Origin of the sequence: Prosthecobacter sp. SYSU 5D2, from assembly GCF_039655865.1 — a bacterium.
GTDB lineage: Bacteria > Verrucomicrobiota > Verrucomicrobiia > Verrucomicrobiales > Verrucomicrobiaceae > Prosthecobacter.
This window is the reverse complement of sequence record NZ_JBBYXL010000007.1, coordinates 346,029-402,830: the sequence shown is the minus strand read 5'-3', so window position 1 is coordinate 402,830 and position 56,802 is coordinate 346,029. Positions and strand designations below refer to the sequence as shown.

Below are 56,802 nucleotides of genomic sequence, written 5' to 3'. Positions count from 1 at the left end.
GCATCGAAACCCGTGTTATAAGTCTCCAGGTCCCGGGGCAAAATCGAAGGCAAGTTAAAGCCCGTGGCCCGTCTGTTCACGTAGCTCGACTCACTTGTCACCACCGGGCCGAAGTCAAACGTGGCAAAATTCCGCTCCGCCCGCGCCGCCTTGATATTGGCGACCGCCGCTTTCACATCCTGGTTGTTCGTGATCGTCTGCCCGATGAGGTCATTCAGCTTGGGATCCCCAAACCGCTGCCACCAGGCCTGTAGCGCCCCCTCATCCGGCGGAGCCGCCAGCGTGCCCGAGGCACTGGAGCGGAACCGCCCCTGCGTGGTCCCCTCCGGGGAGATAAAATTGGGCCCCACGGCACAGGAAGCGAGGAAGAGAACCGGAAGTAAGCAGAGACGGGGCATGGGCTAAGAATGCTGGGGGGAATTTCGGGACTTTGGCAGGAGTCATACGACTGCGAAGCTGCCGAATCACCACTAAAAAGGAGTCGCCCGCAGCAAGCTCAATAGGATTGTGCCCACCATGCCCCGAAATGGGGTGCTGCCAAGTGCCTGTCTTTCCCTTGTCTTTTTTGTCTCCTCCTCACTGCGGGCGGCCCGTACGGTCTCCATCCCTGGATGGGACCATCTCCCTTTAGGAGGACAGAACCTCAAAACCAGGTGCAGCAGCCCGGCGGCGAATGGCCATAACCTGCATGGTCGTTCCAATGACAAACAGCACAAACGCCACACCTACCGCCGCCTGAATTTCGGGTCCTTCGCGCTCCGCGACAAGGGGTGCACCCAAGGGCAGCCGGGTCGCGCCTTCGGTGATGGTCGGGATCCAGTGGAAGAAGAAGGTGGCAGAGTAGCTGACCGTTGCCACAATCCGGGTCTTCTGCGCTGGGCTGGCTGAATGTTCAGCGGCCCAGCCCAGCCACAGCACTGCGAGGGTGATGATGCCCAAAACGTGGGGTGCACCGAAACCGCCGTTTTCATAAATTCCGAACCCCGTCAGACAGGTCAGCACGGTCGTGATGACATAGAGCCTGCCTGTTTTGTTATTCGCGGTGATGGTGTGGTCACGGACCAGGGCCACGGCGCCGGCGAACAAGGCCACCAGGCCGATGAGGGTGTGGATGGCACCAAGTGAAGTGAGTCCAAACATAAATGATGTTTTTGGATAAGGTTATAGAATGTGGAACTTCGACGCCCGTTCAGTGCAGACCGCCGGTCACATAAAGGGTTTCACCGGTGATCCAGCCGGAGTCGGGCGAGGCGAGAAAGACCACCGCCGGAGCAATGTCATCTGGCTGGCCGATGCGCCCCAGCGGCGTGATGGCGGCAAAGGCCTGGAAGGGCTCCACCATGCCGGCAGAATGTGTGCCTTCGGTTTCGATCGGACCTGGATTGACAGAATTGATGCGGATTTTCCGGACACCGAGTTCTTTGGCAAAGGTGCGGGTCAGGCTGTCCACGGCGGCTTTGGTGGCATTGTAAGCTGCCGTACCTGCCGGGCAAAGCGTGCTGACCACGGAGCTAACATTGACAATGCTGCCCCCTGCCGGACCGAAATGTTTGACTGCTTCCTGCGTGGTGAGGATGAGGCCGAGCACATTCAGATTGAACTGCCGGTGGAAGTTCTCTTCCGTGATCTCCCCCAGCGGCTCACCCTCATAGATGCCGGCGTTGTTCACGAGGATGTCAATCGTTCCAAAAGCGGCCACCCCTTCAGCCAGCAAGCGCTCAATGTCGGCCTTTTTCGCCACATCTCCCTGGACCGCGACCGCCTTTCCGCCTGCGCTTTCGATGTCGGCCACGACCTTGCCGGCACCGCTTTTGCTGGAGGCATAGTTGACCACCACGGCAGCGCCTTCAGCCGCGAGGCGTCTGGCAATGGCGGCTCCAATGCCTTTGGAAGCTCCGGTGACGACAGCGACTTTTCCAGCGAGTTTTTTATCCATGTTTTTTGTTAGGTGACAGGCGTTTAAGATTGCAGGAAGGCGAGCAGGTCTTCGTTGAGCTGATCTTTGCTCGTGTCTCCCAGGCTGTGGGAGCCGCCGGGGTAGATCTTCAAAATGGCATTGGGCACGAGCTTCGATGAGATCATCGCGGACGCACCGATGGGGACGATCTGGTCGTCATCGCCATGCACGATGAGCGTGGGCACATCGAACTTCTTCAGGTCCTCGGTGAAGTCGGTCTCTGAAAAGGCCTTAATGCAATCATAGGTGTTCTTGGCCCCGGCCATCACGCCCTGCATCCAGAAGGAGTCAATCATGCCCTGGGAAACCTTGGCCCCAGGCCGGTTAAAGCCAAAGAAGGGGCCGCTGGCCAGGTCCTTGTAAAGCTGTGATCTGTCAGCCAGATGGGCTGCGCGCAGGCCGTCAAAAAACTCCAGTGGCAGGCCGCCCGGATTGGCCTCTGTCTTCACCATGACGGGCGGCACCGCGCCCACCAGCACCGCCTTGGCCACGCGGGCCGTGCCATGCCGGCCAATGTAACGGGTGACCTCGCCACCGCCGGTGGAGTGGCCGACGAGAGTGGCTTCCTTCACATCCAGCGTGTCCAGAAGCGCGGCCAGGTCATCCGCATAAGTGTCCATCTCGTTGCCATGCCAGGGCTGGCTGGAGCGGCCATGGCCACGGCGGTCATGGCCGATGCAGCGGTAGCCATGTGAGGCCAGAAAGAGCATCTGGGATTCCCAGGCATCCGAGCTCAAAGGCCAGCCATGACTGAAAACCACGACGGGGCCGGAACCCCAGTCTTTATAATAAATCTGCGTGCCGTCTGGAGTGGTGATGCTGCTCATGAGGATGAATTTTGGCTGTTTGAGATTCAGGCCGCAGGCTGCTGCGAAGACGGATCCGAATTGGGGCATGCCCCCGTTTTCCTTATTGCAGCGTCCTACCGTTATGAATGCAGCATGCGTGAAAGGCCCTTGGCCTGCAATTGACCAGGAGGCTGAAAATGGATTGATCCGGAGGGAGGATTCCGGCCTCCTCCTTTTGGAGGAGATTGTCCTGCCCAGGCGGCCCGGATCACAGCTTCACCAAACCGCGCTGGCTGGCAGCGGCAATGGCTTCGGTGCGGCTCAGCACGTTGAGCTTGGTGAAAATGCTGCGCAGGTGAGATTTCACCGTGGTCTCACTGATGAAGAGGCTGCCCCCGATTTCCTTGTTGCTGCGGCCGCGTGCCAGCAGGGTCAGGACATCCCGCTCGCGGGCCGTCAGCGGCACGGAGGAAAGGCCTGCCGCCAGCTTGGTCACGAGCTCCGGGGAGAGGGAGGTCTGCCCGGCATGCACCTTGCGGATGCAGGCCAGCAGTTCCTCACGCGGCGCGTCTTTCAGCAGATACCCGCGCGCGCCGGCCTTGATGGCCTTGGAGATGTCCGCATCGGCATCAAAGGTGGTCAGGATGATGATGCGTGCGCCGCTATCATGGGGGCGGATTTCCTCAATGGCACCCACGCCATCCAGCAGCGGCATGCGCAGGTCCAGCAGGGCCACATCCGGACGGTGTTTTCTCCACAGGTCCACGGCTTCACGCCCGTTCACCGCAGCGGCGACCACGTTCATGTCCGGCTGCCGTCCGATGATGGCCACCAGGCCTTCCAGGACCGTCACGTGATCATCCGCGACGAGGATGCGGATGCGATCCGGGGTGTCATCCGCCAGGCTTGGAGAAAGGGTGGCTTTCATGGCGAAGTGGATGGGAGTTTGCTCACAGGCAGAGAAATGCAGAGTACCGTTCCATGGCCGGGGCCGCTGTTCAAGGCCAGCTCTCCACCCATGGCCTCCACTCGCTCACGGATACCCAGCAGGCCGAAACCGTCACTCTTGGCCGCGAGGTCAAAACCGCAGCCGTCATCCCGCAGCTCCAAGGTGATGCGCTGCAGAGTGAATGCCAGCCGGATGCCGAACTCGCCCGCGTTGGCATGGCGGACCGCATTCGTCAGCGCCTCCTGGCTGATGCGCAGCAGGTTGTCCTCACACCCGGCCGGCAGCGGTGTGGGATTCCCCTCCAGGACAAAACTCACCCGCATGGGCGTGCCAAACGTCATCTTTGTGCCCTGGGCTTCGAGGGCCTCCGGCAGGCTGCGTTCCTCCAAGGCTTGCGGACGCAGCGCCTGGACGGATCTTCGCGCTTCTTTCAGGCTCTCGCGGGCCAGTTCGCGGGCGCGCTGGATGTGGTGATCCACGTTGTCATAAAGGCCCTTGGACTTGGCATCCTCTGCCGCCTCCAGTTGTACGATCACACCCGTAAAACCCTGTGCCAGGGTGTCATGGATGTCTCGTGCCATCCGGTTCCGCTCCGCCACCACGGCTGTTTCCCGGCTCTGTCTGGAGAGGCGCATCCAGTAAACTGCCAGCATGACGTGGTGGGTCAGCGCCCGCGTGAGCTCCACTTCCTCCCGCCGGAAGGTGCGCCGCTGCTGGAAGCGGATGCTTACCAGCCCGGTCACCTTCCCCGCCAAAAGCAGCGGCACGCACAGCGTGGTGATGATGCCCAGCTCCGCCAGGCGCTTGATGGTCGCTTCCACCTGCGGATCAGAAATTTGGTCCCCATACCAGTGATGGCCATCCGTGTTCTGCCCGTCCTCCAGCCGCACCCTGGGCGGGTCTGCGTCCAGCATGCCCACGACGCAATGTTTTCCATCGCGAAAAAAGGCTGTCCAGACGGGATGCTCACGGGGTTCCTGGGCTGGCCTGGATCGCGGCTGCTCAAGTTTAGTCGGCAACTGGATCTGCGAGTCCTCAAAGTTAGCCACCAACTCTACTTGCCCAAGGGCAGGATTCATCTCCCAGACGCTGACACTGTGCGCCTCCATTTCCTCTGTGAGGGTGCCCAGCACATGTGCCAGAAACTGATCTGGCTCGGATTCCTGTGACAGCGCATCCAGCGTTTTTTTCAACGCATTGAGCTGTCCGCGGGCCAGATGCTCGGAAGCTCGCAGGGCTTCGTCCGCCAATTTCCTGGCGGTGATGTCCATAAAGTTGCCGATCCATTCCACCAGTTGTCCTTCCTCGTTACGCATCGCCGCACCGTCCACCTGGATGTGCTTGATTCCCGAGGGCAGCCGCAGCCGGCATTCAAAGCGGTAGTCCGTCTCGCTCCTCGAAAGCATCTGGAAAAAAAGCTCAACATCCTCAGGATGAATCAGGTCGCGCGTCATCTCTCCGGTGGGCGTCAAAGACCGGTCCACCTCGCAGATGCGGTAAGTCTCATCTGACCAGACCATCTCCTGGGTGCGGACATTCCAGCAGAAGCTGCCCGTGGAGCTCAGGCTCTGCGCCCTGGCCAGGTAGGCCTCGCTCCGCTTTAATTTTTCCTGCTCCTGACTGCGCTCAATGGCCACCGCCGCCAGGTGGCTCATCTGGCCGATCATCCGCTCCTGCTGAGCACTGGGCAAGGAGGGAACGAGGGAATATAGAGCAAAAGTTCCCAGTACCTTCCCGCCGGATGAAAACACCGGCGTGGTCCAGCAGGCGCGCAATCCATGCTTCACCGCCAGCTCCCGGAAAAAGACACTGGGCTCATTCACCAGCACATCCGCGATGATGACCGGTTTCATCAGCGAAGCCGCCCGTGCGCAGGGTCCTGCTTCATAAGAATCCAGCAGTCCCTTTAACTGGCCTGTATAGCTCGCAGGCAGGCTGGGCGCGGCACCATGCTTCAGCCTGTCCCCCCGTTCATCCATCAGAAGGATGGAGCAATACACCCCTTTGGATATTTCCTCCACGACGCGGCAAAGCGCCTCCATGAGTACCGGCACCGGCTCCCAGCGTGAGATCATTTCCAGGATGCGCTTCTCCCCGGCCAGCAGGGCTTCCGCTTCTTTCCGGTCCTGGATGTCTGTGTTCGTTCCATACCACTTGATGAGCTTTCCCTGGTCATCATACAGCGGCACCGCCCGGAAAAGAAACCAGCGGTCCACCCCGTCCGCACCGCGCAACCGGGCCTCTGTTTCACCCGGTGCGCCGGAAGCCAGCACCGCTTTCCAATATTCCAGCAGGCCAGCCAGATCCTCTGGCGGGATGGCCGCCTGCCAGCCCCATCCACAAGCCTCCGCCAACGTCATTCCGGTATAGTCCCGCCAGCGCTGGTTCAGGAAATCAATTCGCCCGTCCGGCAGGGCGCTCCACACCAGTCCTGGGATCGTATCAATGGCCAGCCGAAACGGCCCTTCCAGCGCACCTGCCATTTCCGGCGACGGCTCGGCCTTCGATTCGTCATCTCCCAGGTGCGCATCGGATTTCACTCGTTCTACCCAATCCCAACTCCAGGCCAGGATCAATGGCGATTATGCGGCTCCTTTCACTGGGCTCCAACCATGGCCTGTCTCGTGCTTCATGACGGCATTGCCGCTTGAATCTCCCGGCACCCCCTTCAACCATGCCAGACATGCGCAAAACCAAGATCCTTTGCACCCTCGGGCCGGCCACTGAGTCTGCCGAAGTCATCACCACCCTCATGGAAAAGGGTGCGGACATTTTCCGCCTGAACATGAGCCATGCTTCCCACGACTGGGTGCGCATGGTCTATGCCCGCATCCGCGAGGCCGCCGCCAAGGGCTCCAAGGAGATCGCGGTGCTGATGGACCTCACTGGCCCCAGCATCCGCACGGGCGATGTGGAGCAGCCCTGGCAGCTCCAGGTGGGTGACTGGGTGGAGTTTCGTTGCAAACCGGAAGTGGCCGCCACCGTGCCGCTTTCCGTCACGGTCAATTATCCCGAACTGGGCAAGGACCTGAAGGTGGGCGACATCATCATGGTGGATGGCGGCATGATCCAGATCAAGGCCACCGAGATTACTGAAAAGCGCGTCATCGGCACCGTCCTGACCAAGGGCGAGATGAAGTCCCGCCGTCACATCAACCTCCCCGGCGTCCCTGTGCGCCTGCCGCCGCTCACCCAAAAAGACTATGCCGACCTGGACCTCGGCTGCGAGCTGGGTGCGGATTACTTTGCCCTCAGCTTTGCCCGCGAGCCCGCCCACATCCAGCATCTTCAGCTGCTCCTGGAGCAAAAGGGCAGCAAGGCGCGCGTCATTGCGAAGATCGAAAACCAGCAGGCGCTTCAAAATCTCGATACCCTCGTGGAGGCCAGCGGCGGCATCATGGTGGCGCGTGGAGATCTCGGCAGCGAGTGCCCCATCGAGGACCTGCCGCTCATCCAACGCCAGATCGTCGAGCGCTGCTCCTACCACGGCCGCAAGGTGATCGTCGCCACCCAGATGCTGGAAAGCATGATCGAAAACCCCGTGCCGACCCGCGCCGAGGTGACGGATATTTTTAATGCCGTCATTGAGCAGGTGGACTGTGTGATGCTCAGCGGAGAAACCAGCGTGGGCCGTTATCCGGACAAATGCGTGGAGGTGCTGGACACTGTCATCCGCCGCATTGAGCAAAAGTATCCCTCCGGCCGCTTCGCCAGTGATGCGCCCCTGAAGACAAACAAGCACAAGACCGTGAAAGCGGCCATCCTGCTGGCCAACAGCATCCCCGGCTCCAAGCTGCTGGTCTTTACCCTGCGCGGCATCATGGCCCACCTGCTGGCACATCAGCGCCCGGAATTCGCCTCCATTTACGCCTTCACGCCGCATCTCCACGTCAGCCGCACTCTGGTCAGTGCGCGCGGTGTGCAGCCCTTTGTGCTGCCTTTTGAAGAAGGCACTCCGGACAAGGCCATCCGCGATGCCATGGACATGCTCCGCAAGCATGGTCACATCAAGACCGGCGATCCCCTGGTCATCCTCAGCGATGCGCTTTACGATGGCATCAATGTGGATGCCATCCTGCTGCGCGATGCCTGACCCTGCGCGTCTGACAGCACACCAAAAGACGCCTTGTCATCACCGCAGCACCAGTTTGCGGGAGATGGCCTGCGTTTGAATGGAGACCGCCCACCGGCGCGTTTGTTTCCATTCACCCACTATGAGCACCAGCCGCCGCCAGTTTCTCCGCACCACTTCCCTCCTCACTGCCGCGACTGCCCTGCCTGCCTGGCAAAACGTGGCCGCCGCACCGGACGTCCCGCACGCCCTGGCAGGCCGCCTTTATAAGACGCTGAAGATTGGCATGGTGAAAGTGGACGGCAGCCTGACGGACAAGTTCAAGGCCGCCAAACAGGCCGGTTTCATGGGCATCGAGCTCAATGCTCCGCCCATGGATGTGGAGGAAACGAAAAAGGCCATTGCGGAATCCGGCCTGCCTGTGGACGGCACCGTCTGCGGCAGCCATTGGAAAATCCGCCATACCAGCGCTGATGCCGCCACCCGTGCCCAGGCCCTGGCCGATCTCAAAACAGCTCTTCGCGATACTCATGCCGTCGGTGGTCACAGCGTGCTGCTTGTCGTCGGCAAAGGTGAGGACGGCCCCGAAAATGAAATCTGGCCGCGCTCGGTGGAAAACATTGCCAAGGCGGTGCCGCTGGCGGCGGAGCTGGGCGTGTCCATTGTCATCGAGAACGTCTGGAACCAGTTCCTCTACAATCACGACGGCGGCGCGGATCAGACAGCGGACAAGTTTGTGAAATACGTGGACGAGTTCAACTCCCCCTGGGTGGGCATGCAGTTCGACATCGGCAACCACTGGAAATACGGCAGCATGGGCGACTGGATCCGCCAGCTGGGCAAGCGTGTGATCAAGCTGGACGTCAAAGGTTTCTCCCGCGCCGAAAGCAAGTTCACCCCGATCGGCGAAGGTGACATTGATTATGCCGATGTGCGCAAGGCCCTCCTGGAGATCAACTATCATGGCTGGCTTGCTGCGGAAGTGGCCGGCGGTGACCTTGCTTATTTGACGGGCGTCTCCCAGCAGATGGATGCGGCCTTTGGCCTCTGAAAGCTTCTTCACGTCCGGGTGTATTATTCCTGTGCGCCTCCTCTCTGTCATTCTCCTGACTGGCTTGCCGCTCTGCATCAGTGTGGCGGCAAGAGCGGCAACGGATGAGGTCATGCCCACCCCGTGGTCCTTTCAGCCCCTGCAGAAGACGGAGCCTCCGCCGGTAAAAAACACCGCCTGGCCGCGCAACCGCATTGACCATTACATCCTGGGGCGGATGGAAAGCGCGGGGCTGAAACCCGCAGCTCCAGCGGATGCACGCACGCTGCTGCGACGCCTGGCTTATGACCTTACCGGTCTGCCTCCAGCCCAAGCGGGTCTTGAGGCTGGAAACGGAATACCCACCGAGGACATACCGGCCGCCATCACCCGCCTGCTCGCCTCTGCTCATTACGGGGAACGCTGGGCCCGGCACTGGCTGGACCTGGCCCGCTACACGGACCGTGTGCCCACCTGGCTGACGACCACCAAGTCGTCCTATCTTTATCGCGACTGGGTGGTGAAAGCCTTCAATGAGGACATGCCGTATGACCGCTTCATCCTGCGTCAGCTTGCCACTGACTACCTGCCGGAATACGGGCCCCAGGAGCTGCCTGCCCTCGGTTTCCTGGGCCTGAGCCCTTCTTACTTCAAAGAGCTGCAACTGCCGCCGGACATCATCAAGACCACTGTCGCCGATGAATGGGAGGAGCATGTGGATGCCGTCAGCCGCACGTTTTTAGGCCTCACCGTGGCCTGCGCACGCTGCCATGACCACAAGTCTGACCCCATCTCCGCTGAGGATTATTACGCCCTCGCGGGTGTGTTTGCGAGCGTGAAGAAGACGGAGCGGCCGACTATGGACGAGGAGCTATGGGCACCCGTGGCCGTGGCCAGGGAAAAGGTGGCCGCGCTGGAAAAGGAGATCACGGACCTCAAGAAAAAGAAACAGAAGGACCTGGCGGCACAGATTGCCGAACGGCAAAAGGAGATCACGGCCATTCAGGGGCGCACTCCACACTATAACGTCCCCATGGCCAATGCCGTCGAAGAAGCCGCCTTATATGTGGTGGAAGCGGACAACAAAAAAGGCACGAAGCTGGATTACAAAACCGGCATGGCCCGGGATCTTGAACTGCACAAACGGGGCAATCCGAACGATGTCGGCCAGGTGGTGCCACGGCGCTTTCTTTCCGCCTTCCCTTCCAAAACGGGCAGCCCGCGCCTTTTCACCCAAGGCAGCGGCAGGCTGGAGCTGGCGCAGGCATTGATCGAAGACGCCGCTCCCCTGACAGCGCGGGTCATCGTCAACCGGGTTTGGAAACACCATTTTGGCCGTGGCCTGGTGGACACCCCGAGCGAGTTTGGCAATCTCGGTGAAGCTCCTTCGCACCCTGAGCTTCTGGATGATCTCTCCGCGCGTTTCATCGAGCGCGGATGGTCGTTTAAATGGCTGCATCGCGAGATCCTCAGCTCGGCCACCTGGCAGCAGTCATCCCTTGCCCCAGAAAGCGAGCAGCGCGATCCGGAGAACAAATTCTTTAGCCGCATGCCCCGCCGCCGGCTCGACTGGGAATCCTGGCGGGATGCGATACTGAGCGCCTCGGGCCGGCTGGATCTCAGCCTCGGCGGCCCGGCGCTGGACATCAGCGCCCCAGACAATGGCCGCCGCTCCCTATACGGCGCTTCCGACCGTCAGGACATGCACCCGATGCTGCGCATCCACGACGTACCTGATCCCGGCTCCCACAGCCCGTGGCGCGTGGAGACCATCACGCCGCTGCAAGGCCTATTTGCTTTAAACTCACCCTTCATGCTGGAGCAGGCGGATGTGCTTGGCGGTGTGCTGCTCAACAGCAATGCCGCTAACCTGGAAGCCCGCATTGGCCAGGTTTATACACGACTTTATCAGCGCAGCCCGAACCGCCTCGAAAAGGCTGCTGCCCTGCGTTTTTTCCAAGGTCGCGAAACCGACCCTGCCGTCTGGTCCCAGTATGCCCAGGCACTTCTGGCGGGAAATGAGATGCAGTTTGTGGACTGAAGACCTGCCCTCATGAGTGTTCTCGACCAGTTCCGACTCCACCAACGGCGGGCGCTCATCACGGGTGGCACGCGCGGGCTTGGACTGGCCATGGCGCGGGCGCTGGCCGAAGCCGGTGCGGAGGTCATCATCTGCGGCAGTGACGCTGCACGGCTGGAAGCAGCCGTGGCCGAGTTGCGCGCGGAGGGACTGAGCGCCGAGGGGCTGCAAGCGGACCTTTCCACCCCCGAGGAGGCGGAGAGCTTTTGCGCAGAAGCCTTGCGGCGCTTCCCGGTGATCGACATCCTGGTGAACAATGTCGGTGGCCGCCGCATCAATACGCCAACGGAGGATCTGCCTCTGGCTGACTGGCAGCGGCTGCTGGACCTCAATTTAAACCAGGCCTTTGTCTGCACTAAGCAGCTCGGCGGGGCCATGCTGCCACGCGGCTGGGGGCGCGTCATCAACATCACCTCCATCCATGCCTTCTGGCCGGGCAAAGCCATGCGCGGCCGGTCTTACGAAACCGCCAAGGCAGCTCTCACCATGTTCAGCAAGGCGCTGGCCGCCGACTGGGCGGCGCAGGGGGTGACAGTCAACTGCATTGCCCCGGGCCCGTTCATGACGGAGGCCAACGAGCGCTGGGTGAGCAAGCGCCCTGAGTTTGAACAGGAGATTGCCTCGGCCATCCCCATGGGCCGATGGGGCCGGCCTGATGAGATCGGCGGTCTGGCCGTCTATCTGGCCAGTGATGCCAGCCGTTTCATGACCGGCAGCGTCCTGGTCCTCGATGGCGGCAAGCTGCTTTGGTGACCGCTTCCGCTCTAGATCTTATTCATCATATCGCATCGCTTATAAAAACATTATGACAGACTCCTCCCTGTTTTCACGACGTGATGCACTGGCCCGCATGGGCGGCGGACTGGGGATGCTTGGCCTGGCCTCAACCATCAACGCGGCGCAGGATCCCGGGGCAGTTCATTTTCCACCAAAGGCCAAACGCGTTATCCACCTGTTCATGAACGGCGGGCCATTCGGGCCTGATTTCCTGGATCCGAAACCCGCTCTGACGAAATTCAACGGCCAGCGTCCTGCCGGTGCGGACCTGCGCACCGAGCGCCAGACCGGTGGCCTGATGGCCTCCCCCTATGCCTACAAGCAACATGGACAGAGCGGCCTGCCGGTGAGTGAGCTGCTGCCCAAACTGGCTGCCTACGCCGACGACCTCTGTGTGCTGCGCTCCTGCCACACGGACAACCCCAATCACGGCCCGGCCCTGCTGCTGATGAACAACGGCACCATGACGGAGCGCGTGCCGAGCATGGGCTCCTGGATGAGCTACGGCCTGGGCAATGAGAACCAGAACCTGCCCTCTTATGTGGTGCTCTGTCCGGGCCGCCCGGTGCGTTTTTCCATCCTTTGGAGCAGTGCCTTCCTGCCAGCGCAGCATCAGGGGGTTTACATCAACCACAGTCAACTGGAACCCGGGCAGATGATTCCCTGGCTGACCAACAAGCGCCTGCCGCGCTCACAGCAGCGCCGGCAACTGGATCTTATTCAAGAGCTGAATCAAAGCCACCTGGCCGCGCGCGGCGGTGCGGACGCCTCACTCAACGGCCGCATCCAGTCCATGGAGACCGCCTTTAGAATGCAGTCGGCCGCGACGGATGCCTTTGACCTGAACCTGGAGCCTCAACCTGTGCGCGAGCTTTATGGTACCAGCCATTTCTCCAATGGCTGCCTGATGGCGCGGCGGCTGGTGGAGCGCGGCGTCCGTTTCGTCCAGGTATATTATGGCAACGGCCAGCCCTGGGACACCCATTCGAATCACGACACCTCGACCCGCAGGCTGGCCGCTGACATTGACCGGCCCATCGCCGCTCTGCTCGGCGATCTCAAACAGCGCGGCATGCTGGAGGACACTCTGGTTGTGTGGGGCGGAGAATTCGGCCGCACACCGGTGAGTGAAAACGGCAATGGCCGTGACCACAACCCGCATGGATTTCTCATGTGGATGGCTGGTGGCGGTGTCAAAGGCGGCATGAGCTATGGCGAGAGCGATGACTTCGGGTTCCGGGCAGCGCACAAGCGAATGCACATCCACGACATCCACGCGACGATCCTGCACCTGCTGGGCGTGGACCACGAGCGCCTGACCTACCGTTATGCAGGCCGCGACTACCGGCTCACCGATGTCCATGGACGCGTGCCCCGCGCCATCCTGGCCTGATCTGTTTTCCTTTTCCAACTATGCAAGCCATCACCCGCCGCCGCCTGCTCCAGGGCAGCCTCGCCGCCAGTCTTATTCCGCATACACTACCGGCTGCGGAAGCTTCCGGGCTGCGAATCGCGCCATTTCGATTTGATGTCACGCCACCGGTTGGCCACCCGCTTTGCGGCGGCTGGATAACACCTGTGGTGGACTGTGAAGACGGGCTAGAGGCGATTGGATACATTTTGTTAGGCGCAGGCAAACCGGTCGTCGTCTGTGCGGTGGACTGGACAGGCATTCTCAACGAGGCGCACCTGGCCTGGCGCAGCGCCCTGGCCGAGGCCGCCGGCACCACGCCGGACCGTGTGGCCGTGCAGTGCGTGCATCAGCATGATGCGCCCTTTGTCTGCCTGCGCGGGGAGGAACTGGCCGCGGAGCAAAACGCCGGGCTCACGCTGGTGCAGCTGCCTTTCTTCAACGACTGCCTGAAACGCGGCGAGGAAGCGATTAAAGCCGCCTTGCTCAAAGCCCGCCCGCTCACCCACATCGCCCATGGTGAAGGCCGGGTGGAAAAGGTGGCGTCCAACCGCCGTGTGTCCAAGGGTGCCGATGGCAAGGTGCTGAAAATGCGTGGCAGCTCTAGCAAGGATGCGGAGCTGGTGGCCCTGCCAGAAGGGCTCATTGATCCGATGCTCAAGACCGTGGCCTTTTATGACGGCGACGAAAAGGTGCTGGCCTGCCACTACTACGCCACGCATCCCATGAGCCACTATGGCCAAGGCCACGTCAGCAGTGACTTCGTGGGCCTGGCACGCAAACAGCGCCAAAAGGAAGAACCTGGCTGCACTCACATTTACTTTACAGGGGCGGCAGGAAACATCGCCGCAGGCAAGTACAACGATGGCAGCCCGGAGGCCCGCGTGCAGCTCACGCAGCGGATTTACGAAGGCATTATTGCCGCTGAAAAACAGCTCACTCCACGGCCTATCTCCAAAGTCTCCTGGCAGACCCAAGACGTGCTGCCGGAGGTCAACCCGGCCTTTACCCAAGAGTCTGAACAGGCAGCCCTGGCCAACCCCAATAACCGTCCCGCCAACCGCCTGCGTCCGGCCATGCGCCTGGCCTGGATGGAGCGCATCGCCAAAGGCACGCCCATCATCCTCAGTGCCCTGCATGTAAACGATGTCTCCATGCTGCATCTGCCTGCGGAATCCTTTTTGGAATACCAGCTCCGCGCCCAGCAGATGCAGCCAGAGCGCTTCGTCGCGACGGCTGCCTATGGTGACGGCGGGGCCTGGTATATTCCAGTCAAAGAAGCCTTCCCTGAAGGCGGATACGAAGTCTCCGTCGCCAACTGCGCCCCCGCCATGGATGACCTCATGAGCGCCGGCATCCGCCAGCTTCTCGCGGCAACGTGATTCTGCAGGTCCGTTACCAGCCAGTCTGGCCTAACGGATCACCCTGCTCCTTCAACCAGGCTTGCAGCTTTTGTTTCATGCCCGCTTTCTTTTCGTCATGCGCCGGATCGGCACTGAGGTCCTTCATTTCATGGGGATCGGATTCCAGGTCGAAGAGCTGCTCACGGCCTAACTGAGGATACCGAATGAACTTCCAGCGCTCATCACAAATCATGCGCTGGGTGTCCGTGAAAGTGCCGGTGACGAAGTCATGAACGCGCTCCGTTTTCCCCTGAAGCAGAGGCAGCAGGCTCCGGCCCTGAACGCTGCCGGGAATAGCGATGCCTGCCAGCTCGCAGAAGGTGGGATAAAGGTCCCGCAGATGCACCAGCGCCTGGGTGCGTTTTGCCTTTGGCAACTCAGAACCGGCGATGATCAGAGGTGAACGGATGCTGTGCTCATACTGGTTCTGTTTCCCCAACAGTCCGTGGCTGCCCATGGCCAGACCCTGGTCACTGATGAAGACGATGATCGTGTCCTTACGGCCCGCTTTTTCCAGAGCCTCCAGGATGCGACCGATCTGGTTATCCACATCGCTGATCATCGCATAATAAATGGCCAGCTCGGTGAGCACGGCCGCCTCCTCACGGGGGATCGGCAGCAGCGTTTCATCACGGCCATGGAGATTGCCATGATCAAAGGGATGCACCGGTGCGAAGTTTTCCGGCAGCTTCATGTGGGCGGGATCATAACGCTGGGTTTCATCTGCCGGCCACTGGCGCGGATCATGAGGAAAGGCGAAGTTCACATGCAGCAGGAACCGCTTGTCAGCCGGGGTGTCCGCAATGGCCCGGATGGCTCCGTTGGCCACATGCACGCTGTTGTCCGCCTGCAGGCCGATGCCCTTCTCCGGCTCCGCCTTGCCGTCATCATCCGATTTAAAGGTCCAGCCTGTATAACCGGTGATGGCCTGGCCACGCTCATTCATCGCCGGTCCCTTTTCACCCTTCACTCCGCCGCTGCTATAAAGTCCCCGAGTACCGGTATAGCCCCGCTGCTTCGGATGGCCGTCATTGTGCCACTTGCCGCTGTACCAGGTCAGATAACCTGCCTCCTGAAACGTCTGCGCCATCGTTTTTAAAGCTGGGTCTATAGGCCCTGCTGGATAGTTCATATATGCCCGGAATGGCGTACAGCCCGTCAGGATCTCCGCCCGGCTGACGTGGCAGATCGGATAGCCCGCATACGCCCGGGTAAAAGCCGTGCCACCCGCCGCCAGGCGGTCCAGGTTAGGCGTGCGGATGCGCTCATTGCCCAGCGCGTGAATCGTCTCCGGGTTCTGATCGTCCGTAACAATGAAAAGGATGTCCGGTGCCGCTGACAAAACCGCAGTCATCGCAAGGCAGAGTCCCAAAGAAAGAAAGCATCTCATGGAGAAGGCTAACATGTGACCGCCTTTGATACTTTCCATCCGACGGCTGCTTTCTGCATAAAAGTACCCGCATCAGCACCGTAGTCTGCTGTCATGTCACACCGCTCTCCCCTGCCCTGCCTGCTGTTTCTGCTTTGTCTTGTCAGCTCCTCCCTGCTGGTGGCCCAGGACATTGTGGTCAAAACCAATGTCATGGTCGCAATGCGGGATGGCGTGAAGCTGGCCACGGATCTCTATCTGCCCGCTGAAAACGGTGTGGAAAAACCTGGCCGCTATCCAGTGGTGCTCACACGCCTGCCTTATAACAAGGACGGCTCCAAAAAGCTCGGCATGTATTACGCTGCCCATGGTTATGTCTTCGTAGCCCAGGACTGCCGGGGCCGCTATGCCAGTGAAGGCGTGTGGCACTGGATGACGGATGATGGCAAGGACGGTGTGGACTGCGCCAAATGGATCGGCCAGCAGCCCTGGAGTGATGGCAAGATCGGCATGATTGGCACCTCCTACGTCGGCGGCACGCAGCACGCCATGGCCCTCGAAGGCGCACCTGAACTCACTACCGTTATCCCCGTGGATGCGGTCTCCAATGGCGGTGTCCAGTCCATGCGCAACGCCGGCGCTTTTGAAATGCGCTTCTGGAACTGGATCATGCTAAATTCAGCCAAGGGCAGCGTCGCTTCCCAAGATCCCGCCACTGCGGCCATGCTCAAGGAGATGGTGGACAACCGCCATGAATACCTGAAGCACCTCCCCCTCCGCCCCGACATGACTCCGCTGAAGCATGCACCGGAGTATGAAAGCTGGCTCATTGATGCGATGCGCCACGGGGCCAATGATGAGTTCTGGGCGCAGAACAACATCCTGGAGCAGGCCAGCAGCTACAAGGACATTCCCGTTTACCTTGTCGGCGGCTGGTATGATTCCTGGGCAGGCAATACCACCGCCAATTTCACCGCACTCACCAAGGTCCTCAAAAGCCCGGTTTACATGATCATGGGCCCCTGGATCCACGGAGCCCAGGCCAATAGCAGCCATGGCCAGGTGGACTTCGGCAGCGAGGCCGCCATTCCTGATGAACTGGCGTGGCGCAAAGAATGGTATGACCACTGGCTGAAGGGCCTGGACAACAGCGTCGGCAAAGCTGCCCCTTTTGCCACCAAGGTACGCCTTTTCGTGATGGGCACAGGCGACGGCAGCAAAACCGAAAAAGGCCTGCTCAACCACGGCGGCGAATGGCGTGATGAAAAAGAATGGCCCCTGGCACGCACGAAGCTGACCCCGTATTACTTTGCTCCTCAAGGCGTGGCCACGACGACTAAGCCCGTGCTCAAAGAGGCCAGCACCAGCTACACCTTTGATCCCAAAGATCCCGTTCCCACCATCGGCGGCAGCATCTCCAGTGGCAATGACATCCTCCTCCAGGGCGCTTGGGACCAGCGCGGCGGCGAGCATGTGTGGAACTGGCAGAAACCTCTGCCCCTCTCCAGCCGGAATGACATCGTCGTCTTCCAGACGGAGCCCCTGGCCGAAGACCTCGAAGTCACCGGCGAAGTGGAAGTCAAAATGTGGATCTCCTCTTCCGCTGTGGATACCGACTTTACCGCCAAGCTGGTGGACGTCTATCCCGCGAGTGCCGACTGGCCCGGCGGCTTCGATCTTAATGTGACCGACGGCATCCTGCGCGCCCGCTTCCGCGATTCGCTGAAAAAGGAAAAGCTCATGACTCCCGGCGAGGTCTATCCCGTCACCATCCGCCTTTACCCCACCAGCAACGTCTTCAAAAAAGGCCATCGCATCCGCATTGACATCAGCAGCAGCAACTTTCCCCGCTTTGACGTCAATCCCAACACAGGAGAGCCGCTCAACGACAACCGGCGTGTGGAAACAGCCATCAATACCATTCATCATGATGCCGAACATCCTTCCGCCATCGTTCTGCCCTTGATCCCGCGCAGAGGATAAAGGACAATGCAGGTGATATGAATGTCACTTCAATTGCACGGGAGGCTGTGCCATTGAAGAACAGTTCCCCCTGCCGTGACTCCTCCGCCCCCATCCAATCCTGACAGCCCCGAGCACGGCAATGACGTGCCAACGGTGATCACGGAAATGGAAAACAACTTGCGCAGCAGCATGACCCGCTCTGCCATGGCCCGCACCCGGGGCAGCGGTGTACGCTCAGCCGATCTGCTGAAAGACAACGACGGCTGGCTGGACGGCAAATTCCGCCTTTTGGAAAAGCTAGGCGAAGGCGGCTTCGGACTCGTGTTCAAAGCGGAGCAGGTCTATCCCATCCAACGGCTGGTCGCTGTCAAGATCCTCAAGGCCGGCATGGACAGCCAGCAGGTCATCGCCCGTTTTGAGACGGAGCGCCAGTCCCTTGCCCTCATGGAGCACCCCAACATCTCCCGCGTGCTGGATGCTGGGGAGACGGAGCGCGGCCAGTCCTATTTCGTCATGGAGCTGGTACGCGGGCGGTCCATCACCACCTATTGCAGCAAAAAAGAACTGACGCTCAACCAGCGCCTGGAGCTTTTCATTCCCGTCTGCCAGGCCGTCAACCACGCCCACCAAAAGGGCATCATCCATCGTGACCTGAAGCCTTCCAACGTCATGGTGATGGAAGAAAACGGTCAGCCCATTCCGAAGGTCATTGACTTCGGCATCGCCAAAGTGCTGGAACAAAAGGATGCCAGCCAGACCCTGGCTACCGGCATGGACCAGCTCGTCGGCACGCCCGGCTACATCAGCCCGGAACAGATCGAGCACGGCAGCTCCCATGTGGACACCCGCTCGGATGTCTATGCCCTCGGCTCCATCCTCATGGAGCTACTGACGGGCAAGGCCCTCGTCACTCCCATGGACGTGGCTCAAAAACCCCTCCACCAGATCCTCCGCGACCAGGTGGAGCGCGACCCGCCCAAACCCAGCTCCCGCGAGCCTTCGCTCAAAGGTGACCTGGACTGGATCGTCCTCAAAGCTCTGGAGCGCGATCCCGCCCGCCGATACGGCAGCACGGATGAACTGGCCAATGACCTGCGCCGATACCTCCATCACGAGCCGGTCCGCGCCTGTCCGCCCAGCCGCTCCTACGTCATTAAAAAATTCGTCCGCAGGCATCAGGTCGGCGTAGCCGCCAGCGTCGCCATCGCCCTGGCTGTTCTCTCGGGCGGCATCACCAGCACTGCTTTATATTTCGAAGCTGAAAAAAACCGCAAAGCTGCGGAGGAGGCCGGGGCCAACCTCAAAAAAGAATACTCCCGCTCGGACGAGGTGATGGCCCGGCAGTTCACCGAAAGGCGGGACTATACCGAATCCGTCGCCTGGCTGACCCGTTCCCTGCGCACCGACCCGGGGAATACCCTGGCCGCGACCAACCTCCTGAGCCTGCTGCAGCACTCCCATCTTCTGCATCCCACCACTCCGGAACTGCTTCTCCCCAGCGGCAGCAAAGAGGCACATCTTGTCGCCCTCAGCCAGCAGGCAGGGCGGGCCGTGGCAGTCTCCACAGTGGAGTCCCCAGGCAAGCAAAGAGCCCGCCGCACGGTTCTCAGTATCTGGGACACAACCACCCATCAGCGCACCGACCATCCCTTGCCTAAAGGCGTCATCGCCACTTGCCTGCGCATCACACGTGACGGTCAGCATGCCATCCTGGCCATGGATAACGGCCAGGTGGAGCTCTGGTCTCTCACCGACGGAAAGCGCCAGCCTCTCAGTCCCAAGCTGCCTCAGCCGGTCCTTAGCATGGCTTTGTCCGGAGATGGTCATACCCTGGCGGTGGGTGGAGAAAATGGCACCGTCCACGTCTGGGACACAGGGCGCCTGGAACGCCCGGCACTGGTGCTGAAAGATGCGGAGCTGCCTGTTAATTTGATTGAGCTGGATTACTTTGGCACCCTCGTCGCCACGGGCCAGTCCGTGGAAAGCCAGGAGACCAAAGGCCGCGCCCTGGTCTGGGATCTCAGCACCGCCAAGCCCGTCGGAGAGGCATTTGAAACGCGTGATGGCATCTCCTCTCTCGCCCTGCACCGGGAGCGTGAAATGATCGCCGTCGGTCTCTACTCCGGCACCGTTCATGTGGGAAACTTCCGCACAGAGACCGAGCTTCTGACCCCTCTCGGCCATCCCTCCGCCGTCATCTGCATGAGCATGAATGCCAACGCCACCACCCTCATGGTGGGGGATGGCCGCGGCTATCTGCACGCCTGGGATCTCACCAAAGGTCAGCCCCGCATTCCGGCCCAGGCCCTGGATGGAGAAATTCTCACCGCCGCCCAGGCTCTTGAGCAAGGGCTGGTCACCAGCGTCTCCCGCCATGGCGAGATGCAGGTTTGGAACACCCTTACTGGTGAGCGTGTCCAGCACCGCCTGCGTCACAGCATCGCGGAGGTCAGTGTCACTCCTGACGGCTCAATGCTCATTGTCGCCCCGCGCAATGATCCTTCTGTTCAAGTCTGGAGCACCCACCAGCGCATGACCACGCGGCGCTACCTGGCCGGTTCTCAAGAGTCCTTCCTCGAACTGCCCACCGTACCTGAGGACGCCCCGGCAAACATCCATAGCGCCCAAATAAAAGGCTGGAACCGCGCAGGCAGCCTCCTGGCCACGGCGGATCCTGAAGGCAAAGTCTCCGTCTATGACCTGAAGGCCGGTTTCCAACCCCTCGGCCCCGCTTTTGTTCATCCCCCCGCTGTCGGTGCCGTCACCATTTCCGATGACGGCAAACTCGCCGTTACCTCTGGCCGCGACCAGGAGGTGCGCCTCTGGAATGTCAGCTCCGGCAGGCCCACCGGTATCTCCATCCGTCATGAGGCCTTCGTCAGCTCCCTGGCCCTCAGTCCTGACGCCTGCCACCTCGTCACCGTCACCGACGCCGGGGAGATCCGCGTCTGGGATGCTCAAACGGGGGATTGCCTCACCCCCAGGCTTGGCCAGGGCAGCGGCCTCACCGAGATCCATGTCAGCGCCGACGGAAAAACGATGATCTATCGCATGGAGGACCAGGGCTGGTTTTCTCTCCCCATGCCGGAAATCCCCTCGATTCTTCCACCTTGGTTTTTGGACCTCGCCGAGGCGCTCGCCCACCGGCGGCTTTCGGAAGACGGTAAATCCCAGACCCTTAGTCTCGCCGAGGTGCGCAGTGCCCTCTCCCAAATTCCTAAAACCAAGCTCCAGGACCACCCCACCGCCATCCGTTGGGCGCATTGGCTGCTGAGCGATCCCAACAGCCGTGCCCTCTCCCCTCAGGAGGATGAGCTCTTCGGCGAATACGTCAGCAGTCTGGCCAAAAGAAAGGACCCCGGTGCCCAGGCGGAAGCCCTCCGCTACCGGACCCTGTCGGCCGGAGAATAAACGCGGCTCAACCCGCTGCCCTTCCTCTCAGGAAAACAAGGGACAGAAAGCCCCATCGCACATCGTTTCAGCGCTGGTTTCATCCCTTCAACCTATGATGTCCCTGCGTCCCCTCCTCCATGCCGTCTTTCTCGGCCTGCTCGCCCCCTGCGCCTTGATGGCGGCAGACAGCAGCCGCCCGAACGTCCTCTTCATCATCTCCGATGACCTCAATGCCAGCCTCGGCTGCTACGGCCATCCCCTGGTCAAGACGCCGAATCTGGACAAGCTGGCCGCACGAGGCGTGCGTTTTGAAAACGCCGCCTGCCAGTTCCCCCTCTGCGGTCCCAGCCGCAATTCCATGCTCACCGGCCTGTATCCCAACAGCACCGGCATTTATCAAAACTCCCTCATTTTTCGCCAAACCATCCCCAGTCATCACAGCCTTTCCCAAGCCTTCAGGCTGAACGGCTACTTCGCAGCCCGCATCGGCAAGCTTTACCACTACAACGTCCCCCTCTCCATCGGCACCAACGGCCACGACGATCCCGGCTCCTGGGAAATGGAGATCAATCCTACCGGGGTGGACCGCATGGAGGACCAGGATGAAACCTTCAGTCTCATCCCCGGCAGTTACGGCGGCACCCTCAGCTGGCATGCCTCCGCACATCCCGAAGAAAAGCACACCGACGGCATGATGGCCCGCGAGGCCGAATGGGTGCTGGAGCGCTGTGCCAAGGACAAATCCCGCCCCTTCTTCCTCGCCCTCGGTTTCTTCCGCCCGCACACGCCTTACATCTCGCCCAAAGCCTGGTTTGAAGGCTACCCCAAGGACCAGATGCCCGTCGTCCAGGGCTGGGAGGAAGACCAGAAGGACATCCCCGCCCACGGTCTCGGCAGTTATAAAAAAGAGCAGGACAACCTGACCGACGACCTCCGCCGCCAATGCATCCAAGCTTATTATGCCAGCATCAGCTTCATGGATGCCCAGGCCGGCATCGTTCTCGATGCCCTGGACCGCCTCGGCCTTGCAGAGAATACCATCGTCGTCTTCACCAGCGACCACGGCTACCACATGGGCGAGCACGGCCTGTGGCAGAAACAGAGCCTCTTTGAAGAAAGCGCCCGCGTGCCCCTCATCATCGCCGGCCCAGGCGTGACCAAAGGCGGCGTCACCAAAGCTCCCTCCGGTCTCATTGACCTCTACCCCACCCTCACCGAACTGTGCGGCGTCAAAGCGCCTGATAACCTTCAAGGTCAGAGCCTCGTCCCCATGCTGAAAGATCCCAAAGCGGAAGGCCGCGGCTGGGTCATCAGCCAGGTCATGCGCGGTGGTGTCAAGAAAGCCGGCGTCAGCCCGGCCAAAGGTGCCATGGGCAAACGCATCTTTGGTTATTCCCTCCGCACCCCGCGCTGGCGCTACACCGAGTGGAACGAAGGCAAAGAAGGCCGTGAACTTTATGATCACGACACCGACCCCAAAGAGCTGACCAACCTCGCCGACAAACCCGAGCACGCAGAGACCGTAGCCAGCCTTTCCGCCCAAGTGAAGGACATCGCCAAAACCACCTTCCCCGCCAGTGGCGTGGCCCCGGAGATCCGCGAAAAAGCCAACTGGGCACCCAACCTCACCAATCCGTGATTTTGTAATTCCAGCTTTGTCATTTGCCAGAGCGGCGGCACCTGCGAAAGGTGCCGCCGCTTTTGCATCATGACTGAAGAGAAAAAGGACACCGGCCCTCAGGCCCGCAGCACCAGCGTCGTATCCATCGCCATCCTCTGCAGCCGCGTGCTGGGGCTTGTGCGCGACCAGCTACTCAACGGCCTCTTTGGCTCCGCCTTCGCCGGCATCTTCACCGCCGCCTTCCGCACGCCCAACATGCTGCGGGACCTCTTTGCCGAGGGCGCCCTCTCCACCGCCTTCGTCACCACCTTTTCCAAAAAAATGAAGAGCGAGGGCGATGAAGCCGCCTGGGTTCTCGGCCGCAAGATGCTCTCCCTTGCCGCCTGTTTCATGAGCATGGTGGCCGTGGCCGGCGTCGTATTAGCCCCCTTTCTCTTCCGCATTCTCACCCCCGGCCTTACGGAGGAGGCCAAAGTCCTGGGCACCTGGCTGGCCCAGATCATGTATCCCTTCATCGCCATCGTTTCCGTGACCGCCCTGGTCATGGGGATGCTCAATTCAAAACGGATCTTCTTCATCCCCGCCGTCGCCTCCGCCTTCTTTAACCTCGGCTGCATCGTCGGTGGCGTCGCCCTGGCCTGGATCCTGGATCCCGGCTTCCGCGCTGGAGAGATCACGGAAAAAGGCCTCACCGGATTTGCCATCGGCACGCTTATTGGCGGTGTGCTCCAGCTCCTCGTCCAGCTTCCTTCTCTTTACCGCGTCGGTTTTCGCTTCGGTCTCGACTTCGGCTGGAAGGACAGCGGTGTGCGCGATGTACTTCGCCTCATGTGGCCCTCCATGTTGGCCGCCAGCGGCACCCAGATCTCCGTCCTGCTGAATTCCATCTTCGCCTCCTACACCCCCGGTGCCGAGTCCTCACTGGCCTGGCTGGCCAATGCCCAGCGCCTCCAGCAGCTCCCCCTCGGCCTCTTCGGCGTTGCCGTTGCCACCGTCACGCTGCCCATGCTCTCCCGCCTGGCCACGGAGGGAATGTCCCCCGCCTTCCGCACCGCCCTGGCCAAAGGCCTGCGCCTCGTCCTCTTCCTTACCCTGCCCTGCGCTGTTGGCCTTTCCCTCCTCGCCCAGCCCATCATCTCCATCCTCTTTGAGCATGGTAAATTCACCGCTTATGATGTGGCGATGACCGCCGGCCCCTTGCAGGCCTATGCTTTTGGCCTCGTCTTTTATTCCGCCATCAAGGTCCTCCAGCCCGCCTTCTATACGATAGATAAACGTTTCATCCCCATGATGATCAGCCTCGGCGTCATCGCCCTCAATCTGGTCCTCAACTACACCTCCATCTTCATTCTCGGCTGGGACCACACCTCTCTCGCCTGGGCCACCGCCATCGGTCTCGCGGCCAATTTCACCACCCTTTACCTCTGCATGCGCAAGTTCGCCCATGGCCTGGAGACCCGCACCCTCAGCATCACCCTGGCCAAGCTCATCACTGGCACCCTTTTCATGGCTGGCGTCTGCATCGCAGCCCGCATGACCGTCCTGGCAGACTGGGCCGAAATGCGCTTCATCACCCAGTTCACCCTGCTCAGCCTCACCATCGGCACCGCAGCCTTTGTTTACTTCCTCGTCACCCAGCTCCTGCGCGTTCCTGAGGCTGGCGAATTCATCGGCATCCTGTCCAAGCGCTTCCGTCCCAAGTCATGAAACCGCGCCGCATCTGGCTCACTGCCGCCGTGCTCCTCGCCCTCATCTGGAGCGCCGTCGCCGTCATCATGCATCAGACGGATCACCTCGTCTCCTGGCCGGAAAAAGTCATTGTCCTTGTCGAACAAGCCCCGTGGTTAAAAGGCCCCGAAGGCAGCCCCGAATCCCGCCGTCTTTACCTCAACCAGGTCATCACCAACCTCAACCGCCTGGACACCCAGCAGCGCCGCCGCCTGCGCGAAGACGCCCAGGAATCCATTGACCGCTTCTTTGCCAGCCTCATCGAAGAGGAGCAAAAAGAATACGTCAACCGCACCGTCGAGCCCTATTTCGAGAGCATCAGCAAAGGCCTCAAACTCATTCCCGAAGAAGAGCGCAAACGCCTCGTTGGCCGCATCCGCAACGACCTCAAGAACCTCCGGGGCACCTCCGCCGAAGGCGACCGCCTCTCCGACCAGGACCGCGAGTTCATGGAATTCATGATCGCCGAAGACCCCATCCTCTTCCTCCGCGAAGCCCCAACCAAAGTCAAAATGGAGCTCGCCCCCGTCCTCGAAGAAATGCAATCCCGCGTTCAGGGCATGCGCCGGTAATTCGTCCCTGGCATCCTCCAAGCTTGAGGCTTCATCGTTCCCGCTTCACGGGATGATTCGTCATTTCGTCATTCGTCATTTTTTTACCCTTCCACCTCAAACTCATCCGCCGGATCAAACGGCGGCATCGGCACATTGATGATGCGCAGGTTCCCCACCGCCCGGTGGACACACCCCGGCCGGATCATCACCGACGTCATCGGCTTCAGCGGAATTCTTTCCCCGTCCAGCTCCAGATACCCCTCGCCCTCCAGGACGATGTAGATCTCCGTCATTTTCTTGTGATAGTGCAGCTTCGCATCCGCATGGATGTCCGTCAGGTGCACCGTCGCCAGCGTATTCCACGGCTCCTTAAAAGCCCGCCGCGCCTGCCCGCAAGGACAGGGGATCGGTGGCAGCTCATCCAACTGGGCAACAGCATAACGGGGTTCAGATTCAGACATGGCCCCCAACCATAAAAGCCCCCGCCTCAAATGCCACTGGCAATTACTGCCTGCCCGAGTCCTGCATATATTGGGCAAGGTCCCTTGCCCCATGCAACACATACAGAATGCGCACCCCCGCATCCTCCGGCAGTGGCCGATAAAAGATCAGATAGTTCCGATACGGCGATGCGGGAATCATGCGAATGCCTTTCAGCACCTTCCTCCCCGGGTGATACAGGGTGCCCATAGAAGGCTGCGAAGCGAGTTCGCCAAACATTTCTTTGATGCTGTCCACGACTGCCTTGGCTGCTACGGGATTGTCCATGGCAATGCCCGAAGCGATATCCACTAAATCCAGGGAGATGACCTCTGGATGAATATCTTTGACAGGCTCAGGCATGATGTCCTTGAGCACTTAAGCGTTGCCTGACCTTTTCCATGACGATTTCCGTCAAATTGTCGGGGACTGGAATAAACGGCCCTTTGTCCCTCGCCTCCAGAATATCCTCCAGCGCCTCCCTTTGCGGATCCGCAGATTTCACTTCGAAATCATCATCTGCATCCTGGTTCAGCCGGTTCACAAAATCGGCCACTTGCTCCAGATCCTTTTCGGACAGGCCATACAGGTTTTGGATGATGGACTCCTTGACTGACATAACAGCAATATAACTGACCGCAGCGTGTTTTGAAACCCCTTTTCTACAACGCCCCCAGCGCCGCCGCCGCCACTTCCGCCGTGCGGTCCATGTCATCCTTGGAGTGGGCCATGCTGATGAAGCCCGTCTCAAACTGGCTTGGGGCAAAGTACACGCCGTTGTCCAGGCAGTGATGGAAAAACTTGCGGAAGGAGGCCAGGTCCGAGGTCTTCGCATCCTGCAAATTACGCACTTCTTGTTCGGTGAAAAAGAGGCAGAACATGCTGCCCTTCCGGTACCAGCGATAGCCCCGCCCTTTGCGCTTCAGCACATCCAGCACCGCATCCTCCATCACCTGGCCGATCTCCTCCAGATACCGGTAACCCTGCTGCCGGTCCAGCTCGCGCAACTGCGCCAGGCCGGCGGCCATGGCCAGCGGATTTCCGCTCAGCGTGCCCGCCTGATACACCGGTCCCAGAGGAGCCAGATAGTCCATGATGTCCGCCCGCCCGCCGAAAGCTCCCACCGGCAGCCCGCCGCCGATGACCTTGCCCAGGCAGGTCAGGTCAGGCGTAATGCCCTCCAGCTCCTGCACCCCGCCTTTGGCCACGCGAAAGCCTGTCATCACTTCATCAAAGATCAGCACCGTCCCATATTTCGTTGTGATGTCCCGCAGCTTTTGCAGGAACCCCGGCTGCGGTAAAATCAGCCCCGCATTCGCCGGATACGGCTCCACGATCAAAGCCGCAATCTCATGTCCCTTGGCAGCAAAAAGTTCTTCCAGCGCCGCTTCATCATTAAAAGGCAGCACGCTTGTCAGCTCCGCAAAGGCCGCCGGCACCCCGGCACTGTCCGGGTGCCCGTGCGTCAGCGCACCACTCCCCGCCGCCACCAGCAGGCTGTCCGAGTGGCCATGGTAACAGCCGTCGAATTTCACCAGTCGTGACCGTCCGGTAAAACCGCGCGCCAGACGGATGGCAGACATCGTCGCCTCCGTGCCACTGTTCACCAAGCGCACCTTTTCAATGGACGGCACCCATTCACAAATCGTCCGCGCCATGTCCACCTCATATGGATTCGGAATGCCAAAGCTGACCCCATCCTTGGCCGCCGTATGGATGGCCTCGATCACCGCCCGCGGCGCATGCCCCAGAATCGCCGGACCCCAGGTGCCCACAAAATCAATCATCTCCCGCCCGTCCACATCCCAGATCCTGCAGCCCTTGGCCCGCCTCACGAAGAAAGGGTCTCCCCCCACATTGCGAAAGGCGCGCACAGGCGAGTTCACTCCGCCGGGGATGTATTGTTTAGCGAGATCGAAAAGTTTGGTCGAAAGAGGTCCGTTAGCCATGATGAAGGGATACGCCAAAGCAACCGGGCGTCGAACAAAACGTTTCCTCAGAACGTCAGAGTCAGGTAGTCTTTCTCCCGTCATGAAAAGGGTCCTCTTCCTCCTCCTGGTACTAGGTGCCATTCTTCCCGCCCCTGAGGCCACAGCACAGCTCGCCAAGCGCAAGTCCACCCTGCCCCCTGAACCGGGTACCATGGACATCGAGCACTTGATCACCAAGCCCATCACCCTCAAGATCCTCCAGGAAGCGCCAGTTTATACCCGCGCCACCCTGGACCGCCCCCTGGGTTCCATGGCCGCCGGCACTTTAGTAAAGCTCGTCGCTCTCTCAGACAATGCCTATCGCGTCCATGGCCGTTCCCGCCAGGGCGAGGTCACGGGCTGGGTCCCCATGACTTATCTTCTCTCCCCGGATCCCCAGCTTGTCCCCAATCTCCGCAAGCTCCACCAGCGCCAAACTGACGTCGAAGCCCTGATCGAAGCCAAACAGGTGGCCCTCGGCATGACTGCGGAAGAGGTGCAGGAAAGCCTTGGCAAGCCTAACCGGAAGTCCAGCAAACTCAGTGCCTCGGGCCGTGAAGAAACACTGGAGTACGTCATTTATGAGCGCGTGCCGCAATACAGCACCAGCATTGACCAATTCGGAAGACCCTTCCAGACCGTCACCTACATCAAGATGGAAACCGGCAGCATGAGCATCAACCTCAAAGACAACGTCGTCGAAACCATTGAGGAAACCAAAGGCAACCCCCTCGGCACCGGCGGTGTCAAAATCATTCCCGGCCCCATCATTGGTTGGTGAGCCGTGCTCACTGCATCGAGCGCAGCGCATCCCGGATCAGCTTGTCCGCCCGCACAGGTTCCGTTGCCATCTTCACCAGATCCGTGACCGTCTTCTGCGCCTCGCTCTGCTTGTAACCCAGGGCGATGAGGCCCAGCACCGCATCGCTCACTGCCTCCTGCTTCGGATCATGTGCCCCGCGCGCCACCTCCGCCGCCTGCCATGCATCCACCACACCCACCTTGTCCTTCAGCTCCAGCACGATCCGCTCAGCCGTCTTCTTCCCCACTCCTTTGATCCGCGCCAGCGCCGCCGTATCATTGCGGATCACCGCATCCTTAAACGCTGGCACCGGCATCCCGCTCAGTACAGACAGCGCCATTTTCGGCCCGATGCCGGACACCCGGTCTATCAGCAGGCGGAACAAGTCCCGCTCATCAGGCGTGAAAAAGCCAAACAACGTATGCTCACGCTCCGTCACATGATGATGCGTCAGCAGCTTCACCTCGCCACCAGGTTGGGGCAGTTTATCAAAGGTGCTCAGCGGAATGTTCGTCGCATATCCCACCCCTCCCACATCCACAATGGCCTGGTGAGGATGGGCTTCGGCGAGCTTGCCACGGAGAAATGCGATCATCCCCGCATCAAGCCCCACCTGCCCGTCCGCGCAAGGCCTTTGATGCTCGCATTCTCCTTCAAGGCATGCCACTTTTCGAGGAACCTCATGCCCGTCCGGCAATCCCATGAAATCTCTCCTTCTTGCCGTCCTCGCTTTCTCCACCTTCCTTCCCGCCCAGACCCCTGAACGCCGCCTGGAAATCCTGCTCATTCTTCCCGAACCCAAGGTCCTTAGCAAACCTCTCTCCTTTTCACCGGAAGGAGCCGAGCTCACCGTCTTTACCCCCGCCAAAGAGCTGCCCGAAGTTCCCGGCATCATGGCCTACCCCGAGGCCGAATTCAAAAAGCTCGGCCTGAGCATCGCCACCTTTACCGAGCGTGCCGGCAAAGCCGCTGACAGACGCCTGACCACCCTCAAACCCGACCTCATCAAAGGACCCGACGGCCAGGTTCAATATGCCGTCTATCGTGGCGACTCGCCTCTCATGGCCTCCCTCATTGTCGCCCCTTCCCTTCCCGGCCTCTTTGAGAAGCTCTTCGGACCTGAAATCTGGGTGGCCATTCCCGACCGCCATTCCCTCTACATCTTTCCCGCCAAACCCGAAGCCCTTGCCGAATTCACCGCCGACCTCGCCTCCCGTTTCCGTACCGACCCCCGCGCCGCCAGCCCCGAGCTCTTCAGCCTCAAAAAAGACACACCCCCCCGCGTCATCGGCAGCTTCCTCCCCTGATTAAAATCCTCGAAGAACTAAGCGTCCCGGAGTGCGCCACCGAGAGGCAAGGAGCATCTTTGCCTTCGCAGCACCGCACCCATCGGGGCCAGGATCGGCGCGGTTCCCTTGAAATACCGTCAGTAGGCCCATGCCCTTCGGGTCTCCTGCTTAACTCACTATTACATTGTTTGTTAGGCCTCTGTCCTCCTCCCTGCCTGTCCATCAATCCGCCCTTCCCCTTCTGAAAATCTTGTTAATCCTGTCTAAAAAAACGGCGCCCTGTCCCCCCACCGCCTAACAAAAAACGCGGAACCAGTTTCCCGGTTCCGCGTCTTCCAATTTTTATCGCGCTCGTTTAGCTGATCTTCGGCAGCTCAAACTCTTTCTCGTAGTCACCCTTGGCCAGCTTGTTGGCTTCGTCGGCGAACTCACCGATGAACTTCTCGCTCTTCGGATCGTACTCGATCCAAGGACCGGCCTGCGCCTGCTCTGCCTTCGGATCAATCTTGTTGTCCACCAGGTTCTGCACAAAGTGGTCGAAGGTTTCAAGAGCGGCCTTGCTGTTGCTCAGGCGTTCCTTGACTTCGTCATTGGAGACCAGCTTGCCGAGGCGGTAGGAAATATTGGCCATGTGGGCCAGGGCGGCGGCATGGTACCCGTGTGACACGTGCAGCACATCCTTGATCAGCTTGCCTTCGCGGCAGGAGTTGATGAAGTTCAGCATGTGGTCAGGACCGTCCTGGAAGTTTTCGAACTTCTCGATGCTCTTGCCGTCGTTGTCATAGGCCTTCGCTTCAGCCACGAAACCGTTTTCGCAGTGAATGACGTTGCCGATGCGCGGAGCGGAGGTCTTGCCATTGATGCGGTAAACTGGCTCAAAGCCCTTCGTCCAGTTCATGTCCTTCATGGGAAGGCCACGGTTGTCGAACAGGAGCGGTGCGCCTTCGGCGTATTCATAAAACGCCATCTGGTTGTTCGCCGTCTCACCGTCGTCATCATAACCCCAGCGGCCGCCGAAGCTCATCACGCGCTTTGGCAGCACGGTCGGATTGTCCAGGGCCCAGCGGGCCACGTCCAGCTGGTGAGGCCCCTGGTTGCCGATGTCGCCGTTGCCGTATGGCCACTGCCAGTGCCAGTCATAATGGAACTTGGTGCGCTGCACAGGCAGCTCCGCGCGTGGGGCTGACCAGAGCTTGTAGTCCACCGTTGCAGGCGGGGCGATCGGGGCGTCCAGCTTGCCGATGCTCTGGCGCGCCTTGTAGTTGATGCCACGGCTCAACGTCGTCTTGCCGATCTTGCCACTCTTCACATAATCCACCGCAGCGGCCCAGCCCAGGTCAGAGCGGCGCTGCATCCCGTGTTGCACCACCAGGCCCTTCTTCTCGGCAATCGCAGCAGCTTCCACCAGCTTGCGGCCTTCCCACATGTTGTGGCAGACAGGCTTCTCCACATACACATGCTTGCCGTTGGCAATGCCCGTCATCGCAATGAGGGTGTGGCTGTGGTTCGGCGTAGCGATGGTGATCGCATCAATCTCAGGATCAGCGCAGCACTCGCGATAGTCCTTGTATGTCTTTACCTTGATGTCCTTCTTGGCCAGCTCGGCGACTTTCTTGTCCAGCACTTCGCTATCCACATCGCAAAGGGCGACGAGACGCACACCGGGGATCTTCAGCAGGCTGTTGATGTGGCCTGAGCCACGGGACTTGAAACCAATGACAGCCACGCGGACGTCGCCGTTGGCTCCGAGGGGTTTTGCCCACGTGGGCAAAGTGGCGAGACCGGCTGCTCCGGCGATCGTGCCTCGCACAAATGTGCGGCGGCTGGTGTTTGCTAAGTTCATAACGAAGTTTGGGTTAGATTAACGGGCGCGCAGATTCTGTCCGCACGTCGCGGTAAATCGTAGCTTACTCAATACGGCAGATCCGCGCCATCCTTTCTTCTGACGTGATGCCCGGATCGGATACTTTTGTGCCGTCTGACGCGGAACCAGCCTGAACAGCTGATCCGAGCCCGTCTTATGGCCTAACAAGAAGTGTATCAATCGTTGAAAAAGTGGCGGCCGGTCGCGCCCGCTTCCGTCTTGTTGTCCACTTCCCAGTACACATCTTCAAAGATCGCTTCCGGCTCCGGATACGGACTCGCTTTCGCAAAGTCCGCCGAGGCTTCCGCCTCCGCCTGCGCCTCGCGGTCAATCTTCTTCAGATCGTCTTCCGTGGCCACGCCTTCTTCCAGCAGGTTGCGTTTCCACACCTGGATCGGATCGTGCTGCTTCTGGTAACGCTCCACCTCTTCCTTGGTGCGGTACTTCATCTTGTTCGCATCCGCCACCGAGTGACCTTCCCAGCGGTAGGTCGCAATTTCCAGCAGCGTCGGTTTGCTCTCGTTGTGTGCACGGTCAATCGCCACCTGCACACGGGCGCGTACATCATAGATGTCTTCACCCACAAAGTGATCCCAGGCCATGCCATAGCCTTCCGCACGCTTCGCCAAATTTTCGCTGAAAGCCGAAGACCGCGCCTGGCTGGTACCCATCGAGTAACCATTGTTTTCGATGATGTAAATCACCGGCAGATCCCAGAGCGCCGCCAGATTCAGCGACTCATGAAATGCACCCTGGTTCACCGCACCGTCACCCAGAAAGCACATCGCCGCTCCTTTCAGGCCGCGATATTTCAAAGCATAGGCGAGGCCCAGGCCGAGCGGAGTCTGTCCTGCGACAATGCCGTGACCACCCCAGTAATTCTTGTCTGGCGCAAAATAATGCATCGAGCCCCCCTTGCCTTTGGAACAGCCCGTCGCCTTACCAAACAGTTCCGCCATGCACTCATTCATGGACATCCCCACGCCGAGGCCGTGGCCATGGTCGCGATATGCCGTGATGACGTGGTCGTTTTCGCCCATCAAAGAAACGCAGCCAATCGCCACTGATTCCTGGCCAATGTAAAGATGCAAAAATCCGCCCATCCGGCCAGCCTGGTAATGCTGCAAAGAAACCTGCTCAAACCGGCGCACCCGCACCATCTTCCGGTAAAGTTCGATCTTGTCCGCCGGAGTCATCTTGGCGTTGATCGGAGCGTCAGCGGATTTAGCAGAAGGTGCAGTCTGGGTAGCCATAAGGAAGCCCTGACACTAGCCGGGAGGCCGCCCGAATCAAGTCAGGAGTCCGCGTGATGATGACTCCGCCTGAGTTCGACATCCCGCTGCAAAATGATAAACTGGCTCCATGGCCTTATTGGATCCCCTTTATGCGGTAACCTCGACTCATATCCCTCAGTCCACATTGGAAAGGATCACGGCCGATGTCTTTCGTCATGACCTGAATGCACCCGGGTTCGCCTGCCTCCGGTATCCTCAGGACACATCATCTTTCGAGCTTCGGAAGGCAATGGTGCAACTTCAAGAGTCACTGTCCTGCCACTTTGTGGACCACTACGGTATCGGCCTTGGCTTCTACTCCATGGGCCGGTTCGATCAAAAAAAGACCACCCGCCTTCATCTGGATGGCGGGCCATCATGCTCTTTTTTGCTCCTCGGCTATGAACCCTCCTTGGTCACCAGCCGCTTTTTAGTCGCTGATTATTCCCGTTGCGCCTATGAGCTGGAGCTATTTCCACGCCAGTTCCTGGATCAACAGAACCCCATGCTGACGGAGGCAGGGCGCGAAGCCATCAAGCCATGGACCGAGGAAGTGCCTGGCTGGGATGATGCCATCCCGAGGCTGGTTGTCATCAATAACAGTTCCCTGAATCAGGGTGATTCCCTTCCAGGATTGGGAGTCCTGCATGGGGCGGAAATTCTGCATATTCCGTCTCCAGCGACTCCCCGAATCATCAATTCCACCATGATTGTTCCTACCACTGCTTCACCTCCAGGTCAGTCACAAGCCGTTATAACCTTCCTCGAAACCACCCAGATCTCCGGTCAGATCCTCTGATAAAAAAGCCTATGAGCCCTCCTCCAGACCCACGAACCGAAGACCCCATGGTCCTCATCATGCGCATGTGGTTCATCTGGCCACTCGTCTGCCTCCTGAGCGCCATAATCGCCAGCCCATTCGCCGTCCAGATTCAGACAGGTTACAGTAGGCTCAATGGATGTATTTCACTTGGTTATGTACCCTGGCTGTCGCCTGCTTATTCCTGCTCCTCCGCGCGGCTTTCTCCAGCATGAAATCCATCCGTAAACCCAGCTTCCGCCGCCAAGGGCTGAGTGCCCTAGCCATGATCGGACTCTTCTTTTGTGTCATGTTTCCCCTCGGATTAGGTATCGCTATCCTTGGCTTTGCCGCGTTTTGAACCTCTCAATTGTTCCACATGGAACAATTTGGCACCTATGCTAAGGTGCTTTTCTGGGCCGCTTGCCCTCCCCTTCCCTCAGCCACAGCTATGTCCACCAGCCTCTATACCTTCCCGAAACACTATGATGTCATCGTCTGCGGCGCAGGCCATGCCGGGGTGGAAGCTGCCATGGCGTCGGCAAGGCTTGGTTGCCAGACTGCCATTCTCACTCAAAACCTGGATACCATCTCCCAGATGTCCTGCAATCCCGCCATCGGCGGGCTCGCCAAAGGCCATGTCGTCCGTGAAATCGACGCCCTGGGCGGTGTCATGGGATTAAATACCGACGCCACCGGGATCCAGTTCCGAATGCTGAATGCCAAAAAGGGTCCCTCCGTCCAGAGTCCTCGCGCCCAATGCGATAAGAAAGCCTACCAGTTCCGCATGAAATGGCTGATCGAAAACCAGCCCAACCTGGACATGCACCAGGGCAATGCCGCCGAAATTCTCGTCGAAAACGATGCCGTCGTTGGCATCCGCACCAGCCTGGGAATGATCTATCGCGCCTCCGCCGTCATCATTTCCTCAGGGACTTTCATGCGTGGCCTCCTGCATGTGGGCCTCCAAAACCAGGCCGGAGGTCGAATGGGCGACAGCATTTCCACCCTTTCCGACAGCCTCCTGCACCTGGGCTTCGAAGTGAAGCGCTTCAAAACCGGCACACCTTGCCGCCTCAACAGCCGCAGCATTGATTTCTCCAAGTGCGAACTCCAGCCCGGCGACACTCCACCGCCCCATTTCAGCTACCTATCCGGGGTCGTCGAAGAGGAAAAAGACCTCTTCACCCTCAACCATTGGGGCCCAAAAATGTTCCACGTGGAACAAACTCCTTGCTGGATTACCTATACCAACCCCCAAACCCACGACGTCATCCGGGCCAATTTGGACAAATCCCCCATGTATTGTGGCCGGATCGAAGGTGTTGGACCCCGCTATTGCCCCTCCATTGAGGACAAGGTGGTGCGCTTCGCCGAGAAGGATCGGCACCAGGTTTTCCTCGAACCAGAAGGCCGCCACACCCGGGAATTCTACATCAACGGCGTCTCCACCTCCCTGCCCTACGAGGTCCAGCTCCAGTTTATCCGCTCCATTTCGGGCCTGGAAAAAGCCGAAATCATCCGTCCTGGATACGCCGTGGAATATGATTACTGCCCTCCCACCCAGCTCTCCCCCACCCTGGAAACCAAGCGCGTCGCCGGTCTTTACTTCGCCGGCCAGATCAATGGCACCTCTGGTTATGAGGAAGCCGCCGGCCAGGGCCTCCTCGCCGGGGCCAATGCCGCGCTTAAAATCCAGGCCAAAGCGCCCCTCATTCTCAGCCGCAGCGAGGCCTATCTAGGGGTTCTCGTGGACGATCTGGTCACCAAAGGCACCACCGAGCCCTACCGTCTTTTCACCTCCCGAGCCGAATACCGGCTCCTTCTCCGTCAGGACAATTGCGACCTCCGCCTCACTCCCCGTGCCGCCACCCTCGGTCTGGTGGATGACTTCCGCCGCACTCATACCGAGCAGAAAGCCGCCACCCTGGCCGAATCCAAACGCTTCGCCCACACCACCAGCCATGACTCTATGCGGCTCGACAAGTGGATCCGCCGAACTGAAAACGATCACACTTCCCTGCCCCAGGAGATCCGTTCGCAGTACAGTGACGAGATTTGGCAGCTCCTGGAAAATGACCTCAAGTATGAAGGCTACGTCCAACGCCAGGAGCTGATGGTCGAAAAAACAGCACGCATGGACGACAAAGCCATCCCGGCCAATTTCGATTACTCCAAGATCCATGGCATGAAAACCGAGGCCCACCTGCGTCTCTCCCAGATTCGTCCTGCCACTCTGGGCCAGGCCACCCGTATTCAGGGTGTCACACCTGCCGATATAGCGCTGCTCGCTGTCATGCTCAGGAAAGGCTGAATCCCCTAATGTCGCCCTTTCTATAAGTGTTGAAATAAAGGATGGCCCTATGCCTTATTCTAGTGATTGACCTCAAGAGAGACCGTCCAGTATTCTTCTCACCGCATGAAACTTCCTGCCTTCCTCATCATCCTTGGCTTGTTCTTGATTCAATTCCAGCTCCATGCCGCAGACGAAGGCGCATTGGCCCGCCTCAAAGAATCCTACCAGACAGCGATCAAAAGAGCCACTGAGCCAGTCCATCAAACCTACATTTCTGAGCTCACTAAGCTACGCGATCAGTACACCCGGGAAGCCATGCTTGAGGCCGCCGTCAAGGTTCAGGCCGAAATTGATGCCATCTCTGCCCAGCTCGCCATCCCAACTGCACCCGTCTCCCTCCCCACCGCCAGCAAAGCACAGGAAGTTCTCGTTCCCATTCCCGCTAATAAAGTTATTGGCCACACCATTGGCCGGGTTAAAAAAGGCACTGTCATCACTCTCAGCTACGTCAGTGGCAAGTGGAAGGATCACGGCCAGCTCGCCACAGAAAATCCTGACGCCCTCACCCTGGTAACGGGTAATAGTTGCCGCCTCGTCATCGCCGATGGCCGGTTCAAGACCCAGCCAGGCCCCGTGCTCACCCTGGTCCCCGCTGGCACCGCGTCCACACCCTTCAGCTACACTTTTATTGAAGACCAGGAAAACGTCATCCTTCGCATCAATGAAGATTCAAGAGACTACGATGACAATCCCGGTGCTGTAACCTATAAGGTCAAGCTCTCTCAATGAGCAGACGTGGCCTACAGCATCCTTACATGTGGGCGATGTGACGCCGGGTTCTGATCCGCCCGCCAAAAAGCAGCAGCTTGCCGCCGATAAGCAGGCCCAGCACCCCTCCCCCCATCATCAGCCAGGGCACCAGGCCCGCAGAGCGATCCAGACAGGCTTCATGGGGATCGGTCGGATTGTAATAAACGGTCACTGCACTCCCGGCGGGATACTTCCTCACCTCCGCCGCCACCCCGTTCTGGCTGCTGGAGCTACCGTCCATAAACCCAACCTGATCGTTGCGGTATTTTTGGCCGTTCACTTCATATTCATAGCTCACCCAAGCCTTGTACATTCTTTTTGATGAGCTGCCTGATCTGGACCGGCTTGACTCCACCACCTTGGATTCGATGATCTTTCCCGCAGCCTCCGGCCAGGATGTGCTTTGCTGGGCCTTCGAGTAATAGCCCCAGCCCAGCCACATAAACACTACAGAGACAACGAGCGGGATAAAACTTACAAAGCGGGCGTTCATAAAAAAGGATGGACGAATGGAACTCAATAAGGCGGGGGCAAACAAGTCGATTCAAAATACAAAAGAATAACTTCTTAATGGCCGCGCTCCAGGATTAATTCATTTGCCAAATACCCCCGGTTTGTGACAATCTTTTTTACACATCCTCTTTATACCTATGCGGTCATTTACCAGTCTCCTCCTCTGGCTAACCTTCTCACTCGCCGCGCGGCTTCACGCTACAGAATCCATGGAGCATGAAGGCGCTCTCTACCACCTTCACCGCGTCGCCGCCGCAGATCATGCCAAGCTCGACCTCCGCTGGACAGATCCCCAGGGCAAGCCGCTGTCCGATTTCGGCGGCCTGCAGAAACAGCTCACCAGCGAGGGCAAGACCCTCCTCTTTGCCACCAATGCCGGCATCTATGAACGCGGCCCCAAGCCCTGCGGCCTAACTATAAGTGCGTTCAAAGAACTCGTTCCCCTGAATCTCGCCGATGGCTACGGCAACTTCTTTCTCAAACCCAACGGCGTTTTCTACCTGGATGCCATCACCGGCCCCGGTATCGTCACCAGCACTGAATACCCTTCACTCAATCTCCGACCCCGCATTGCCAACCAGTCCGGCCCCATCCTGCTTCGCAAAGGTGCCATTCATCCTGCTTTTCAGATCAACTCGCCTAACAAAAGACAGCGAAGCGCCGTTGGCATCGTCACCGCCACCAAAGAAATCGTCTTCGTCATGAGCGACCGTGAGGACCGTGTCAAAGGCCGCGTCACCTTCCACCAGCTCTCCCGCTTCTTCCTCCACCTCGGCTGCCAGAACGCCCTTTACCTGGATGGCGACATCTCCCAGATGATCACTTCCCCCGCCCCCGAGACCCAGTTCGCTCCTAACACCTTCGCCGCCATGTTCGTCGTCATAGATTGATGTCCGGACCGTAGGCTTCCCGTTTAAATGAGTCTGCGAATCAGGGTTTGTGCAGCGTGGGTCACAAGCTGGGGGCTCAGCGTGTTTGATTCCGCAAAAAGTACGGATTCACCGTCAACTTCCGGGTTCGCCCTCAATTGCTGGATCAACATCTGCTCAAATGTCCATCGGAAGGCCTTTTGAGCTTGCTCATGCCGGCGCAGGCGCAGGTTGCCACTGGTCTGGCGGTGCTCTTGAATCCGTCGCGCCCATTGATTGATGACAGCTTCGTCCTCCTGGCTGGTGAGAAGAACCGGCCTTGAGGAAGGACTGTTCAGGAATTCGATGTGCAAAGCTTCCGCTTGAGAGCGGCGTTCGCCATCGGCCTTACTGATGGCAATCCAGTCCACATGTTCCAACAGTCCCTTTTTCAGCATCTGCACACCATCCCCGCTCCCCGGATCCATGACCAGCAACGTTACATCAGTGACATCAATCACACTGTATTCACTCTGCCCGGTACCTACCGTCTCCACGAACAGGATCTCAAATCCGGCCGCTTCACACAGAGTCAGCGCCGAAAACGTCGCGATACCTATCCCCCCCAGTACCCCTCCTGAAGGGGTGGGCCGGACATAGGAAGCAGGGTGATGACTCAGTTCATGCATCCGGGTCTTATCTCCGAGCAAACTGCCTCCATGAACTGTGCTTGAAGGATCTAACGTTAGCACAGCCACGCGATGTCCTTGGCTGCAGAGCCTGAGTCCTACCGCCTCGATCAAGGAACTCTTACCCGCGCCGGGCGCTCCGGTCACACCGATGCGCAGTGAGTTTTCCATCGGTTTCGGAAGTGCGGCAAACAGACGGCTCGCCATTTCTTGGTCCTTTTCCAAACTGCTCTCTGCGAGCGTGATGGCCCGGGACAAGGCCTGACGGTCTCCCAAAGACAGCCTTCGAGCCCATTCTTCAGCATCTAAATGGAATTTCATGCTGATGAATGAATTTCCAGCAGATCCATTACGCGATGCGCACAATCCGGCAAGCGAGTGCCGGGTCCGAAAATGGCACCCACTCCTTGAGCCGAAAGCACCGCATGATCTCCGTCTGGAATAATACCGCCGACAATGACCTGCATATGAGATGACTCCTGCTCTTTCAACAGGCGCAGCAATTCGGGAACCAAAGTCGTATGTCCCCCAGCCAGAGAACTGATGCCTATCACATGAACATCGTTGTCGATGGCCTGTCGGCATACTTCGTCGGGAGTCCTGAACAAGGGTGCCAGATCAACATCAAAACCAAAGTCTGAGAACGCCCCTGCAACCACCTTGGCTCCCCGGTCATGTCCATCCTGGCCCATTTTGGCAAGAAGCATACGCGGGCGGCGGCCGTTCTTCCTGGCAAACTGCTCCACCCGGACCCGGACTCTCTTCATTTCAGAATCTTCCTCCGCAGGCATGGCCGCACTATAAACACCGCCGACCACCTGTGTCATCGCATAATACCGGCCAAAGACTTGCTCCAGAGCCAGGGAGATTTCTCCTAGCGTCGCCCTTTCTCTTGCAGCCACAATGGCCAGCGCCAGCAGGTTGGCATCAGGATCCCTGGCAGCAACTTCCAGCGCCTGCAATGACTCCTGCACCCGGATTGGGTTCCGGGTCGCCTTTACCTGTTGCAAGCGCGCCAACTGGGCCGACCTAACCGCCGCATTATCAATGTCACGGATTTCCAAAGGCGCTTCATGGTCGGGCTGGAGGTAATTCACCCCGATGATTTTTTCACTGCCTGAATCAATGTTGGCCTGTCGGCGGGCTGCAGCCTCTTCTATCCGCCGCTGAGGCAGACCCTTGGCTACCGCATGGACCATCCCCCCTGCCTCGCGTATTTCATCGATCATCTCCATGGCCTCTGAAGCGAGAGCTGCCGTTCTCTCCTCCATATCAAGGGATCCTCCCCAAGGATCAATCACAGAACAAATACCGGATTCTTTCTGCAGAATTAGCTGCGTTTGCCGGGCAATACGGGCAGCAGCATCCGAAGGCAGCGCCACAGCCTCATCCAGCGAATTGGTATGCAGGGATTGAGTATGCCCATGTACCGCAGAAAGCGCTTCCACGGTGGTCCGCACAATGTTGTTGACGGGGTCCTGCCGCGTCAGGCTCCATCCGCTTGTCTGGCAGTGGCAGCGCAGCGCGAGCGCTTTGGCAGAGCGGATGCCCGCATCCCACAGCAGTCGGGCCCACAGACCCCTGGCAGCCCGCAGCTTGGCTACCTCAGTCTGGTAGTTCATTCCCTGCGCCCAGAAAAATGACATTCGCGCTGCCAACGTCTCTGCAGGGACCCCCGCCTTGCTCCCGGCTTCCAGATAGGCCAGGCCATTGGCCAGCGTATAGGCCAGTTCCTGGGCCGCTGTCGCCCCCGCCTCATGCATATGGTAACCGGATACGGAAATGGAATTGAACCGGGGACAGTTTTCAGCAAGCCATCTCATCACATCGGCAACGATCCGCAACGAAGGCCCCGGAGGATAAATGTAGGTGTTGCGCACCATGTACTCTTTTAGAATGTCGTTTTGGATGGTCCCGCTCAACGCCTCCAAAGACACCCCCTGCTCTTCCGCCGTCACAATAAAAAAGGCCAGGACCGGCAGAACCGCCCCATTCATTGTCATGGAGACCGTGATCTGGCCCAGCGGAATACTCTCGAACAGACGCTTCATGTCCTCCACCGTATCTATCGCTACCCCCGCCTTGCCCACATCTCCCGTTACACGGGGATGGTCGGAGTCATAACCACGGTGTGTTGGCAGATCAAAAGCGACGGACAGTCCCCTTTGTCCATCAGCGAGCGCACTGCGGAAGAAGGCGTTTGTCTCCTCCGCAGTTGAAAAACCCGCATACTGCCTCAGCGTCCACGGAGCTTTAAGATACATGCTCGCATAGGGGCCCCGGATAAATGGCGGGAGCCCTGGCCAACCCGGGTCTGCAAGCGTAGGTCTCACTTCGCAACGTTGTATCACCTCAGAAAAAGGCACTCCTTTAAAGCAGCCTGATCCCAGGGCCTCATACACTTTCCCGGCCAGCAGACGCGTCTCCGCCTCTACAAGAAAGCTGCCCGCCAGCGGATCAGCCACCTTCCCCAGCCCCGACTCCTCCTGTAGAATACAGGACAGCGCCTGCATCCGACGCCGTATTTCCTCCACATCCGCCTGCCCGTCCATTCCCATGAATGCTTGAGGGTCTGCTTCGATCTCATCTGACATTCCCAAAATTCCCGAGACCGCCTGCACTGTAGCTCGGATCAATCCGCAAGCCTGATCATATCCTTCCAGCTTGCCAAGGCATAAACAGGCTCTGATTTTTGGCATGGGCCTGTCACCCTCAGCTGCCAGTGCCCTGGCCAGTCCGCGGAGCGCACGCAGCTTCGCAACAGTCGCGAAGATATCCATCTCACACTGCACGCAAAGGTACGAATCTTTCGTTCCAGAAGTCTCCAACCAGCCTTTCAACACCGCCACAACTTCTTCCACAGGATCACAAGATCTCTGCTGCTTTGATGGTGTGGGTGAATTTTCCACCAGCCTCCAGGCATGCGCTTCCTTCCTCAAGGGGCTGTTCTCCCAGACTTGGTCGCTCAGGCCATAAAGAGGCACACGCCTGTTTCCCGGAGCTTGCTGCACACGGTCAGCAATGTCTGGACCCGCCTGCCTTAGCCAGTCCTCGCGGCCATAGACCTTCCATGATTCATCAGCAGGAAGGAATATGCTCATCATGCGGGGACTATAGGATTTATGGTCTGCAACTGCTTCATGACGCGGGTCCCACCCCAGGTCATGTCTGTGATCACCTTCCGCACAGTTGATACCATCATTTTGCGGTCATCAGAACACCGCCACATGACAAAGTTCAGCCAAAGGTGAATTGACCTCTCTTCCGGTTTCTCTGGCCGGCCTGCCAGCGGGATAAAGGGATTTTCAGCAGCCACTGTGACATGAATTCGCAGTCTGTCAGACTGGCTCGCATTGCTAAGATAGGCACTCTGCCGGCGCACCACCGTCCGGCGATCCACAGTCGTTTCTTCGAAAGGCAGCGGAAGCTTCTTTTGCAAAACCTCTCTTTCCACGATGTCCAAGATTTGAGGATAATTCGCGAAATAAAGCAGCCCCGCCCCGTTCAGATCACGGTCCGGCACAATATCATAAAAAATCTCCACCGGACCCTCAGACAATGTCAGCCAGTCTTGCGGGATCGGGCCAAAGCCATTGTTCTCATCCGCCTGACGACACATCTCTGCAGAATCCGGTGCTCCTTCCATCTGTGGAATCCGTGCCATGCCAGGCTGGCAAGGTTTGGATTTTTTCAGCCATTGCGCCCCTTGCAACATTTTGACAAAAATGTTCGAGGTCCGGAAATACGGAACTCCCTGCGCCGACGGGTCAGCCGGTGGATTTTGCATAGGCCCATGGAACAGCCAGTGATAGCCGTCCAGCACACTTCCACCGCTGGATTTCAACGAGGATACGATGTGCAATTCATCATTCTCTCGAAAAGAAGACAAAGGTGCGGACTCTGAAAAATTAGCCTCCACATAGAAGAAAGTCGCATAAAGTCTCTCCCCAGTGTCATCACACAGCAGTTTGCTGGGCACTTTGGAAAAAAAATTCACATGCCTCCAGCGCAGGTCACCAATCAGCTTGAGAATCGCTGTTTCACCCAAGTTATTTCTTCCGGTTAAGGGCATGCCAATTTCCAAAGGATAGTGCAACAGCCCTTGGTCATCCAGCCACATCCCCGCCTGAAATACTGTCGCAGCATTCTCAACTGGGGCAGGCGCTTCTTGCGGCGCTGCCGTGCCTATTTGCTGTTTCTCAAGAAAGGCCGCCGCTTTTTTGAGAGTCGCAAAATGGTCCGAATCAGACCCTTTCAGAGTCAGACCAAATTCTTTCTCCACACTTCGGATATAATCCAGGAACTGGAGGGAGTCTGCTCCCAGTTCATCCATAATATGCCCGTTGGGCTTCAGCCTTGATTCCGAAAGTCTGAGGATGGAACTGAGCAGCTTGCGGAGACGGTCTTCGTAATTCATGAGGGGAGAGGGATCGCTATGAGAGCATAAAACAAGTCTATTACCAACCCTTTCCCAAGGCCTCTCCCAACGCTCGGGTAAACAGTACTCTCCCTGCTTCATTCAGATGATCCGCATCCGCAAAATGTTCTGCACCCAGTTGCAGCAACGGGTTGACATCCACCACAGGAACACCCGCTTGTCCCAGAACCTCGAGGATCTCTTCCGGCAGCTCATATGAATGCTGCATTGGAGCTTTCACCACCAGCAGCTCCACCTTCCTCTCTGACAGCAGCCGGATGAAATGCCGTAGATGCCGGGTTTCATAAGCTTTGGATGCCTGCCCCACTTTCTCTACCAGAGGTCCTTGCATCGCCGCCTCGTTGAGAAGATGCCAGTTTTCTTGATAGTGGGGCAACAGGATGTCAAAAACGCGTGGACTTACCCTCTGGCGGCTGCGCATTAGAGCCATGCTCCTTCCCACGAAAAACTCCGCAACGGCTTCGCTGCTGCCTCCATCCTCCTTTAAGTATCGCGGCAGCGCCCGCCATGAGACGTAATAGGCACCCAGATGCGATACATTGGCAGGCGCATCTGCCAGATGCATTCTGCCAGTTACTAGAACAAGTTTATCCGGAAGACAGTCCGTTTCTGCGAAATAGCGTTCTACCAAATAATCCCAAATCTTCATGTGCGAGGAATCAGGATAAGCCATGAAAATTCCCAGGTTTTGCGGAGCCCCGTAGGTTAGCATCTCCTTCCTCAACAATACCGGGTCTACCCCTGCCTGCAGGAGTGAGTTTCCGACAAACAGCCATCTGGGGGTCGGGGCTGCACTCACCTCCTCGGCCACCTGAGCAATACTCTCGATATTCCGGACATCGCTTGACAGCCGTCCTCCCTTCACACGGAAAAAGCACTCAAGCAGAGTGAGGAGGGCAACCAGTACCATCACAACCCGAATTTCGGGCCACTTAAAAACGGAAGTAAACGAATTCATTCGCGCTCGGAGGTGAAAAATAAAGTAAAAAAAGCACCACCACAGTATACGCCAGAGCCCGCCAGCCCCATGCCAGCTCCGTTAGAGCCATCAGATCCCGGCGCCTCTCCAGCCATATTTCGTATGCCATGAGTGGCAGCGTGAAAAACACCAGGTAAACGTAACCAAAGGATGCAAAAGAAGTCCACTCCCAGTTCCTGAAAACGCTTCCCAAAAGCAGCCCTGCCTGCTCCATAGAACTGGAGCGGAAAAGGACATAACTTAGGCAAACCAGATGAAAGCAGCCCAGAATCCGCAAAACGTTCCCCCATCCCGGTTCTGCAGGACGTACCTTTCCTTGAAGTGATAGCCGGTGCCGCATCCAGGCCTCAGCACATAACCAGGCCCCATGAAAAATTCCCCAGGCCACAAACGTCCACGCAGCCCCATGCCAAAGTCCCCCCAGCGTCATTGTCAGCATCAGATTGCGGCAGGTGATCAGCAAAGTCGGATTTTTGAAGCTGAGTGGAATGAAAATATAATCCCTCAGTGCTGATGACAGGCTGATGTGCCAGCGCCGCCAGAAGTCGCTCGGATTCACCGCCAGATATGGGTGCCGGAAGTTCACCATCAGGTCAAAACCCAGCCACTTCGCCACCCCCTGCGCAATTGAGCTATAGCCTGAAAAATCCCCATACACCTGAAAGGCAAACGCGTACGTCCCCAGCAGGAACTCAGGAAAACCGATCTCCCCCGCCGGCCGGTTATAGACATGATTCGCGATGACCGCCAGATTGTCCGCGATCACCACCTTTTTGAACAGCCCCAGCATCACATGATACAGCCCCTCACGGAACATCTCCTCCGTGAACCCGCTTTTTCTCGGCTCCTCAAACTGCGGTTGCAGCCGGTCCTGCCGCTCAATGGGCCCTGCCACCAGCTGCGGGAAAAAGCTCACATACAGCGCAAAGTCCAGCGGATGCCGCGTTGCCTCATGCTTTTTCCGATAAACATCCAGCACATAGCTCAAGAGTTGAAAGGTAAAAAAGGAAATGCCCACCGGCAGGCCGATCCTCACCACCCACCCAGGATCTCCCAGCCCCACTGCCTGCATGAATTCCCGCGCACTTTCCACAAACCAGCCCGCATACTTGAAGTAAAACAGCGATCCAAGCAGCCCTCCCAGCCCGATGCCCAGCCAGGCCCGCCGCCCTGTCTTCGACATTCCCGGCTCATCCATCTTCAGCGCGCTGATGTAGCCCAAAAAAGTCGCCCCACCGATCAGCCCTAAAAACCGCCAGTCCCACCATCCATAGAAAAAATAGCTCGCCGCCAGCAACCACCGGTTCTGCCCCTTGTGAGGCAGACGCCAGTACACCAGAGCGACAATCAGAAAAAAGATCCAAAACTCGAACGTAGGGAAAAGCATGCGGGTGCGGGAACTTGTCCTTAACCGCTAACTCCAGGGGGACAAGAAAAAACGTCGCCATACCCTCACAGCAGGACTTACAACCTGCCCATTCCAGCCAAAAGACGCCTCAGTCCTTGTAATCCTCCCCGTTCAGACTCCGCGCCACACTCTCCAGCCACTCCTCCAGCGCCATCTGCATCTGCGGCACCCTCTCCGGCTGTTCGGCAAAGAGCACGCGGCTTTCCGCAGGGTCCGCATTCAGATCATAGAGCTCCCAGTCCACCTGGCCTTTTTTGTCTTCCTTGCGGTGCAACTTCCAGTTCCCGTCCATCCAGGCCGCATGTCCTGGAAACCGGTTCACCGGCACTGCCTCGCCGATCTCCCCCGCCTTCGTAAACAGCCTCTCGGGATCCGTCGGTTCCTCTCCCTTCGCCTGCGCCTCCAGCAGATCCTTCATCCAGGCATCCGATGGAGTTGACACCCCCTTTTCAAAACGGTCCCAGAAGCCAATCGGCTGGATCCGCCTCTTCTCCGTCCCCTCCAGGAGCGGCAGCAGATTCACGCCATCCAGCGGCCTCGTTTCTTTTTGCTCCACCTTCGCCATCGCCAGCACCGTTGGGAAAATGTCGCAGGTTGTCGCCGGGGCAGTAATCACCTTCGGCTCCTTGAACAGTGCTGGCCATTCCAGCAGTGCCGGCACCAGCAGCCCCCCTTCATAGACCTTCCCCTTGTTCCCTCTCCGCCCACCGCTGGAGCCGATCTTCGGCAGCGCCCCATTGTCACTGCAGTACCACAGCACCGTGTTCTCGCTCAGCTCCAGGTCCTTCAGCTCCTGCCGGATGCGGCCAAAGGCCCGGTCCATCGCCGTGATCTCTCCATAAAAATCCCGCACATTCTTCGGCTGGTCCGCATACAGCTCCCGGTCCGCTTCCAGCGCCTGGTGCGGGCTGTGCGGCGAGCCAAACCACACCACCGCCAGGAAACGCTGCTTTTGGTTAGACCGCTCCCGGATATACTGGATGGCCAGGTCCGCCGTCACATCTGAGCTGTCCCCCGTGAACTGCTTCGCCACGCCCTCATCACTCAGCAGCGGATCCACATCAAAGAAATTAGGCGCCGAGATCCAGTGGTCGAATCCGCTCGCTCCTGGGCTCACCGGACTCGCCTTTTGCACCCCGCCCAGGTGCCACTTGCCGTAGTGTCCTGTCACATACCCGGCCTCCTTCAGCACCTCCGCCACTGTGACCTCCTGCGGCCTCAGCGTGTGGCCCCAAGAAAAGCAGCCAAAGCGGTTCGGTGTCCGCCCCGTCAGCACGCTCCCTCGCGTGGGCGAGCACACCGGTGCCGCCGCATGAAAGTTGTCAAAGCGGATCCCCTCTTTCGCCATCGCATCAAAGTGCGGCGTCTTCAGATGCGGATGCCAGTTGTAGCCCATGTCTCCCCAGCCCTGATCATCCGCCATCACCAGCACAATGTTCGGCGGTTCCGTCGTAATCGCGTGGGCGGAGACAGCAGTCAGCAGGGCAAAAAGGATCGCTTTCATAAGTCAGGTCAGTTTGCCCAAGCGTAAGGATTCATGACAACGATGTCCAGACTGCCTTGCATGGGAATATTCTCTCCGCCTGTCTCTCCCAACCAGGAAAGCACACCCGGGTGAAAGTTTACCCCCATTTGCAACGCATCATCAGTCGCAATCTCCGCCGACCTCACGGACCATGAAAACCCTCCTTTCCATCCTCGCCGCCATGTCCACCGCCATCGCCCCAGCCATCGCTGCCGATCCTGCCCCTGCTGCCGCGTCCGGCAAAACTGAACTCGCCGTCCTCGGTGGCGGCTGCTTCTGGTGTACCGAAGCCCAGTATGAAATGCTCAAAGGCGTCAAAACCGTCGTCAGTGGCTACTGCAACGGCACCAAGGAAAACCCCACCTATAAAGAAGTCTGCACCGGCGAGACCGGCCACAACGAAGTCATCCAGATCGAATACGACCCCGCCGTCATCACCTACAAGGAGATCCTCGACTACTTCTGGATCGCCCACGACCCCACCACCCTCAACCGCCAGGGCAACGACATCGGCACCCAATACCGCTCCGGCATCTATTACATGAACGACGAGCAGAAAAAGCTCGCCGAGGAGTCCATGAAAGCCGCCCAGAAAGACTGGGACCAGCCCATCGTCACCGAGATCGTCCCGTTGAAAAAATTCTACGTCGCCGAAGACTACCACCAGGACTACTTCATCAACAATCCCAACCAGGGATATTGCCGCGCCGTCGTCAGCCCCAAGGTCTCCAAATTCCGCGCCAAGCTGGCCAAAGAAGGCAAGTTTAAAGAGTAATTCTCTCCTTTTCTTCGCGGTCTCGCATGCAACCGGGCACCGCTTTTGCTCCGATGGTATAAAGTCTGTTGGGCGGCCTCATCGCCGCTCAACTTTTTTTCATACCCGCGCATGAATCTTCCGCACCTGCATTCCCCCGCTGTCTTGGACGAATTTAAAAAGTTCATCCTCAAGGGTAACGTCGTCAGCCTCTCCACTGGCGTGATCATCGGCTCTGCCTTTAACAACATTGTGACCGCCTTCACCAAAGGAATCGTCGAGCCGATCCTGGCCATCTTTGGCGGCAGCAACCTTGGCACCTCCAACTGGAAGTTTCAGATCTGGGAAAAGATGACCAAGGTCACGGAAAAGGTCAACGGCACTGAGGTGACCACGGAAAAAATGGTCCCCGTCCTCCTGGATGTCGGAGCCATTGTCGGGGCCGTGATCGGCTTCCTTATCACCGCCGCCATCGTCTTTTTTATCATCGTCAAGCCGACCAACAAGCTCCTGGACCTGGTCATCACCAAGGACACTCCCCCCGCCGCCATGCCCCCCGATGTCGCCCTCCTCACCGAGATCCGCGACATGATGAAACGCCAGGAAGAAGCCGCCGGCCGCCCCACCGCGTGATTTAAGGAGAGGCGGTTGCCAAGTGCCTTCTTCTCTCCCCGTTCTTTCTACGCCCCATTCTGCGCCCGCTGCCGCAGCCAGTGGTCCGCCAGCACCAGGTGTACCATCGCCTCCACCATGGGCACCGCGCGCGGCAGCACACAGGCGTCGTGACGGCCGCGGGCGGATAGCGTCGTATCCTCACCCGTATTCGTCACCGTCTTCTGCTCGCGCAGCACCGTGGCCGTAGGTTTAAAAGCCACGCGGAAGACGATCTCCTCGCCGTTGCTAATGCCGCCCTGGATGCCGCCGCTGCGGTTGCTCCGCGTGCGTACCTGGCTGCCGTCCATGTAAAACTCATCATTGTGCTCCAGGCCCGTCATCAGCGTGCCGGCAAAACCGCTGCCAATTTCAAAACCCTTCGTCGCAGGCAAACTCATCATCGCCTTGGCCAGATCGGCTTCCAATTTGTCAAAAACCGGCTCACCCAGTCCTGGCGGCACGCCGCGCACCACGCACTCGATCACCCCGCCGACGCTGTTGCCCTCGCTGCGCACTTTTTCAATTAGCTCGATCATCCGCTCTGCCGCTTCGGGATCACAGGTGCGGACGATGTTGGATTCGATCAGCTCCGCCGTCAGTTTTTCCGGGATCTTCGCTTCCAGGTGCTGGATCGTCTTCACATAGGCCAGGCATTCGTAGCCCTTTAACGACTGCTGGAGCATCTTGCGGGCGATCGCCCCGGCTGCCACCCTGCCGATGGTCTCACGGGCGCTGGAGCGGCCTCCGCCGGAAACGGCCCGGATGCCGTACTTGGCATCATACGTATAGTCCGCGTGGCTCGGACGGTAGGCCTGCGCCATCTCCGTATAGGCCGATGGCCGCTGGTCCGTATTGCGGACGAACAGGCCGATGGGCGTGCCCAGCGTCATTCCATCCAGCACGCCGGACAGGATCTCGGCCTTGTCGTCCTCTTTCCGTGGAGTCACAATCTTGCTCTGCCCAGGACGGCGGCGATCCAGCTCCTGCTGGATGTCCTCCACCGTCAGCGGAATGCGTGGCGGGCAGCCGTCTATGACCACCCCCACTCCGGGACCGTGGGATTCACCCCAAGTGCTGATGCGGAAGAGAGTGCCGAGGCTGCTGGACATAGACTGCCTATGATGGGCGGCAAGGATGCCAGTGCAAGCAAAGCTGCGTTTCCATGCAGTTATCCCGCTTTTGCACAGCTTCTATGATTGAATAAGGTAAAGCTCAATAAATCTCCTTATCCGTATAGGCTGGGTATAAGTCCAACAAGCCTGTTCCTCTCCCAAAATGGGGACGTTCCACACTCCGATTCATTGCGGACAAAATTGCGCAAAGCCTGTGTATGCGCATCAACAAGTCTCAGTTATGAGGTTTGCTCGCAGACTTGAGGTGAGTTATCGGCCCGTTACTCACAGTTTTTTACAGTAGTTATGGGATTATTAATATTTAAGCTAACCAGACTTTTTAGCTGCACCATAAGCGTTGGAGATTCCAGGGCGGATTTGGCCGAGGCCGTCTCAGCTTCTTTCTTGCTGCTGCCTGTGCCGGTGCCCAGCACGCTGCCCATCCAGTTCACACTCGCTTCGAAGCATTTGGCGTGGTCAGGCCCGCTTTGGCTGAGGATCTTGTAATGCGGCGGTGTCGGCCCCACCGCTTGGATGATCTCCTGGAGCTGGCCCTTGGGATTCGGATCCCCAGGGCTGACGAGCAGCTTTTCGAGATCTTCGCGAAACAGGTGCTGCGTCAGCTTTTGCGCCTCCACCAGTCCACCGTCCAGATAGATGGCACCGGCCACAGCCTCCAGGACATCCGCTAGCGTATTCTCCCGCTCGCGCCCGCCATTGGCCTGCTCCCCCTTCCCCATGATGATGAAGCGTCCCAGCTCCAGCCGCCGGGCGACGGCTGCCAGGGCCTTTGTGGAGACGATCTGTGCCCGCAGTTTGGTGAGCTGTCCTTCATCGGCTTTGGGCAGCCGTTGGTAAACCATTTCCGACAGCATGAGCTGCAACACGGCATCGCCAAGAAACTCGAGCCTTTGATTGTCCGCCTGCGCCCGCTGAGCCTCGTAACCGACACTTCCATGGGTGAGGGCCATCGTCAGCAACTGACGATCCTGAAAAGTGTAACCGAGGACAGATTCTAGCACTTCCATGGGCGAAGGGGAAAATTCACAGCTTCGTTTCAGACCGGGGAAAGGCCGTCAACGTGAACGGCAGGGTGGGGTGATCGACGGGGCTCGAACCCGCAACAACCAGAATCACAATCTGGGGCTCTACCATTGAGCTACGACCACCATCTGAGAACTAGCGAAGCGCAACATAATGCACACAATGGAGTGCGCCAGCACTTTTTCTTCCGCCTGGCAGTTAAGATTGCCCTCGACAGATAAATTAGGAGTTGTCAATGGCCCACACGCGCAGCACTCTAAGACCGCCCGGTTTTCTGAAAAAACCGCGCTGTGTCATCTATGCCTCCTCCTCGTCGAAAGAACAACAACCGTGGCGGTCCTCGCCGCTCCTCGGGGCCGCGTGGTGGTTCCGGCCGCCACATGCCGCCGCCCCCGTCCCCTGAAGACGAACTCAAGCAGAAAGAGGAGGCCATCGAGCTGGACGGAGTCATCTCCGCAGTTCTCGCAGGTACCATGTTCCGCGTGAAGCTGAAGAACGGTCACGAAGTCCTGGCCCACATTTCCGGCAAAATGCGCAAGCGTTTCATCCGTCTGGTCATCGGCGACAACGTGAAGATTGAAATGTCGCCCTACGACATGGACAAAGCCCGCATCGTCTATCGTCTCTGAGCGCGATGGCCCGGGACATCGTTTACTTCGACCTGGAAACCCGCCGTACCGCCAATGATGTGGGCGGCTGGGGGAACAAGCACAAGATGGGCATCTCTGTCGGTGTGACCTACAGCACCAAGCTAGGCGAATATCGCATCTTCCTGGAAGAGGAAACGTCCGACCTCATCTATCAGCTCACACGCGCCGATCTTGTCGTCGGTTTCAACCATGTCAGCTTCGACTATGAAGTGCTCATGGGCCACACCATCTTTGACTTCCGCGAGCAGGTGCGGGACCTGGACCTGCTGGTGGATCTGGAAAAGAAACTCGGTCACCGGCTGAAGCTGGATGCCGTTGCCTCCGCCAGCCTGGGCACCGGCAAAACGGCCGATGGCCTCGATGCCATCCGCTGGTGGCAGCAGGGCAAGATCGCCGAGATCGCCGAATATTGCGCCTTCGATGTGAAGGTGACCAAATGCGTCCATGAATTCGGGGCCAAAAACGGCTTCGTCAAATACCATGACCGCAATGGCCGCGAGCAGCAGGTGGCTGTGGACTGGTCCGTGGATTGAAGTGAAGCGGCCACTCCTGGCTGCTTGGGCATTGGTCTTCTTCCAACAGCAGCCAGGAGTGGCCGCTTCACTTCGCCTTCCGCCTCAGCGTCACCAGCAGGGCTGCATGGTCGCTGTGGTCTAGCTTCCAGATCTTGTGTGCCTCCAGCACCACCCAGTCCTGGCCTAACCAAAGTTGATCCAGACTGAGCAGCGGCAGCCCGATGGGCCAGGTTTCCTTGAACCCCTGCCCTGCCACCTCCATGGCATTGGTAAACTCTGCCCGGTAGTCTTTGAAAAGCGGCGATTCCAAAGGCGTGTTGAAGTCACCGACCAGCAACGCATCTGGACGGCCCTGTGCATAGGAGAGCGCCTCAGCAAGCTGGCCTTTCCGCCAGTGGAAAGGATGAGGATGAACATCCGCCACAACGACCGGGAAGGCAGGTCCCAAGCCGGTCACTTCAAACCGTGCAAAGGCTCCCATGCCCTCCAGCTTGCCCCGGTCGCGATACCGTGATTCCACCCGTGAAACCCAGAGCACTCCACGCGGCATCCAGCTCACTTCATACCCCGGCAGCAGCGATTCATAAACCCGGCAGCGCTCCTCCATGCCCTTGCGACCCGGCTCCACAAAGGTGGCGATGTGCGGCTGATGCTCCCTGACCAAATCCACCATCCCCTGATGAATGCCGGTCGGGTGGGACAGATTCCAGAAGAGGATGCGCACTTCACTGGAGTCATCGCGGACCAGGCTTGTATCCGGTCCCCTGCCCCAGGAGCTCATCATCCACGTTGAAGCCAGCAGGAGGCTCACCACTCCAGCGGCCAGGCGCAACTGACGGCCTGCTTTTGGCCAAACCAAAAGTGTAACAGCGAGCGCCAGCAGGCAGGGCTTGGGCATCGCATAGTACAGCAGGCGCAGGCCGAACAGATGATCCTTGATGACGAACTGCAACAGCAACCCCAGCAACAGAACGCCCCAGCCTGCGAGCAGACTGAGGCGTAGCATGCGGGTCAGGATCATCGCCGATGATCAAACAGCACGTTCGAGCTTTTCGTCAATGCGGGCGACCAGGGTGTCCAGCACCTCGCTGTTGCCAAAGCGCTTCAGCACGTCGGCCAGGAAACCTTCCACAATGAGCTTGCGGGAATCAATGTCGCTGATGCCGCGTGCCTTCAGGTAGAAAAGCTCTTCATCACTGATGGGGCCGCTGGTGGCGCCGTGGCTGCACTTGACCTGGTCGGCATTGATCTCAAGTCCAGGCAGGGAGGTGGCTTCTGCTTCGTCGCTGTTCAGCAGGTTGCGGCAGGTCTGGTAGGCATCGGTGTAGTGGGCGCTTTCATCCACGGTGATGAGGCCGCTGAAAATGCTCCGGGACTTGCCATAGAGGGCGTTTTTGTAAAGCAGGTCGCTGGTGGCGTGAGGTGCCTTGTGGTTCTGCAAGGTCCGCTGGTCCACGATCTGGTCGCCGATGGGCATCGAGACGCTGAGCATGTCGCTGCGGGCACCCTGACCGATGAGGTCGCTGACGGTCTCACTGCGGCTGAACTCGGCACCCAATTGCACCTGGAAGCTCTTCACGCTGGCATCACGGCCGGCGACGATGCTGGAAAGGTGCAGCGCCTGTGCATCATCCGCCAGCTCCTGGCAGGCGGCATACGTGATGCGGCCACCGTTACCGCTGACCAGATCCGCCACAGCAATGCTGAGCCCGCCTTCACCTTCGAGGCTGCGGTAATGGTCCACCACGCTGACCTCAGAGTTGTCACCGCTAACAATGAGTGTGTGCGGGAAAATGGCGGCATGATCACCCACCACCCAATGGAAGACCTCGATGGGTTTTTCGATGGTCACATTCTTCGGCAGCACGATCACCGTGCCCGCCTTGACATGCGCCAGATGCAGCGCGGCAAACTTGGCTGACCCCAGCGTCATCTGCCGCTTCATGAAGTGCTCCTTCAGGACCTCACCATGAGATTTCAATGCTTCGGCGAAGTTCACGCAGACCACACCGGCCGGCAGGGCATCGGTTTCAGAGAGAACCAGTTCATCATTCACAAAGACAAAACGCGCCGTGCGTTCCTTCAGCCCTTCGGAGGCCGCAATGGCTGCCTGCTTCTGGGCTTCCGTGACTGCAAGGGCGGGGCTGTGCTCGGCCAGCTCGATCTTCTTCGCGTTAGAATAACGCCAGCTCTCATCCTTGATGCTGGGCACTGGCAGCTTTTGGAACTCCTCCCAGGCGGCTTCCGTCCGTGCCAGAAACCAGCCTGGAGCAGAGGTTTCATCACGCACAGGCGCAATGACTTCAAGACCGGAAGGAGCAGAGATGGCGGGAGTATCGGACACAGGATGGGGGTTGAGTTTGGGAGTGGGTGAAAGAGTGGCGGGCATGAATGATTTCTGGCTAGAATGAAAAAGTGAAGCTCGGGCCATGATTTGGCCTTACGATTGAAAGTCTGGAAGTTGCGGAATGGCTGCGCTGCATCATACAGCACCTCCTTGTTTGAGGCTTTCCACCTGGGCTGCCAGGTCATTGATAATCGTTAGCAAATGGATCTGCTGTTCCAGCGCCTGCCATTTTTGAAAGGAGGCTCCGCAGGCGACGGCTGCCAGCACGAACAAGGGCATCTGGACCCGCATCACCGGGTGATCCAGGCCTTGGCTGTTGGACTCCCCTGTGAAGGCCACCATGAGCACCACCAGAAGAATCATCGCGGCTCCCAGAAGAACTATGGCAGTCCGATAAGCGGCCCGGCTGCGGCGCTGCAAGCTGGCCATCAAAGCAGCACGCGCGGCCTGATCACCGCGCGCCTGGCGGGAATCATTTTCGTGCTGGAGAAGCTGGGCTAGCATGACGATGAGCTTAGGGATTGAAGGACTCTAATAACGGCTCGGCTTCGGCCTGACCGTTGGCCACTTCCATCATGCGCATGACTTTGATCTGGGTGTCCAGAGCGAAAAAGCGGCTGGTTTCGGAGATGGCGACAGCGATTAAAGAGAGCAGCCCGAACCCTAAAAGTCCCGGGACTAACCAAGAAGAGGACCACGAAACCTGGGTGGTCATAACGAGCGCAATCAATAGCCCAACAGCGGCCGCGCTTATCGAGAATAGCACCGGCAGACAGTGCTTCCGCCGTGCTTGAAGACTGGCCAACAATTGCCGACGCACCGACTTGTGCTTGGCGGCGTTGGCAAATTGTTGGTCGCTCTTCTCGAACATACGGGTGGTCTGGTGATAAAGTCCAGGTCAGGGATGCCCTGCGGAACCAGGTCTTTCTGTTGTGAATTTCGTCTGCTGGATAACCAAAAGCTGGTCAAGTTTATCTTCGATGGTATCCAGGCGGTCACGCAAACTACGAACTAAGCGAAAGCCCCAGATGAAGACAATCAATCCTATCCAAAGCGGCAGCTGGGTAATGAAAACCGCGTAAAAGACATCTGGGACAGTCACCATAGTCGAGAGCATGTCCATCACCCCACGCTGCCCTCCATTTCGAGGTCAATGAGGCGCTTGAGTTCGACGCTGTATTCCATGGGGAACTCTTTGACGAGGTCGTTGATGAAGCCGTTGACGCTGAGGCTCATGGCTTCGGCTTCGCTGAGGCCGCGCTGCATGAGGTAGAAGATCTGGTCGGCGCTGACCTGGCTGACGCTGGCTTCGTGCTGGGTGGAGTGCTGGTTGCCGCGCACGCTGATGGCGGGGTAGGTGTCGGTGCGGCTGTTGGTGTTGATCAGCAGGGCATCGCACTCGGTGTTGTTCTTGCAGCCTTTGAGGTGCTTGGGAATGTGGACCAGACCACGATAGGTGCTGCGGCCTTCACCGATGGAGATGGACTTGCTGATGACGTTGCTGGTGGTGTCATCCGCTGCGTGCACCATCTTGGCACCGGTGTCCTGGTGCTGGCCGCTGTTGGCCAGGGCGATGCTGATGACCTCGCCACGGGCGCGTTTGCCCTTCATGATGACGCCGGGGTACTTCATGGTCAGGCGGCTGCCGATGTTGCAGTCGATCCAGCGCACTTCGGCATCTTCATGGGCGATGCCGCGTTTGGTGACGAGGTTGAAGACGTTGCTGCTCCAGTTCTGCACGGTCACGTATTGGATTTTTGCGCCTTTCATGGCGACGAGTTCCACGACGGCACTGTGCAGGGTGGCGGTTTCAAATTTGGGGGCGGTGCAGCCTTCCATGTACATCAGCTCCGCGCCTTCATCGGCAATGATGAGCGTGCGCTCGAACTGGCCGAACTGCTCGGAGTTGATGCGGAAGTAAGCCTGCAGGGGATGCTTCACCTTCACGCCCGGAGGCACGTAGATGAAGGAACCGCCGGAGAACACGGCGCTGTTGAGGGCGCTAAATTTGTTATCGCCCGTCGGGATGACTTTGCCGAACCACTTCTTGAAGATCTCGGGGTGCTTGTGCAGGCCCTCGGTGCTGTTGACGAAGATGACTCCCTGCTCTTCTACGGCGGCCTTGATGTTGGAGTAAGCGGCCTCAGAGTCATACTGCGCCTCCACGCCGGCGAGGAATTTGCGCTCCTGCTCCGGGATGCCCAGGCGGTCAAAGGTGCGCTTCACGTCCTCTGGCACGTCGTCCCAGGAACGCTTCGGCTTCTGCCCGTCGGAGAGGTAGTAGCGGAACTCGTCGAACTTGATGTTCTCCAGGTCCTTGGTGGCCCAATGTGTGGGCATGGGCTTGCTCTGGAAGATTTTGAGCGCCTTGTGGCGGAACTCGCGGATCCAGTCCGGGTCGTTTTTGACATCGGCGATGAAGTCCACCGTCTTTTCGGTGATGCCGAAGCCGGAGTCGAATTTGTTGCGCTCAGGGAACGTGAAGTCCCCCACGCTATCAACCTTGATGTCGGAAATGTCGTTGTCTGGGGCGGTGACCATAATAAGAAAGTTTTCAGTGTTTAGTTTTCAGTGTTCAGTTCAGCCGATTTTGGAATGCTTGGTCTTTTCGGCGATGAGCTGGAGGAAGCGATTGTAGTCGGCCT

Annotated in this window: 52 protein-coding genes and 1 tRNA gene (2 of these 53 running past the window's edge); 22 read left to right on the top strand and 31 right to left on the bottom strand. The window is 58.8% G+C overall.

Translation table 11 applies throughout. The annotated features are described in order from the left end of the window. The 6 genes from WJU23_RS14455 to WJU23_RS14430 all read right to left on the bottom strand — a co-directional run. On the bottom strand, positions 1–398 hold the 5' portion of the coding sequence (locus WJU23_RS14455; RefSeq protein ID WP_346333297.1) for an efflux transporter outer membrane subunit. 1,012 nt of this gene lie to the left of the window's left edge; the window shows 398 of its 1,410 coding nt (coding positions 1–398); its start codon is at positions 396–398; its stop codon lies beyond the left edge, outside the window. Positions 399–627: 229 nt separating this feature from the next. Continuing rightward, positions 628–1,140: a hypothetical protein gene (locus WJU23_RS14450; RefSeq protein ID WP_346333296.1), complete on the bottom strand. Its 513-nt coding sequence runs from the start codon at positions 1,138–1,140 to the stop codon at positions 628–630. A 49-nt stretch (positions 1,141–1,189) separates the two neighbouring features. Then, complete coding sequence (locus WJU23_RS14445; protein ID WP_346333295.1) at positions 1,190–1,936, bottom strand: glucose 1-dehydrogenase; 747 nt, start codon at positions 1,934–1,936, stop codon at positions 1,190–1,192. A gap of 23 nt (positions 1,937–1,959) precedes the next feature. Continuing rightward, a complete protein-coding gene (locus WJU23_RS14440; protein ID WP_346333316.1) occupies positions 1,960–2,784 on the bottom strand; it encodes an alpha/beta hydrolase in 825 nt (274 codons plus the stop codon). Between the two features lie 229 nt (positions 2,785–3,013). Continuing rightward, positions 3,014–3,673, bottom strand: a complete 660-nt coding sequence (locus WJU23_RS14435; RefSeq protein WP_346333294.1) for a response regulator transcription factor — start codon at positions 3,671–3,673, stop codon at positions 3,014–3,016. After that, on the bottom strand, positions 3,670–6,234 hold the full coding sequence (locus WJU23_RS14430; protein ID WP_346333293.1) for a GAF domain-containing protein: 2,565 nt from the start codon (positions 6,232–6,234) through the stop codon (positions 3,670–3,672). The genes WJU23_RS14435 and WJU23_RS14430 overlap by 4 nt, the downstream gene beginning before the upstream one ends. 134 nt (positions 6,235–6,368) lie before the next feature. Here WJU23_RS14430 and pyk point away from each other — a divergent pair, with 134 nt between their 5' ends. From pyk to WJU23_RS14400, 6 genes are all read left to right on the top strand, one after another. Then, on the top strand, positions 6,369–7,787 hold the full coding sequence (pyk, locus tag WJU23_RS14425; RefSeq protein WP_346333292.1) for a pyruvate kinase: 1,419 nt from the start codon (positions 6,369–6,371) through the stop codon (positions 7,785–7,787). 121 nt (positions 7,788–7,908) lie between these two features. Further along, positions 7,909–8,817 (top strand): sugar phosphate isomerase/epimerase family protein, encoded by a 909-nt coding sequence (locus WJU23_RS14420; RefSeq protein ID WP_346333291.1) that lies wholly within the window; start codon positions 7,909–7,911, stop codon positions 8,815–8,817. Positions 8,818–8,848: 31 nt separating this feature from the next. Continuing rightward, positions 8,849–10,837, top strand: coding sequence for a DUF1549 and DUF1553 domain-containing protein (locus WJU23_RS14415; protein WP_346333290.1), 1,989 nt, complete (start codon positions 8,849–8,851; stop codon positions 10,835–10,837). Positions 10,838–10,849: 12 nt separating this feature from the next. Further along, complete coding sequence (locus WJU23_RS14410) at positions 10,850–11,629, top strand: SDR family oxidoreductase (RefSeq protein WP_346333289.1); 780 nt, start codon at positions 10,850–10,852, stop codon at positions 11,627–11,629. Between the two features lie 52 nt (positions 11,630–11,681). Continuing rightward, positions 11,682–13,046, top strand: coding sequence for a DUF1501 domain-containing protein (locus tag WJU23_RS14405; RefSeq protein ID WP_346333288.1), 1,365 nt, complete (start codon positions 11,682–11,684; stop codon positions 13,044–13,046). Positions 13,047–13,066: 20 nt separating this feature from the next. After that, positions 13,067–14,446 (top strand): hypothetical protein, encoded by a 1,380-nt coding sequence (locus tag WJU23_RS14400; protein ID WP_346333287.1) that lies wholly within the window; start codon positions 13,067–13,069, stop codon positions 14,444–14,446. Between the two features lie 13 nt (positions 14,447–14,459). Here the strand turns inward: WJU23_RS14400 and WJU23_RS14395 are convergent, their stop codons facing one another. Then, positions 14,460–15,857 carry a sulfatase-like hydrolase/transferase gene (locus WJU23_RS14395; RefSeq protein ID WP_346333286.1) on the bottom strand — a complete coding sequence of 466 codons (1,398 nt, stop codon included), beginning with the start codon at positions 15,855–15,857 and terminating at the stop codon, positions 14,460–14,462. Positions 15,858–15,950: 93 nt separating this feature from the next. Between WJU23_RS14395 and WJU23_RS14390 the strand changes: the two genes are divergently transcribed. The 5 genes from WJU23_RS14390 to WJU23_RS14370 all read left to right on the top strand — a co-directional run bounded on the left by WJU23_RS14390 (position 15,951) and on the right by WJU23_RS14370 (position 25,115). Further along, a complete protein-coding gene (locus WJU23_RS14390) occupies positions 15,951–17,819 on the top strand; it encodes a CocE/NonD family hydrolase (RefSeq protein ID WP_346333285.1) in 1,869 nt (622 codons plus the stop codon). A 75-nt stretch (positions 17,820–17,894) separates the two neighbouring features. Beyond that, the gene (locus WJU23_RS14385; protein ID WP_346333284.1) at positions 17,895–21,212 is read left to right on the top strand and encodes a serine/threonine-protein kinase; all 3,318 of its coding nucleotides are present in this window, start codon (positions 17,895–17,897) and stop codon (positions 21,210–21,212) included. 157 nt (positions 21,213–21,369) lie between these two features. Continuing rightward, entirely contained in the window at positions 21,370–22,833 is a 1,464-nt protein-coding gene (locus WJU23_RS14380) for a sulfatase (protein WP_346333315.1), read from the top strand. A 69-nt stretch (positions 22,834–22,902) separates the two neighbouring features. Further along, on the top strand, positions 22,903–24,522 hold the full coding sequence (gene murJ, locus WJU23_RS14375; protein ID WP_346333283.1) for a murein biosynthesis integral membrane protein MurJ: 1,620 nt from the start codon (positions 22,903–22,905) through the stop codon (positions 24,520–24,522). Then, on the top strand, positions 24,519–25,115 hold the full coding sequence (locus tag WJU23_RS14370; protein WP_346333282.1) for a hypothetical protein: 597 nt from the start codon (positions 24,519–24,521) through the stop codon (positions 25,113–25,115). Before murJ ends, WJU23_RS14370 begins: the two co-directional genes overlap by 4 nt. Positions 25,116–25,198: 83 nt before the next feature. Here WJU23_RS14370 and WJU23_RS14365 read toward each other — a convergent pair whose 3' ends face one another. The 4 genes from WJU23_RS14365 to hemL are packed head-to-tail and all read right to left on the bottom strand — an operon-like array spanning position 25,199 to position 27,526. Then, a complete protein-coding gene (locus tag WJU23_RS14365; protein WP_346333281.1) occupies positions 25,199–25,558 on the bottom strand; it encodes a cupin domain-containing protein in 360 nt (119 codons plus the stop codon). 43 nt (positions 25,559–25,601) lie between these two features. After that, the gene (locus tag WJU23_RS14360; protein ID WP_346333280.1) at positions 25,602–25,940 is read right to left on the bottom strand and encodes a type II toxin-antitoxin system RelE/ParE family toxin; all 339 of its coding nucleotides are present in this window, start codon (positions 25,938–25,940) and stop codon (positions 25,602–25,604) included. Beyond that, complete coding sequence (locus WJU23_RS14355; RefSeq protein ID WP_346333279.1) at positions 25,933–26,292, bottom strand: hypothetical protein; 360 nt, start codon at positions 26,290–26,292, stop codon at positions 25,933–25,935. Before WJU23_RS14355 ends, WJU23_RS14360 begins: the two co-directional genes overlap by 8 nt. After that, the gene (gene hemL / locus WJU23_RS14350) at positions 26,240–27,526 is read right to left on the bottom strand and encodes a glutamate-1-semialdehyde 2,1-aminomutase (protein WP_346333278.1); all 1,287 of its coding nucleotides are present in this window, start codon (positions 27,524–27,526) and stop codon (positions 26,240–26,242) included. Before hemL ends, WJU23_RS14355 begins: the two co-directional genes overlap by 53 nt. Before the next feature lie 82 nt (positions 27,527–27,608). On the opposite strand from hemL, the gene WJU23_RS14345 reads away from it, so the two are divergent. Beyond that, a complete protein-coding gene (locus tag WJU23_RS14345) occupies positions 27,609–28,328 on the top strand; it encodes a hypothetical protein (protein WP_346333277.1) in 720 nt (239 codons plus the stop codon). 7 nt (positions 28,329–28,335) lie between these two features. Here the strand turns inward: WJU23_RS14345 and ruvA are convergent, their stop codons facing one another. Next, on the bottom strand, positions 28,336–28,944 hold the full coding sequence (gene ruvA / locus WJU23_RS14340) for a Holliday junction branch migration protein RuvA (RefSeq protein WP_346333276.1): 609 nt from the start codon (positions 28,942–28,944) through the stop codon (positions 28,336–28,338). Between the two features lie 106 nt (positions 28,945–29,050). Here ruvA and WJU23_RS14335 point away from each other — a divergent pair, with 106 nt between their 5' ends. Further along, entirely contained in the window at positions 29,051–29,656 is a 606-nt protein-coding gene (locus WJU23_RS14335; RefSeq protein WP_346333275.1) for a hypothetical protein, read from the top strand. Between the two features lie 337 nt (positions 29,657–29,993). Here WJU23_RS14335 and WJU23_RS14330 read toward each other — a convergent pair whose 3' ends face one another. Beyond that, on the bottom strand, positions 29,994–31,481 hold the full coding sequence (locus WJU23_RS14330; RefSeq protein WP_346333274.1) for a Gfo/Idh/MocA family oxidoreductase: 1,488 nt from the start codon (positions 31,479–31,481) through the stop codon (positions 29,994–29,996). Between the two features lie 197 nt (positions 31,482–31,678). Continuing rightward, positions 31,679–32,755, bottom strand: coding sequence for a pyruvate dehydrogenase (acetyl-transferring) E1 component subunit alpha (gene pdhA, locus WJU23_RS14325; protein WP_346333273.1), 1,077 nt, complete (start codon positions 32,753–32,755; stop codon positions 31,679–31,681). Between the two features lie 271 nt (positions 32,756–33,026). Between pdhA and WJU23_RS14320 the strand changes: the two genes are divergently transcribed. The 4 genes from WJU23_RS14320 to WJU23_RS14305 all read left to right on the top strand — a co-directional run bounded on the left by WJU23_RS14320 (position 33,027) and on the right by WJU23_RS14305 (position 36,660). After that, complete coding sequence (locus WJU23_RS14320) at positions 33,027–33,575, top strand: hypothetical protein (RefSeq protein WP_346333272.1); 549 nt, start codon at positions 33,027–33,029, stop codon at positions 33,573–33,575. A gap of 232 nt (positions 33,576–33,807) precedes the next feature. Continuing rightward, positions 33,808–33,936 (top strand): hypothetical protein, encoded by a 129-nt coding sequence (locus WJU23_RS14315; RefSeq protein ID WP_346333271.1) that lies wholly within the window; start codon positions 33,808–33,810, stop codon positions 33,934–33,936. Between the two features lie 90 nt (positions 33,937–34,026). Continuing rightward, positions 34,027–35,889: a tRNA uridine-5-carboxymethylaminomethyl(34) synthesis enzyme MnmG gene (gene mnmG, locus WJU23_RS14310; protein WP_346333270.1), complete on the top strand. Its 1,863-nt coding sequence runs from the start codon at positions 34,027–34,029 to the stop codon at positions 35,887–35,889. Between the two features lie 105 nt (positions 35,890–35,994). Then, complete coding sequence (locus WJU23_RS14305; RefSeq protein WP_346333269.1) at positions 35,995–36,660, top strand: hypothetical protein; 666 nt, start codon at positions 35,995–35,997, stop codon at positions 36,658–36,660. 22 nt (positions 36,661–36,682) lie between these two features. Here the strand turns inward: WJU23_RS14305 and WJU23_RS14300 are convergent, their stop codons facing one another. Then, positions 36,683–37,174 carry a DUF3592 domain-containing protein gene (locus WJU23_RS14300; RefSeq protein ID WP_346333268.1) on the bottom strand — a complete coding sequence of 164 codons (492 nt, stop codon included), beginning with the start codon at positions 37,172–37,174 and terminating at the stop codon, positions 36,683–36,685. Between the two features lie 157 nt (positions 37,175–37,331). On the opposite strand from WJU23_RS14300, the gene WJU23_RS14295 reads away from it, so the two are divergent. Continuing rightward, on the top strand, positions 37,332–38,084 hold the full coding sequence (locus WJU23_RS14295; protein WP_346333267.1) for a phosphodiester glycosidase family protein: 753 nt from the start codon (positions 37,332–37,334) through the stop codon (positions 38,082–38,084). A gap of 23 nt (positions 38,085–38,107) precedes the next feature. Here the strand turns inward: WJU23_RS14295 and WJU23_RS14290 are convergent, their stop codons facing one another. The 6 genes from WJU23_RS14290 to WJU23_RS14265 all read right to left on the bottom strand — a co-directional run bounded on the left by WJU23_RS14290 (position 38,108) and on the right by WJU23_RS14265 (position 47,060). Further along, complete coding sequence (locus tag WJU23_RS14290) at positions 38,108–39,052, bottom strand: GTP-binding protein (RefSeq protein WP_346333266.1); 945 nt, start codon at positions 39,050–39,052, stop codon at positions 38,108–38,110. Continuing rightward, a complete protein-coding gene (scpA, locus tag WJU23_RS14285; protein WP_346333314.1) occupies positions 39,049–41,511 on the bottom strand; it encodes a methylmalonyl-CoA mutase in 2,463 nt (820 codons plus the stop codon). The genes WJU23_RS14290 and scpA overlap by 4 nt, the downstream gene beginning before the upstream one ends. A gap of 320 nt (positions 41,512–41,831) precedes the next feature. Beyond that, positions 41,832–43,148, bottom strand: a complete 1,317-nt coding sequence (locus tag WJU23_RS14280; RefSeq protein WP_346333265.1) for an LnmK family bifunctional acyltransferase/decarboxylase — start codon at positions 43,146–43,148, stop codon at positions 41,832–41,834. A 40-nt stretch (positions 43,149–43,188) separates the two neighbouring features. Continuing rightward, positions 43,189–44,127: a hypothetical protein gene (locus WJU23_RS14275; protein ID WP_346333264.1), complete on the bottom strand. Its 939-nt coding sequence runs from the start codon at positions 44,125–44,127 to the stop codon at positions 43,189–43,191. Further along, on the bottom strand, positions 44,102–45,535 hold the full coding sequence (locus tag WJU23_RS14270) for an MBOAT family O-acyltransferase (protein WP_346333263.1): 1,434 nt from the start codon (positions 45,533–45,535) through the stop codon (positions 44,102–44,104). Before WJU23_RS14270 ends, WJU23_RS14275 begins: the two co-directional genes overlap by 26 nt. Positions 45,536–45,644: 109 nt before the next feature. After that, positions 45,645–47,060 (bottom strand): sulfatase-like hydrolase/transferase, encoded by a 1,416-nt coding sequence (locus tag WJU23_RS14265; protein WP_346333262.1) that lies wholly within the window; start codon positions 47,058–47,060, stop codon positions 45,645–45,647. Positions 47,061–47,232: 172 nt separating this feature from the next. On the opposite strand from WJU23_RS14265, the gene msrA reads away from it, so the two are divergent. Together msrA and WJU23_RS14255 are read left to right on the top strand one after the other, a co-directional pair. After that, positions 47,233–47,856 carry a peptide-methionine (S)-S-oxide reductase MsrA gene (msrA, locus tag WJU23_RS14260; protein ID WP_346333261.1) on the top strand — a complete coding sequence of 208 codons (624 nt, stop codon included), beginning with the start codon at positions 47,233–47,235 and terminating at the stop codon, positions 47,854–47,856. 111 nt (positions 47,857–47,967) lie between these two features. Next, positions 47,968–48,468, top strand: coding sequence for an MscL family protein (locus WJU23_RS14255; protein ID WP_346333260.1), 501 nt, complete (start codon positions 47,968–47,970; stop codon positions 48,466–48,468). Positions 48,469–48,515: 47 nt separating this feature from the next. Here the strand turns inward: WJU23_RS14255 and aroC are convergent, their stop codons facing one another. The 3 genes from aroC to WJU23_RS14240 form a co-directional block, all read right to left on the bottom strand. Then, positions 48,516–49,598, bottom strand: coding sequence for a chorismate synthase (gene aroC / locus WJU23_RS14250; protein ID WP_346333259.1), 1,083 nt, complete (start codon positions 49,596–49,598; stop codon positions 48,516–48,518). Positions 49,599–49,882: 284 nt separating this feature from the next. Next, positions 49,883–50,629 (bottom strand): ribonuclease III, encoded by a 747-nt coding sequence (gene rnc / locus WJU23_RS14245; RefSeq protein ID WP_346333258.1) that lies wholly within the window; start codon positions 50,627–50,629, stop codon positions 49,883–49,885. A gap of 66 nt (positions 50,630–50,695) precedes the next feature. After that, positions 50,696–50,770, bottom strand: a tRNA-His gene (locus WJU23_RS14240). A gap of 255 nt (positions 50,771–51,025) precedes the next feature. Between WJU23_RS14240 and infA the strand changes: the two genes are divergently transcribed. Together infA and WJU23_RS14230 are read left to right on the top strand one after the other, a co-directional pair. Continuing rightward, complete coding sequence (gene infA / locus WJU23_RS14235; RefSeq protein ID WP_346333313.1) at positions 51,026–51,274, top strand: translation initiation factor IF-1; 249 nt, start codon at positions 51,026–51,028, stop codon at positions 51,272–51,274. A 5-nt stretch (positions 51,275–51,279) separates the two neighbouring features. Beyond that, the gene (locus WJU23_RS14230) at positions 51,280–51,828 is read left to right on the top strand and encodes a ribonuclease H-like domain-containing protein (RefSeq protein ID WP_346333257.1); all 549 of its coding nucleotides are present in this window, start codon (positions 51,280–51,282) and stop codon (positions 51,826–51,828) included. Positions 51,829–51,895: 67 nt separating this feature from the next. Here WJU23_RS14230 and WJU23_RS14225 read toward each other — a convergent pair whose 3' ends face one another. From WJU23_RS14225 to WJU23_RS14195, 7 genes are all read right to left on the bottom strand, one after another. Beyond that, positions 51,896–52,816 (bottom strand): endonuclease/exonuclease/phosphatase family protein, encoded by a 921-nt coding sequence (locus tag WJU23_RS14225; protein WP_346333256.1) that lies wholly within the window; start codon positions 52,814–52,816, stop codon positions 51,896–51,898. A 24-nt stretch (positions 52,817–52,840) separates the two neighbouring features. Continuing rightward, a complete protein-coding gene (sufD, locus tag WJU23_RS14220; RefSeq protein ID WP_346333255.1) occupies positions 52,841–54,199 on the bottom strand; it encodes a Fe-S cluster assembly protein SufD in 1,359 nt (452 codons plus the stop codon). Between the two features lie 93 nt (positions 54,200–54,292). Further along, on the bottom strand, positions 54,293–54,661 hold the full coding sequence (locus WJU23_RS14215; protein WP_346333254.1) for a hypothetical protein: 369 nt from the start codon (positions 54,659–54,661) through the stop codon (positions 54,293–54,295). Positions 54,662–54,671: 10 nt separating this feature from the next. Then, entirely contained in the window at positions 54,672–55,028 is a 357-nt protein-coding gene (locus WJU23_RS14210) for a hypothetical protein (protein WP_346333253.1), read from the bottom strand. Between the two features lie 27 nt (positions 55,029–55,055). Further along, the gene (locus WJU23_RS14205) at positions 55,056–55,280 is read right to left on the bottom strand and encodes a hypothetical protein (RefSeq protein WP_346333252.1); all 225 of its coding nucleotides are present in this window, start codon (positions 55,278–55,280) and stop codon (positions 55,056–55,058) included. After that, a complete protein-coding gene (gene sufB, locus WJU23_RS14200; protein ID WP_346333251.1) occupies positions 55,280–56,698 on the bottom strand; it encodes a Fe-S cluster assembly protein SufB in 1,419 nt (472 codons plus the stop codon). The genes WJU23_RS14205 and sufB overlap by 1 nt, the downstream gene beginning before the upstream one ends. A 39-nt stretch (positions 56,699–56,737) precedes the next feature. Next, positions 56,738–56,802: the 3' portion of a YcxB family protein gene (locus WJU23_RS14195; protein ID WP_346333250.1), read on the bottom strand. It continues 451 nt past the right edge of the window; the window shows 65 of its 516 coding nt (coding positions 452–516); the start codon falls outside the window, past its right edge; the stop codon is at positions 56,738–56,740.

What these genes read in the sequence shown, in the direction of transcription:
- WJU23_RS14370 (WP_346333282.1), top strand. Translation starts at nt 24,519, where the DNA reads ATGAAACCGCGCCGCATCTGGCTCACTGCCGCCGTGCTCCTCGCCCTC.
- scpA (WP_346333314.1), bottom strand. Translation starts at nt 41,511, where the DNA reads ATGGATATCTTCGCGACTGTTGCGAAGCTGCGTGCGCTCCGCGGACTG.
- WJU23_RS14400 (WP_346333287.1), top strand. Translation starts at nt 13,067, where the DNA reads ATGCAAGCCATCACCCGCCGCCGCCTGCTCCAGGGCAGCCTCGCCGCC.
- WJU23_RS14355 (WP_346333279.1), bottom strand. Translation starts at nt 26,292, where the DNA reads ATGACATGGACCGCACGGCGGAAGTGGCGGCGGCGGCGCTGGGGGCGT.
- WJU23_RS14300 (WP_346333268.1), bottom strand. Translation starts at nt 37,174, where the DNA reads ATGAACGCCCGCTTTGTAAGTTTTATCCCGCTCGTTGTCTCTGTAGTG.
- WJU23_RS14390 (WP_346333285.1), top strand. Translation starts at nt 15,951, where the DNA reads ATGTCACACCGCTCTCCCCTGCCCTGCCTGCTGTTTCTGCTTTGTCTT.
- WJU23_RS14420 (WP_346333291.1), top strand. Translation starts at nt 7,909, where the DNA reads ATGAGCACCAGCCGCCGCCAGTTTCTCCGCACCACTTCCCTCCTCACT.
- WJU23_RS14335 (WP_346333275.1), top strand. Translation starts at nt 29,051, where the DNA reads ATGAAATCTCTCCTTCTTGCCGTCCTCGCTTTCTCCACCTTCCTTCCC.
- WJU23_RS14365 (WP_346333281.1), bottom strand. Translation starts at nt 25,558, where the DNA reads ATGTCTGAATCTGAACCCCGTTATGCTGTTGCCCAGTTGGATGAGCTG.
- rnc (WP_346333258.1), bottom strand. Translation starts at nt 50,629, where the DNA reads ATGGAAGTGCTAGAATCTGTCCTCGGTTACACTTTTCAGGATCGTCAG.
- aroC (WP_346333259.1), bottom strand. Translation starts at nt 49,598, where the DNA reads ATGTCCAGCAGCCTCGGCACTCTCTTCCGCATCAGCACTTGGGGTGAA.
- WJU23_RS14295 (WP_346333267.1), top strand. Translation starts at nt 37,332, where the DNA reads ATGCGGTCATTTACCAGTCTCCTCCTCTGGCTAACCTTCTCACTCGCC.
- WJU23_RS14440 (WP_346333316.1), bottom strand. Translation starts at nt 2,784, where the DNA reads ATGAGCAGCATCACCACTCCAGACGGCACGCAGATTTATTATAAAGAC.
- WJU23_RS14225 (WP_346333256.1), bottom strand. Translation starts at nt 52,816, where the DNA reads ATGCTACGCCTCAGTCTGCTCGCAGGCTGGGGCGTTCTGTTGCTGGGG.
- sufD (WP_346333255.1), bottom strand. Translation starts at nt 54,199, where the DNA reads ATGCCCGCCACTCTTTCACCCACTCCCAAACTCAACCCCCATCCTGTG.
- WJU23_RS14305 (WP_346333269.1), top strand. Translation starts at nt 35,995, where the DNA reads ATGAAACTTCCTGCCTTCCTCATCATCCTTGGCTTGTTCTTGATTCAA.
- infA (WP_346333313.1), top strand. Translation starts at nt 51,026, where the DNA reads ATGCCGCCGCCCCCGTCCCCTGAAGACGAACTCAAGCAGAAAGAGGAG.
- WJU23_RS14410 (WP_346333289.1), top strand. Translation starts at nt 10,850, where the DNA reads ATGAGTGTTCTCGACCAGTTCCGACTCCACCAACGGCGGGCGCTCATC.
- pyk (WP_346333292.1), top strand. Translation starts at nt 6,369, where the DNA reads ATGCCAGACATGCGCAAAACCAAGATCCTTTGCACCCTCGGGCCGGCC.
- WJU23_RS14230 (WP_346333257.1), top strand. Translation starts at nt 51,280, where the DNA reads ATGGCCCGGGACATCGTTTACTTCGACCTGGAAACCCGCCGTACCGCC.
- WJU23_RS14255 (WP_346333260.1), top strand. Translation starts at nt 47,968, where the DNA reads ATGAATCTTCCGCACCTGCATTCCCCCGCTGTCTTGGACGAATTTAAA.
- WJU23_RS14395 (WP_346333286.1), bottom strand. Translation starts at nt 15,857, where the DNA reads ATGAGATGCTTTCTTTCTTTGGGACTCTGCCTTGCGATGACTGCGGTT.
- WJU23_RS14405 (WP_346333288.1), top strand. Translation starts at nt 11,682, where the DNA reads ATGACAGACTCCTCCCTGTTTTCACGACGTGATGCACTGGCCCGCATG.
- WJU23_RS14450 (WP_346333296.1), bottom strand. Translation starts at nt 1,140, where the DNA reads ATGTTTGGACTCACTTCACTTGGTGCCATCCACACCCTCATCGGCCTG.
- WJU23_RS14270 (WP_346333263.1), bottom strand. Translation starts at nt 45,535, where the DNA reads ATGCTTTTCCCTACGTTCGAGTTTTGGATCTTTTTTCTGATTGTCGCT.
- WJU23_RS14345 (WP_346333277.1), top strand. Translation starts at nt 27,609, where the DNA reads ATGAAAAGGGTCCTCTTCCTCCTCCTGGTACTAGGTGCCATTCTTCCC.
- WJU23_RS14320 (WP_346333272.1), top strand. Translation starts at nt 33,027, where the DNA reads ATGGTGCAACTTCAAGAGTCACTGTCCTGCCACTTTGTGGACCACTAC.
- ruvA (WP_346333276.1), bottom strand. Translation starts at nt 28,944, where the DNA reads ATGATCGCATTTCTCCGTGGCAAGCTCGCCGAAGCCCATCCTCACCAG.
- msrA (WP_346333261.1), top strand. Translation starts at nt 47,233, where the DNA reads ATGAAAACCCTCCTTTCCATCCTCGCCGCCATGTCCACCGCCATCGCC.
- sufB (WP_346333251.1), bottom strand. Translation starts at nt 56,698, where the DNA reads ATGGTCACCGCCCCAGACAACGACATTTCCGACATCAAGGTTGATAGC.
- WJU23_RS14275 (WP_346333264.1), bottom strand. Translation starts at nt 44,127, where the DNA reads ATGAATTCGTTTACTTCCGTTTTTAAGTGGCCCGAAATTCGGGTTGTG.
- murJ (WP_346333283.1), top strand. Translation starts at nt 22,903, where the DNA reads ATGACTGAAGAGAAAAAGGACACCGGCCCTCAGGCCCGCAGCACCAGC.
- WJU23_RS14210 (WP_346333253.1), bottom strand. Translation starts at nt 55,028, where the DNA reads ATGTTCGAGAAGAGCGACCAACAATTTGCCAACGCCGCCAAGCACAAG.
- WJU23_RS14290 (WP_346333266.1), bottom strand. Translation starts at nt 39,052, where the DNA reads ATGAAATTCCATTTAGATGCTGAAGAATGGGCTCGAAGGCTGTCTTTG.
- WJU23_RS14360 (WP_346333280.1), bottom strand. Translation starts at nt 25,940, where the DNA reads ATGCCTGAGCCTGTCAAAGATATTCATCCAGAGGTCATCTCCCTGGAT.
- WJU23_RS14445 (WP_346333295.1), bottom strand. Translation starts at nt 1,936, where the DNA reads ATGGATAAAAAACTCGCTGGAAAAGTCGCTGTCGTCACCGGAGCTTCC.
- WJU23_RS14205 (WP_346333252.1), bottom strand. Translation starts at nt 55,280, where the DNA reads ATGGACATGCTCTCGACTATGGTGACTGTCCCAGATGTCTTTTACGCG.
- WJU23_RS14315 (WP_346333271.1), top strand. Translation starts at nt 33,808, where the DNA reads ATGAAATCCATCCGTAAACCCAGCTTCCGCCGCCAAGGGCTGAGTGCC.
- pdhA (WP_346333273.1), bottom strand. Translation starts at nt 32,755, where the DNA reads ATGGCTACCCAGACTGCACCTTCTGCTAAATCCGCTGACGCTCCGATC.
- hemL (WP_346333278.1), bottom strand. Translation starts at nt 27,526, where the DNA reads ATGGCTAACGGACCTCTTTCGACCAAACTTTTCGATCTCGCTAAACAA.
- WJU23_RS14215 (WP_346333254.1), bottom strand. Translation starts at nt 54,661, where the DNA reads ATGCTAGCCCAGCTTCTCCAGCACGAAAATGATTCCCGCCAGGCGCGC.
- WJU23_RS14280 (WP_346333265.1), bottom strand. Translation starts at nt 43,148, where the DNA reads ATGAATTACGAAGACCGTCTCCGCAAGCTGCTCAGTTCCATCCTCAGA.
- WJU23_RS14265 (WP_346333262.1), bottom strand. Translation starts at nt 47,060, where the DNA reads ATGAAAGCGATCCTTTTTGCCCTGCTGACTGCTGTCTCCGCCCACGCG.
- WJU23_RS14330 (WP_346333274.1), bottom strand. Translation starts at nt 31,481, where the DNA reads ATGAACTTAGCAAACACCAGCCGCCGCACATTTGTGCGAGGCACGATC.
- WJU23_RS14435 (WP_346333294.1), bottom strand. Translation starts at nt 3,673, where the DNA reads ATGAAAGCCACCCTTTCTCCAAGCCTGGCGGATGACACCCCGGATCGC.
- mnmG (WP_346333270.1), top strand. Translation starts at nt 34,027, where the DNA reads ATGTCCACCAGCCTCTATACCTTCCCGAAACACTATGATGTCATCGTC.
- WJU23_RS14380 (WP_346333315.1), top strand. Translation starts at nt 21,370, where the DNA reads ATGGCGGCAGACAGCAGCCGCCCGAACGTCCTCTTCATCATCTCCGAT.